The sequence below is a fragment of the Thermostichus sp. MS-CIW-23 genome (genome assembly GCF_054059455.1).
Genome location: NZ_JBSSCC010000007.1, coordinates 1 through 55,748 on the forward strand (window position 1 = coordinate 1; position 55,748 = coordinate 55,748).

Annotated in this window: 53 protein-coding genes and 1 riboswitch (1 of these 54 running past the window's edge); of the genes, 29 read left to right on the plus strand and 24 right to left on the minus strand. The window is 58.0% G+C overall.

Going from position 1 to position 55,748, the window contains the following annotated elements:
• Window positions 1–104 precede the first annotated feature (104 nt).
• Window positions 105–3,092 (plus strand): hypothetical protein, encoded by a 2,988-nt coding sequence (locus ACVW0B_RS04005; RefSeq protein WP_457491007.1) that lies wholly within the window; start codon window positions 105–107, stop codon window positions 3,090–3,092.
• A gap of 27 nt (window positions 3,093–3,119) precedes the next feature.
• Here ACVW0B_RS04005 and ACVW0B_RS04010 read toward each other — a convergent pair whose 3' ends face one another.
• The 3 genes from ACVW0B_RS04010 to ffh are packed head-to-tail and all read right to left on the minus strand — an operon-like array spanning window position 3,120 to window position 6,161.
• Window positions 3,120–4,181 carry a histidinol-phosphate transaminase gene (locus tag ACVW0B_RS04010; RefSeq protein ID WP_457491008.1) on the minus strand — a complete coding sequence of 354 codons (1,062 nt, stop codon included), beginning with the start codon at window positions 4,179–4,181 and terminating at the stop codon, window positions 3,120–3,122.
• Window positions 4,182–4,229: 48 nt separating this feature from the next.
• Complete coding sequence (locus ACVW0B_RS04015) at window positions 4,230–4,688, minus strand: tRNA (cytidine(34)-2'-O)-methyltransferase (RefSeq protein WP_011431928.1); 459 nt, start codon at window positions 4,686–4,688, stop codon at window positions 4,230–4,232.
• 9 nt (window positions 4,689–4,697) lie between these two features.
• Entirely contained in the window at window positions 4,698–6,161 is a 1,464-nt protein-coding gene (gene ffh, locus ACVW0B_RS04020; RefSeq protein WP_011431929.1) for a signal recognition particle protein, read from the minus strand.
• 166 nt (window positions 6,162–6,327) lie between these two features.
• On the opposite strand from ffh, the gene ACVW0B_RS04025 reads away from it, so the two are divergent.
• The 7 genes from ACVW0B_RS04025 to darG all read left to right on the plus strand — a co-directional run bounded on the left by ACVW0B_RS04025 (window position 6,328) and on the right by darG (window position 14,535).
• Window positions 6,328–7,776, plus strand: coding sequence for a carotenoid oxygenase family protein (locus ACVW0B_RS04025; RefSeq protein WP_457489887.1), 1,449 nt, complete (start codon window positions 6,328–6,330; stop codon window positions 7,774–7,776).
• Window positions 7,777–8,222: 446 nt separating this feature from the next.
• Complete coding sequence (locus ACVW0B_RS04030) at window positions 8,223–9,182, plus strand: hypothetical protein (RefSeq protein ID WP_457491009.1); 960 nt, start codon at window positions 8,223–8,225, stop codon at window positions 9,180–9,182.
• Between the two features lie 82 nt (window positions 9,183–9,264).
• Entirely contained in the window at window positions 9,265–9,555 is a 291-nt protein-coding gene (locus ACVW0B_RS04035) for a DUF7219 family protein (protein ID WP_457491010.1), read from the plus strand.
• 67 nt (window positions 9,556–9,622) lie between these two features.
• The gene (locus ACVW0B_RS04040; protein ID WP_457491011.1) at window positions 9,623–11,350 is read left to right on the plus strand and encodes an ABC transporter permease; all 1,728 of its coding nucleotides are present in this window, start codon (window positions 9,623–9,625) and stop codon (window positions 11,348–11,350) included.
• Between the two features lie 28 nt (window positions 11,351–11,378).
• On the plus strand, window positions 11,379–12,752 hold the full coding sequence (locus ACVW0B_RS04045) for an ABC transporter ATP-binding protein (protein WP_414331442.1): 1,374 nt from the start codon (window positions 11,379–11,381) through the stop codon (window positions 12,750–12,752).
• 48 nt (window positions 12,753–12,800) lie between these two features.
• Window positions 12,801–13,451 (plus strand): type II toxin-antitoxin system toxin DNA ADP-ribosyl transferase DarT, encoded by a 651-nt coding sequence (gene darT / locus ACVW0B_RS04050; RefSeq protein ID WP_457489883.1) that lies wholly within the window; start codon window positions 12,801–12,803, stop codon window positions 13,449–13,451.
• Window positions 13,452–13,464: 13 nt separating this feature from the next.
• The gene (darG, locus tag ACVW0B_RS04055) at window positions 13,465–14,535 is read left to right on the plus strand and encodes a type II toxin-antitoxin system antitoxin DNA ADP-ribosyl glycohydrolase DarG (RefSeq protein ID WP_457489882.1); all 1,071 of its coding nucleotides are present in this window, start codon (window positions 13,465–13,467) and stop codon (window positions 14,533–14,535) included.
• 130 nt (window positions 14,536–14,665) lie between these two features.
• Here darG and ndk read toward each other — a convergent pair whose 3' ends face one another.
• The 3 genes from ndk to ACVW0B_RS04070 form a co-directional block, all read right to left on the minus strand.
• Window positions 14,666–15,115, minus strand: a complete 450-nt coding sequence (ndk, locus tag ACVW0B_RS04060) for a nucleoside-diphosphate kinase (protein WP_457489881.1) — start codon at window positions 15,113–15,115, stop codon at window positions 14,666–14,668.
• Window positions 15,116–15,202: 87 nt separating this feature from the next.
• Window positions 15,203–15,874 carry a HupE/UreJ family protein gene (locus ACVW0B_RS04065; RefSeq protein WP_011431938.1) on the minus strand — a complete coding sequence of 224 codons (672 nt, stop codon included), beginning with the start codon at window positions 15,872–15,874 and terminating at the stop codon, window positions 15,203–15,205.
• A 49-nt stretch (window positions 15,875–15,923) separates the two neighbouring features.
• The gene (locus ACVW0B_RS04070) at window positions 15,924–16,436 is read right to left on the minus strand and encodes a hypothetical protein (protein ID WP_011431939.1); all 513 of its coding nucleotides are present in this window, start codon (window positions 16,434–16,436) and stop codon (window positions 15,924–15,926) included.
• 62 nt (window positions 16,437–16,498) lie between these two features.
• Here ACVW0B_RS04070 and ACVW0B_RS04075 point away from each other — a divergent pair, with 62 nt between their 5' ends.
• The 3 genes from ACVW0B_RS04075 to ACVW0B_RS04085 all read left to right on the plus strand — a co-directional run bounded on the left by ACVW0B_RS04075 (window position 16,499) and on the right by ACVW0B_RS04085 (window position 19,901).
• Complete coding sequence (locus ACVW0B_RS04075) at window positions 16,499–16,852, plus strand: MGMT family protein (RefSeq protein WP_414329999.1); 354 nt, start codon at window positions 16,499–16,501, stop codon at window positions 16,850–16,852.
• A gap of 212 nt (window positions 16,853–17,064) precedes the next feature.
• The gene (locus tag ACVW0B_RS04080) at window positions 17,065–19,017 is read left to right on the plus strand and encodes a bifunctional metallophosphatase/5'-nucleotidase (RefSeq protein WP_457491047.1); all 1,953 of its coding nucleotides are present in this window, start codon (window positions 17,065–17,067) and stop codon (window positions 19,015–19,017) included.
• 356 nt (window positions 19,018–19,373) lie between these two features.
• Window positions 19,374–19,901 (plus strand): hypothetical protein, encoded by a 528-nt coding sequence (locus ACVW0B_RS04085; protein WP_414343588.1) that lies wholly within the window; start codon window positions 19,374–19,376, stop codon window positions 19,899–19,901.
• Window positions 19,902–19,936: 35 nt separating this feature from the next.
• Here the strand turns inward: ACVW0B_RS04085 and ACVW0B_RS04090 are convergent, their stop codons facing one another.
• Entirely contained in the window at window positions 19,937–21,181 is a 1,245-nt protein-coding gene (locus tag ACVW0B_RS04090) for an RNA-guided endonuclease InsQ/TnpB family protein (RefSeq protein ID WP_457491012.1), read from the minus strand.
• Between the two features lie 80 nt (window positions 21,182–21,261).
• Between ACVW0B_RS04090 and tnpA the strand changes: the two genes are divergently transcribed.
• The 5 genes from tnpA (at window position 21,262) to ACVW0B_RS04115 (ending at window position 25,188) form a co-directional block, all read left to right on the plus strand.
• Window positions 21,262–21,723, plus strand: coding sequence for an IS200/IS605 family transposase (gene tnpA / locus ACVW0B_RS04095; RefSeq protein WP_457440533.1), 462 nt, complete (start codon window positions 21,262–21,264; stop codon window positions 21,721–21,723).
• A 34-nt stretch (window positions 21,724–21,757) separates the two neighbouring features.
• Complete coding sequence (locus ACVW0B_RS04100) at window positions 21,758–22,222, plus strand: GUN4 domain-containing protein (protein ID WP_457491013.1); 465 nt, start codon at window positions 21,758–21,760, stop codon at window positions 22,220–22,222.
• Window positions 22,223–22,267: 45 nt separating this feature from the next.
• Window positions 22,268–23,005, plus strand: a complete 738-nt coding sequence (locus ACVW0B_RS04105) for a DUF1995 family protein (RefSeq protein ID WP_457491014.1) — start codon at window positions 22,268–22,270, stop codon at window positions 23,003–23,005.
• A gap of 112 nt (window positions 23,006–23,117) precedes the next feature.
• Window positions 23,118–23,218, plus strand: a riboswitch (TPP riboswitch).
• Window positions 23,219–23,223: 5 nt separating this feature from the next.
• Window positions 23,224–24,591 (plus strand): phosphomethylpyrimidine synthase ThiC, encoded by a 1,368-nt coding sequence (gene thiC / locus ACVW0B_RS04110; protein WP_457491015.1) that lies wholly within the window; start codon window positions 23,224–23,226, stop codon window positions 24,589–24,591.
• A 210-nt stretch (window positions 24,592–24,801) separates the two neighbouring features.
• Complete coding sequence (locus ACVW0B_RS04115; protein WP_414389068.1) at window positions 24,802–25,188, plus strand: VOC family protein; 387 nt, start codon at window positions 24,802–24,804, stop codon at window positions 25,186–25,188.
• Window positions 25,189–25,317: 129 nt separating this feature from the next.
• Here the strand turns inward: ACVW0B_RS04115 and psbM are convergent, their stop codons facing one another.
• Both psbM and ACVW0B_RS04125 read right to left on the minus strand, forming a co-directional pair.
• Window positions 25,318–25,425: a photosystem II reaction center protein PsbM gene (gene psbM / locus ACVW0B_RS04120; RefSeq protein ID WP_071818137.1), complete on the minus strand. Its 108-nt coding sequence runs from the start codon at window positions 25,423–25,425 to the stop codon at window positions 25,318–25,320.
• Window positions 25,426–25,511: 86 nt separating this feature from the next.
• On the minus strand, window positions 25,512–25,808 hold the full coding sequence (locus ACVW0B_RS04125) for a 2Fe-2S iron-sulfur cluster-binding protein (protein ID WP_414350488.1): 297 nt from the start codon (window positions 25,806–25,808) through the stop codon (window positions 25,512–25,514).
• 360 nt (window positions 25,809–26,168) lie between these two features.
• Between ACVW0B_RS04125 and psbB the strand changes: the two genes are divergently transcribed.
• From psbB to ACVW0B_RS04140, 3 genes are all read left to right on the plus strand, one after another.
• Window positions 26,169–27,701, plus strand: coding sequence for a photosystem II chlorophyll-binding protein CP47 (gene psbB / locus ACVW0B_RS04130; RefSeq protein ID WP_011431948.1), 1,533 nt, complete (start codon window positions 26,169–26,171; stop codon window positions 27,699–27,701).
• Between the two features lie 106 nt (window positions 27,702–27,807).
• Entirely contained in the window at window positions 27,808–27,906 is a 99-nt protein-coding gene (locus ACVW0B_RS04135; RefSeq protein ID WP_011431949.1) for a photosystem II reaction center protein T, read from the plus strand.
• Window positions 27,907–28,305: 399 nt separating this feature from the next.
• Window positions 28,306–28,716, plus strand: a complete 411-nt coding sequence (locus ACVW0B_RS04140; protein WP_414406411.1) for a response regulator — start codon at window positions 28,306–28,308, stop codon at window positions 28,714–28,716.
• 30 nt (window positions 28,717–28,746) lie between these two features.
• Here ACVW0B_RS04140 and purQ read toward each other — a convergent pair whose 3' ends face one another.
• A complete protein-coding gene (gene purQ, locus ACVW0B_RS04145; protein ID WP_457489876.1) occupies window positions 28,747–29,424 on the minus strand; it encodes a phosphoribosylformylglycinamidine synthase subunit PurQ in 678 nt (225 codons plus the stop codon).
• A gap of 115 nt (window positions 29,425–29,539) precedes the next feature.
• Window positions 29,540–29,797 carry a phosphoribosylformylglycinamidine synthase subunit PurS gene (gene purS / locus ACVW0B_RS04150; RefSeq protein ID WP_011431952.1) on the minus strand — a complete coding sequence of 86 codons (258 nt, stop codon included), beginning with the start codon at window positions 29,795–29,797 and terminating at the stop codon, window positions 29,540–29,542.
• Between the two features lie 62 nt (window positions 29,798–29,859).
• On the opposite strand from purS, the gene ACVW0B_RS04155 reads away from it, so the two are divergent.
• A complete protein-coding gene (locus ACVW0B_RS04155) occupies window positions 29,860–30,633 on the plus strand; it encodes an ABC transporter permease (protein WP_414330211.1) in 774 nt (257 codons plus the stop codon).
• A gap of 16 nt (window positions 30,634–30,649) precedes the next feature.
• Window positions 30,650–31,378, plus strand: a complete 729-nt coding sequence (locus tag ACVW0B_RS04160; RefSeq protein ID WP_414374436.1) for a 2-phosphosulfolactate phosphatase family protein — start codon at window positions 30,650–30,652, stop codon at window positions 31,376–31,378.
• Window positions 31,379–31,480: 102 nt separating this feature from the next.
• On the opposite strand, the gene ACVW0B_RS04165 is transcribed toward ACVW0B_RS04160, so the two are convergent.
• Window positions 31,481–31,765 carry a hypothetical protein gene (locus ACVW0B_RS04165; RefSeq protein ID WP_011431955.1) on the minus strand — a complete coding sequence of 95 codons (285 nt, stop codon included), beginning with the start codon at window positions 31,763–31,765 and terminating at the stop codon, window positions 31,481–31,483.
• Between the two features lie 228 nt (window positions 31,766–31,993).
• Here ACVW0B_RS04165 and argC point away from each other — a divergent pair, with 228 nt between their 5' ends.
• The 4 genes from argC to ACVW0B_RS04185 all read left to right on the plus strand — a co-directional run bounded on the left by argC (window position 31,994) and on the right by ACVW0B_RS04185 (window position 37,392).
• Window positions 31,994–33,100: an N-acetyl-gamma-glutamyl-phosphate reductase gene (gene argC / locus ACVW0B_RS04170; RefSeq protein ID WP_011431956.1), complete on the plus strand. Its 1,107-nt coding sequence runs from the start codon at window positions 31,994–31,996 to the stop codon at window positions 33,098–33,100.
• Between the two features lie 38 nt (window positions 33,101–33,138).
• Window positions 33,139–34,581, plus strand: coding sequence for a hypothetical protein (locus tag ACVW0B_RS04175; RefSeq protein ID WP_414413453.1), 1,443 nt, complete (start codon window positions 33,139–33,141; stop codon window positions 34,579–34,581).
• A 299-nt stretch (window positions 34,582–34,880) separates the two neighbouring features.
• Window positions 34,881–36,323 carry a UDP-N-acetylmuramoyl-L-alanine--D-glutamate ligase gene (murD, locus tag ACVW0B_RS04180; RefSeq protein ID WP_457491016.1) on the plus strand — a complete coding sequence of 481 codons (1,443 nt, stop codon included), beginning with the start codon at window positions 34,881–34,883 and terminating at the stop codon, window positions 36,321–36,323.
• Window positions 36,268–37,392 (plus strand): FtsW/RodA/SpoVE family cell cycle protein, encoded by a 1,125-nt coding sequence (locus tag ACVW0B_RS04185; protein ID WP_457491017.1) that lies wholly within the window; start codon window positions 36,268–36,270, stop codon window positions 37,390–37,392. The genes murD and ACVW0B_RS04185 overlap by 56 nt, the downstream gene beginning before the upstream one ends.
• 144 nt (window positions 37,393–37,536) lie before the next feature.
• On the opposite strand, the gene ACVW0B_RS04190 is transcribed toward ACVW0B_RS04185, so the two are convergent.
• Together ACVW0B_RS04190 and ACVW0B_RS04195 are read right to left on the minus strand one after the other, a co-directional pair.
• Window positions 37,537–37,731: a hypothetical protein gene (locus tag ACVW0B_RS04190; protein WP_041436101.1), complete on the minus strand. Its 195-nt coding sequence runs from the start codon at window positions 37,729–37,731 to the stop codon at window positions 37,537–37,539.
• Between the two features lie 115 nt (window positions 37,732–37,846).
• Window positions 37,847–38,470, minus strand: coding sequence for a hypothetical protein (locus ACVW0B_RS04195; RefSeq protein WP_457444142.1), 624 nt, complete (start codon window positions 38,468–38,470; stop codon window positions 37,847–37,849).
• Between the two features lie 347 nt (window positions 38,471–38,817).
• On the opposite strand from ACVW0B_RS04195, the gene ACVW0B_RS04200 reads away from it, so the two are divergent.
• Window positions 38,818–38,997, plus strand: a complete 180-nt coding sequence (locus ACVW0B_RS04200; RefSeq protein WP_011431964.1) for a hypothetical protein — start codon at window positions 38,818–38,820, stop codon at window positions 38,995–38,997.
• 191 nt (window positions 38,998–39,188) lie between these two features.
• On the opposite strand, the gene ACVW0B_RS04205 is transcribed toward ACVW0B_RS04200, so the two are convergent.
• Window positions 39,189–40,775, minus strand: a complete 1,587-nt coding sequence (locus ACVW0B_RS04205; RefSeq protein ID WP_457491018.1) for an NAD(P)H-quinone oxidoreductase subunit 4 — start codon at window positions 40,773–40,775, stop codon at window positions 39,189–39,191.
• A gap of 256 nt (window positions 40,776–41,031) precedes the next feature.
• Window positions 41,032–42,033, minus strand: a complete 1,002-nt coding sequence (pdhA, locus tag ACVW0B_RS04210) for a pyruvate dehydrogenase (acetyl-transferring) E1 component subunit alpha (RefSeq protein ID WP_414350741.1) — start codon at window positions 42,031–42,033, stop codon at window positions 41,032–41,034.
• Between the two features lie 326 nt (window positions 42,034–42,359).
• Here pdhA and ACVW0B_RS04215 point away from each other — a divergent pair, with 326 nt between their 5' ends.
• Window positions 42,360–43,181: a phosphatidate cytidylyltransferase gene (locus ACVW0B_RS04215; RefSeq protein WP_457403230.1), complete on the plus strand. Its 822-nt coding sequence runs from the start codon at window positions 42,360–42,362 to the stop codon at window positions 43,179–43,181.
• On the opposite strand, the gene ACVW0B_RS04220 is transcribed toward ACVW0B_RS04215, so the two are convergent.
• Window positions 43,171–43,680, minus strand: a complete 510-nt coding sequence (locus ACVW0B_RS04220) for a putative iron-sulfur cluster-binding metallochaperone (RefSeq protein ID WP_457385621.1) — start codon at window positions 43,678–43,680, stop codon at window positions 43,171–43,173. The genes ACVW0B_RS04215 and ACVW0B_RS04220 overlap by 11 nt on opposite strands.
• Window positions 43,677–44,102 (minus strand): heavy metal-responsive transcriptional regulator, encoded by a 426-nt coding sequence (locus tag ACVW0B_RS04225; RefSeq protein ID WP_414401614.1) that lies wholly within the window; start codon window positions 44,100–44,102, stop codon window positions 43,677–43,679. Before ACVW0B_RS04225 ends, ACVW0B_RS04220 begins: the two co-directional genes overlap by 4 nt.
• Window positions 44,103–44,272: 170 nt before the next feature.
• Here ACVW0B_RS04225 and ACVW0B_RS04230 point away from each other — a divergent pair, with 170 nt between their 5' ends.
• Together ACVW0B_RS04230 and ACVW0B_RS04235 are read left to right on the plus strand one after the other, a co-directional pair.
• Window positions 44,273–47,011 (plus strand): valine--tRNA ligase, encoded by a 2,739-nt coding sequence (locus tag ACVW0B_RS04230; RefSeq protein ID WP_457491019.1) that lies wholly within the window; start codon window positions 44,273–44,275, stop codon window positions 47,009–47,011.
• 246 nt (window positions 47,012–47,257) lie between these two features.
• Entirely contained in the window at window positions 47,258–47,581 is a 324-nt protein-coding gene (locus tag ACVW0B_RS04235; RefSeq protein ID WP_011431969.1) for an RNA recognition motif domain-containing protein, read from the plus strand.
• A gap of 231 nt (window positions 47,582–47,812) precedes the next feature.
• Here ACVW0B_RS04235 and cobN read toward each other — a convergent pair whose 3' ends face one another.
• The 6 genes from cobN to ftsY form a co-directional block, all read right to left on the minus strand.
• Window positions 47,813–50,026, minus strand: coding sequence for a cobaltochelatase subunit CobN (gene cobN / locus ACVW0B_RS04240; RefSeq protein WP_457491020.1), 2,214 nt, complete (start codon window positions 50,024–50,026; stop codon window positions 47,813–47,815).
• Window positions 50,027–50,312: 286 nt separating this feature from the next.
• Window positions 50,313–50,768: a gamma-glutamyl-gamma-aminobutyrate hydrolase family protein gene (locus ACVW0B_RS04245; RefSeq protein ID WP_457491021.1), complete on the minus strand. Its 456-nt coding sequence runs from the start codon at window positions 50,766–50,768 to the stop codon at window positions 50,313–50,315.
• Window positions 50,769–50,935: 167 nt separating this feature from the next.
• A complete protein-coding gene (locus ACVW0B_RS04250; protein WP_457490624.1) occupies window positions 50,936–52,000 on the minus strand; it encodes an ABC transporter permease in 1,065 nt (354 codons plus the stop codon).
• A gap of 43 nt (window positions 52,001–52,043) precedes the next feature.
• Complete coding sequence (locus ACVW0B_RS04255; protein ID WP_457491022.1) at window positions 52,044–53,822, minus strand: ArnT family glycosyltransferase; 1,779 nt, start codon at window positions 53,820–53,822, stop codon at window positions 52,044–52,046.
• A 100-nt stretch (window positions 53,823–53,922) separates the two neighbouring features.
• The gene (locus ACVW0B_RS04260) at window positions 53,923–55,698 is read right to left on the minus strand and encodes a DUF2254 family protein (RefSeq protein ID WP_457491023.1); all 1,776 of its coding nucleotides are present in this window, start codon (window positions 55,696–55,698) and stop codon (window positions 53,923–53,925) included.
• Between the two features lie 27 nt (window positions 55,699–55,725).
• Window positions 55,726–55,748 carry the 3' end of a signal recognition particle-docking protein FtsY gene (gene ftsY, locus ACVW0B_RS04265; RefSeq protein WP_457491024.1) on the minus strand. Its footprint extends 1,471 nt past the window's final position, so the window shows 23 of its 1,494 coding nt (coding positions 1,472–1,494); its start codon lies beyond the right edge, outside the window — the gene reads right to left on this strand; the stop codon is at window positions 55,726–55,728.

The window sequence follows — 55,748 nt, forward strand, 5'->3', positions numbered from 1 at the left end:
TACAACTCTTTGCCGCAAATCCAAAGAATGAGTCGGCATTCCTTTCTCTCCTTCCTCTTGAATACCTGTACCCTATTTTAAATTAAAAGGCTGTAAGTTCAATTTTGCGCATCAGCCACCGCTATCGGGAGGAGGGGTGCAGCTTCTCCACAGAGGAAATTCAGCAGTGTCAAGCTTTTTTTAGCACTTTTCAGGATTACCTGCTGAACTGCCTTCCTGCCGAGCGGCAAGAACGCTACCAACCGGATCGGTATGTCAATTTTTATCGATTTCAGAGCTGGTATTGTGGTCGCCGCGATGTAGAGCTGGCTTGGCACACCATTCGCACGCTGATCAAAGGCTATGAGGTCAGTGACTATTTGGATCCCGATAGCTACCGAGAATTGCCTGAGGCCGACCGCAGTGTGGATGAAGAAGCCTTCGAGCGGATTTACGAAGAGATTTGGCCAGGCTACCGGGATCGAACCACCCATGAGGGCTACTGGGATGACCAAGATTTGGCCAGAGATGTGCTGCAGAATGGCACTCTTAATCCTATTCATCCAGTCATTTTTTGCGATGAGGTTCAGGACTTTACCCAACTTGAGCTGAATATCATTTTTTGCTTATCTCCTTGGGGAAAATACAAGTTGGATTGGGCTATTGATTGCCTGCCCTATGCCTTTGCCGGGGATCCCTTGCAAACCATTAACCCAACGGGATTTCGTTGGGCTGCTCTGAAAAAATATCTCTACGAGCATATCCGCGCCTACTTGTTGCCGAGCCATCCCTTTGAGATTGCAGGCCCGCAGGAGCTGAGAAACAACTATCGCAGCAATCCACAAGTTACTCGTTTTAGCAATGTAGTCAACCTGTGGCGGCGAGTTCTCAGCAAGAGTCGAGAAATCTATCCCCAACAGCCCTGGCGTCCCCATGAGCAGGGCATGCCGGTTCAAAGGTTTGTGCTGGATGGTCAGGAAAGAAACTTAATCGAAGATGAGCTTAGAAAAATGCTTAGTGATCTCACAGGAACAGTCTGTATCTTACCCTGTCCTGTGGGAGAGGAGCTGAACTACGTGCGTCAGGATCCCGAACTCCAGAAGATCTTTGCCGAGGAATTGAAGCAGAATCTTAAACCACCGCTCCTGCAAACTGCTACGTCTGTTAAGGGAATGGAGTTCAAAAAAGTTATCCTCTACAAGTTTGGAAACGCCTATCGACAAAACTTTAACCGGCAGCTTAATTATTACGCCCGAGGAGCTGGGGAGGCGATATCCCTGCAACTCCATTATTTTCTCAACCAATTGTATGTCGGCATTACCCGCCCCATCGAGGCCCTGGCCATTGTGGACACCTCTGCCGGTTGGCGGGAGTTCTGGGATCCAAGCTTAGAATCCAACTCTTGGCTCGATCATCCTTCTCTGCAACCGGATCGGTCGGAATGGGAGACCGACCCACCGGTATTGGGTTACCCTGTCAAAGGCATCAATATCCAGTACTGGACCAATACAAGCTTGGAAGATCTGCAGGAGGCAGCTCTTGAGCTTCTCAGGCGCGGCATCGAGGAGGGCAACCTCAAACTTCTGGAGGATGTTCAAACTCTGGCGCGGAAGGCAAAAAAACCACCTCTAGAACAGGAATGTCAGGCCTGGCTCCTCAAGCTCCAGAGGGATTACGTTTCCGCAGGGCAAAAGTTCCTGAGCCTGGAGCAGTCTGCTTTGCCCAACAAAAATCTTAAACGAGAAGCCTGGGAGTGCTTTTGGAGAGGGAAGGCCTGGTTGGAGCTGCAGCGTAACGCCGCCTACTTTGCTGGATGTCCTGGGATCCCAGACTACAGCCCCTTGGTGGACTTGATGGTGGCGACCCAAAGAACCTCTGTCAAGTCTATGGAGCGCTTCCGACAGGTGGTGCGGGTGCGAGATTGGCTGAGCGTTGAAGTCAGCCCCAAAGATAGGGACTTCGTCCCGCTTACACGAACGGATTCCACCTGGAAAGAGTGTGTACAGCAATTTTTGGCAGAGCTTGAGCAAGTTCTCAACAACTTGGGAACTTTCTGCCCCCAGGAAGAGGCCCGCAGCTGGTTTTTGCAAGAGACCCTTGAGGCTTTGAAGGGACGTCTGGCCTTTCTCGGCCAGCGGCAGCCGTTCGCGAATCAGTACTACAAGATTTGGGGTATCTGTCACTTCTATCGGCAGGAATTTGAGCGGGCGGTAGAGGTTTGGGATCAGGGGGGCCAAACGGAGCATTCCCCCTACTACTGGGCCAAGATCCACCTGGAACCCCTTCCCGGCAAGGTGAGGTGGCTATCCAAAGACCGCCAAGACTCGGTGGTGCTGGACCGATGGCAAGAGGCAGGACGTCCCCTCACAGGCGAGTGGGCAGAGTACATCGGCGACGTCGTCACCAGTCTGGAGCGCTTGAAAGACTGGCCGCTGATGCTGCGAGTTCTGATCCAGTGCCGAGAGTGGGAGAAGCTCTGGAAAACGGTGCAGGCCCATCCTCAGGCGTGGCAGCGGGGACATGACTACGAGCTGGTGGCTGCCATGGCCCGGGATATCCGGACCAACTGGGAAGACTTAAGGCGCAAATCCCCTGGGCTGCGAGATTTTCTGCAGGAAGTGGTTACCAGCACACAGATGGAGCGGGCCTGGTGGCTACAGCCCCTGGAGGTAGGCTTGGCTTGTGAGCGATTGGGCCACTACCGAGACACGCTCAGGTTTTACGAGCGCTTCACCGAAAGCAGAACCGGCAGGCTGAAACGCTCTCAAATCCGGCAGCGCTGGCTGGTGACCCACCAAAGGTATCAGGAGTTTCTCCAAGCAGAAGGACGCCCAACAGACCGTTTGGCAGAGGAGTTTCGACAGGCTCAAGAGCGCTGGGGGGAGCAACTGCCCCAGGCAGAACCTGAGCTGGACGAACGGGATCCCTGGGCGTTTGACTTTGTGGAGTACCCCAGCCCTGTCCAAAGTTGGCTGCTGCAGCGGGCCCAAACCGACACCCAGAGCCGACTCAGAGCGGAAATCGCCCAGGCGCTGGAGCATCTGAACGAACGACACTTGCAGCAGGTGCACAGCTTGATCCAGCGCTTTTCGCGCGCCGACCCATCCACCTAGGCTGGCTCCGAACGCAGGCCGGGAGGCCTATTGCAGGATTTGGCGCAGGCGCTCCAAGGCCCGTCGGTTCTCTTCAGGGGTGCCCACCGTCAGACGCAGCCCCCCACCCGTGTAGCGCACACCAGTCCCCAGCTCCTGCCAGGCCCGCTGCAGCTCTTGGGGATCCCAGCCGGCCACCCGGAAGTAGAGGAAGTTGGCTTGGCTGGGCCACACCCGCACCCCTGGCAGCTCCTGCAGAGCTTGATAAAGGGCTTCCCGCTCCTGACAAATTAGCGTCACGTCGGCCAAAAGCTCCTCGGCATGCTCCAAAGCCATCTGAACCGCCCACTGAGAAAGGGCCGTGAGGTTGTAGGGCAGGCGGATCCCATCCAACACCTGCACAAGCTGCGGATGACCTACGGCATAACCCACCCGATAGGCCGCCAGACGAAAAGCTTTGGAAAAGGTGCGCAAGATTACCCAGTTGGGATGCTCCGCCAATTTGGGCAGGGCTGTGTGCCGGCTGAACTCAAAATAGGCCTCATCCAAAATCACCAGAATCTCTTCGGGCAGCCCTTCCACCCACTCCCACTCTGCAGCCGTCAGGCCATTCCCCGTCGGCGAGTTGGGATCCACCAGGCACACCACCCGAATCGGATGCTCCCTCAAAGCCTGTTGACATCGCTCTAGATCCAGAGCAAACGTCTCCGGGTCGCGGGGAACCCGCACCACTGGGATCCCCAGGCTCTGGGCCAGGATGGCGTACATGGAGAAGGTGGGCTCTGCCACCAAAATGCCGCCCCGCCCGCCCAGACAGGTGGCAATCAGCAGGGAGCGGATCAGCTCATCCGACCCATTGCCCAGGCTGATCTGCTCTGGCTCCGCTCCGGCATAGGCGGCGATGGCCTGCTTCAGGCCCCGGTGGTGGGCATCGGGATAGCGGTTGCTGGGGATCCCCTTTTCCCAAAGGAGGGAGAGCTTCTGCTTGAAGCCCACCGGCCAATCGAGGGGGAACTCATTGGCATCCAGCTTGTCGGCAGCCGGGGCAGGCACGGCGTCGTAGGGCTTGAGGTGAAGCAAATCGGGGCGCAGATACTGCAAGGCACACATCTTCCTGACGGGGCGAAACACCTATCATAACAGGGTCAACCCGACCCCCTATTCTTTGGTCAGGGATCCCTGCTGACGTAGCGCCTCAAAAAGGGCAATTGCTACGGCATTGCTGAGGTTCAGGCTGCGCACCGGCCCCCGCAGTGGGATGCGCACGCTGGGATAGGTTTCCAAGAACAGAGGATCCAACCCCCGGCTTTCGCTGCCGAACACCAACCAGTCTCCTGGCTGATAGGTTACTTCCGTATAAAGGGCTTTGCCGCGCACACTAAAACACCAGAACCGGGCCTCAGGGTGGGCCTGCACCAGAGCAGACCAAGAGGGGTAGCGATACAGTTGGACGTGCTGCCAATAGTCCAGCCCCGCCCGCTTGAGGTAGCGATCCGAAAGGCGAAACCCCAGAGGATCCACCAGATGGAGAGGCGTATCGGTGGCTGCACAGGTGCGGGCGATATTCCCCGTATTGGCCGGGATCTCTGGGGCAACCAAAACAACGTGGAAGGGCATAATCCTATCCTACTTGCCCCCAAATCCGCGGTTGCCGCCCCCTTTTTTACCCCCACCTTTGCCCGGCTTGCGGCTGGGCTGTTGCCGAGAGGGAGAGGCCGTTGAACGTCCGCGCCAACTGGGATCCCCGCCGGGAAGAGAGGTACGCCCACCCCCCCAACCCATACCGGGAAAACCGCCACCCATGCCCATGTTGCGCATCATGTCGCGCATGCGTTGAAAATCACTGACCAGTCGGCTGACATCCTCCAGCTTGTGGCCAGATCCGCGGGCCACCCGTCGTTTGCGGCTGACGCTGCGGGCCAACAGATCCGGGTTGCGCCGCTCTTCGGGGGTCATGGAGTTGATCATGGCTTCGGCGCGGGCCAGTTGGTCTTGTCCCTTTTGCAGTTGTTCCTCGCTGATTTTGCCCATCCCCGGCATCAGTCTCAGCAGCCCTGCCAAGGATCCCATGCGTTTAATTAGGCGCATCTGCTTGAGGAAATCGGTGAAATCAAACTGGGCAGTCATCATCTTCTCCGCCATGCTGGCGGCATCTCCCAGGTCGATTTCCTCTTGAGCTTTTTCCACCAAGCTGAGGATATCCCCCATACCCAGAATGCGGGAGGCCATGCGATCCGGGTAGAAGGGATCCAGCGCTTCCACTTTTTCGCCGACGCCGATGAACTTGATGGGCTGACCGGACACTTGGCGAATGGAAAGGGCGGCCCCACCGCGGGTATCCCCATCCAGCTTGGTGAGGATGGCGCCGGTAATGCCCAGGCGCTCGTGGAAGGCTCGGGTAAGGCTGGCCGCCTCTTGGCCGATCATGGCATCCACCACCAGCAGGATCTCGTGGGGCTGCACCGCCGCCTTGATCCGCTCCAGCTCCGCCATCATCTCCAGGTCAATCTGCAAACGACCGGCAGTGTCCAAAATCACGTAGTCGTAGCCCTGCTGCCGGGCCGTCTCCACCCCCTGCCGGGCAATCTCGACGGGATCTGCTTTGCCCAGGTCGAAAACGGGGATCTGAATTTGCTGGCCCAGCGTCTTGAGCTGGTCGATGGCCGCCGGGCGGTAGATGTCTCCGGCCACCATCAGGGACTTCTTGCCCTGCTTGCGCAAGTACAAAGCCAACTTGGCGCAGGTGGTGGTTTTGCCGGATCCCTGCAAACCGGCCATGAGGACAATGGTGGGAGGCTGCTCCGCTTGGGCAATGGGCACGTTGGCTTCCCCCATCACTTTCACCAGCTCGTCGTGGACGATCTTGATGAACTGCTGATCCGGCGTCACCCCCAGGATGACCTCGGATCCCAGGGCAGCTTCCCGCACATCCTCGATGAACTGCTTCACCACCTGCAAGTTGACATCCGCATCCAGCAGGGCTCGCCGCACCTCCCGCAGAGCTTCTTGAATGTTGGTTTCGGTGATCTTGTCCTGGCCGCGCAGCTTTCTCCAGGCCAATTCCAACTTCTCGGAGAGGGCATCAAACATGGGTACTGTGGATCCTGTCAGGCGCTTTGGGGGCATTTCCTACCATAGTCGAATCGGGGCGACTCCATCTTGGGGATCCCAACCAAGGTGGCTATCCCGGCCCAGAAAAACTGGCGACTTCACAAAAGTTTAAGCAACAATAGAGGGCGTTGCATGCAGATCTTCCATGGTCAGCGTCGCTTCCCTTCCCTACAGCACCACCGACTGGCAATTGGGCTATCGCTCCCTATCCCAGGAGTACGACTATTGGATTACGGAGATCGAAGGACGGATCCCGGCAGGGTTGCGGGGAACCCTGTTTCGCAACGGCCCGGGCAAGCTGGAGGCGGGATCCCAGCGCTACGGGCACCCGTTCGATGGCGACGGCATGGTCTGCGCCATCACCTTTGTGGAGGGGAAGGTTCATTTTCGCAACCGGTTTGTGCGCACCCGCGAGTTTGAAGCAGAGGAAAAAGCCGGTCGGGTGCTCTACCGAGGGGTGTTTGGCACCCAAAAGCCGGGCGGCTGGTGGAGCAACTTTCTCGACTTGCGGTTTAAAAATCCCGCCAACACCAATGTCATCTACCAGGGAGATAAGCTGCTGGCCCTGTGGGAGGCCAGTGCCCCTTACCGGCTGAACCCGGCCACCTTGGCCACCGAGGGGATCGAAACGTTTGCAGGAGGGATCTCAGCCAACCAGCCTTTTACCGCCCATCCCCGGCGGGATCCCCACACGGGAGATCTCATCGCCTTTGGGGTGCGGGCTGCCCAGAACTCCACGTTGCTGTTTTACCGTCTGGACTCGCGCGGGCGCTTGGTGGAAAAGCGGGATTACCGCCTGCCCGGTTTTGCCTTCCTGCACGATTTTGTCTGGACACCCCGCTACCGTATCTTTTTCCAAAATCCCTTGGCTTTCAACCCCCTGCCGTTTGTGTTGGGCTGGCAACCGGCGGGCACCTGTTTGACCTTGAAACCGGGGGAGCCGACCCGCATCTGGCTCTTTCCCCAGGGCGATAAGCCGCTGCAACTGGAAGCGGAGCCGGGGTTTGTTTTCCATTTTGTCAACGGCTACGAAGTCGGGGATCAGGTGGTGGTGGATGCCGTCCTCTATGAGAACTACCCTGCCCTGGAGACGGATGCCGATTACCTGCAGATTGACTTTGCCCAGATTCCGGCGGGCAAGCTGTGGCGGTTCTATCTGGATCCCAAGGGGGGCAGCGTGAAGCGGGAACTGCTGCTGGATCGCTCGGTGGAGTTTCCGGCCATCCACCCGGCTCAAATGGGGGGATCCCACCGCTACATATACATCGGGGCCACCCATGCTCCTGGCCCCAATGCTCCTCTGCAAGCCATCCTCAAGCTGGATACCGCCACAGGTCGCACACAGCAGTACAGCTTTGCCCCTCGCGGCTTTGTGGGAGAACCGGTGTTCATCCCCGATCCAGAAGGTCAGGGCGAAGAGGCAGGGTGGATCGTGACGGTGGTTTTTGATGCGGCCAGCCAGCGCTCTCAAGTGGTGATCCTAGAAGCAGCCGATCTGACAGCCGGCCCGGTTGCGCGGATCCCATTGCGGCACCACATTCCCTATGGCCTACACGGCAGCTTCACTCCGCAGGTGTGGGCAACGCCTGCCTAAACGGTGAACCCCAGGAATGGCTAATGGATCCCATCGGCTCGGGAAAGATCATGCGCCCCAGCCTTTGCGGGAGCCCTGGGGATCGGTCAGTCGGATCCCGGCTGTGCAGAAACACCTCCAGTCAGCGTTGCCGGAAAAAACTACAGATACTCATCAATATCAATGGCCCTGTCTGGGGAATAGACATCCTGCAGCCTGAGAACCATTCCCTTGGAACAGTTGCTACCATTGGCTACAGGTCGGCTACAGTGTTGACAACTGCGGGCAAGGGCAGCTGCTAGGAGTTTCCCAATAGAAGCAGAATGGAAAAACGCTGTTGGGCGTTGTTAGGCTAGTGAATGGTGTGTTGAGCAGGTCTTGGGTCAAGAGCAAAGTTATGGCCTGTTTTTGCAACGGTAAATGTCTGCCGCCGAGCATTCTGAATTGACAGCAACGGAACCGTCACAATGTCCTCCGATCTGAGACCTCCCTTTCGACCTGTACGGCCCCCCAGACCCAGCTCAACGGGTGAGGCCAAGGGATCCCTGTCGTCGGCAAAAGCTCAGGATCCTGGTGCTGTTCGCGACAGCGGGACGGAGTCCTTGCAGCCCGTTGTCAGCACCACCGCTACCTTGGGGGAAAAGAAAGCGGCAGAAAGAGAGCGAGTCTGTTTGGAACCCATCCCCCCGCCTGGGGAGAAGATGCAATACCGAGCCATCGGCCTCATCGAAGGGCAATACATCCCCTCCCCAGAGCACTTTACCCGCGGGATTTTGCGCACCTCGGATGGCTTGGATCTGAATGCCGTATTGCTGGGCCGGGTGATGAGCCTGGTACGGAAACACCTGAAGCCGGAACGCAACTACCTGTGGGTGGTTTATCCTCGCACCCGCGACAAAACCGAAGATCTGCACGTGCAGTTGCTGGGGGTGTGGGCCCCAGAAGAAATGGGGCGAACTCTCCCCGAGGGATCCCGTCCGACGGTGGTGCCGGATTGGTTTTCCATCCGGGGCGAGGTCGTTTTTCAATCGCAGGAGAAAGGGTTCATCATTGTCAAGATCCGTCAATCGGGCAAAAAAGCTTCTGCCAACTCTCCCTCTCAGCGAGTCCAGAAGGATGGAGCCGCAGCCCCCAAGCCCCAAGCCTTCAAATTGCGCCTGATCGGATCCCTGCCGGGCAAAGGGGTAGGCAATTTCTGGGATCTGCAGGTGCGCCGCCGCGGATCCCTGCTCTATGTGGAGGCGGGCACTCCCATCGGCCCTGTGCTCAAAACGCCGCCGCGCCCACGCCTGAAGCGTTCAACCCCCCGACTCCAGAAGGGCCCTCTCCCCCCGCCGCGAGGGCAGCAGCCCATTTCCAATCCACAAGTGTATCCGCCGCGGGATCCCGCAAAAGTACCCAAGCCGGTTAAGAGAAAACGCCCATAAACTGGGCTAGTAGATCCTGCTTTAATGGAGCTTTTCATGTTGACCTTCTTGTTGTGAACCATTCTTTTACCCTGGTTAGGCCGTGGCAGAACTAACTCCTCCCAACAAACCTCCCAACAAAGATGAATTCATTTCGCCTCGCTATCCCTACTGGGGCGAAGTGAGGCCGCAGAACCTAGTTTTTGATGCCAACCTGCAGGAATTTAGCAATAAAGTGTCCTTGATTTGTAGCTTGGAAACCGGGGGCAAAATTACCCCGGAAGAAGCCTACCGGCAAATCAAAGAGCTGTGGAAACAACTCAAACAGACCAAAAAAGCCATCTTGGACAATCCCCAGTGGAAGGAGTCTCCCCCCGACTTGCCGGAAGAGTAGCCGGCTGGATCCTGGCTAACCGCAAACGGTGTACACTGGGCGCGGATGCCGGGCTTGGTCAGGGAAGATGAGGACTTTTCCTTCTCCGGAGGCGCTGCGTCGGCTGCCAGCGGGGGCTGCCGATGGGGCCATCATTCTGGGCACGTTGGTTCTCCTGGCCTTGGTGGCGCAGGTGGGGGTAGGGGCTTTTGAGCGGTTTCAGCCCCCGGCGGTGGTGCCCCGGATCGACTTGGATACGCGCAACCTGCCCTACTACGCAGCCCGCTCCACCTTGCGCATGTTCATTGCCTTGGCCTTTTCCACCCTTTTTACCTTGGTTTATGGCTACATTGCTGCCAAAAGCCGCTGGGCCGAGCGCATTTTGATCCCTCTGTTGGATGTCTTGCAATCGGTGCCGGTGTTGGGGTTTCTCTCCATTACCGTCACCGGCTTTATTGCCCTTTTTCCCGGCAGCTTGCTGGGGCTGGAGGCGGCTTCTATCTTTGCCATCTTCACCAGCCAGGTCTGGAACATGACCTTTTCCTTCTACCAATCCCTGCGCACGCTGCCTCAAGAGTTGGTGGAAGCCGCTACCTTGTATCGCCTGTCGGGGTGGCAGAGCTTTACCCAGTTGGAAGTGCCGGCGGCAATGGTGGGCCTCATCTGGAACGCCATGATGAGCTTTGGCGGAGGGTGGTTCTTTGTGGCAGCCAGCGAAGCCATCAGCGTGCTCAACCAGGAATACACGCTGCCGGGGCTGGGATCCTATGTGGAAGCGGCCGTCCAGGCGGAGGATCTGCCCAAGCTGGGCTGGGCGCTCCTGACCATGGCCGGGGTGATCCTGCTGGTGGATCAGCTCTTCTGGCGACCTTTGGTGGCTTGGTCGGATAAGTTTCGCCTGGAACAGAGCAGCGGGGCTGCCGCCCCCGAATCCTGGCTGTACGATCTGCTGACCACGGCGCGGATCCCGCGGCTGATCGGCAGTTGGCTGTCCCCCTTGGCAGAGTTGGTGGATAGGCTGTTGTCCCACTTAACTCGCCCCCGTTGGGTGGATCCCCTCAGTCCTGAGGTCGAGCGACGCCGCGAGCGGCTGCTAACCCAGCTTTCCTGGATAGCTATTGGCGGCATTGGGATTTGGATTGTTTATTTTGTGGCTACCACTGTGGGCTTTGGAGAGGTGATGCTGACCTTCGGGCTAGGGATCCTCACCCTGCTGCGGGTTAGCGTGTTGCTGGTGTTCGCCACGGTGATCTGGACTTCCATTGGGGTGGCCATTGGCTTTAATCCAAAGCTGGCAAAACTGCTGCAGCCGGTGGTGCAATTCCTGGCAGCTTTCCCGGCCAATTTCCTTTTTCCCTTTGTCACGTTGTTTTTTATCCGCGCCCAGATCAGCATTGAGTGGGGCAGCATTTTGCTCATGTCGTTGGGGGCACAGTGGTACATCCTTTTCAACTCCATTGCCGGCGCCCAGAGCATCCCCACGGACTTGCGAGAAATGGCTGTGGATGTGGGCTTACGAGGATGGCAGCGCTGGCGAAAGCTGATCATTCCAGGGATCTTTTCCGCCTGGGTCACCGGGGGAGTCACGGCCAGCGGCGGCGCTTGGAACGCCAGCATTGTCTCGGAGATTGTGGCCTGGGGATCCACCACCCTGACGGCTACGGGGTTGGGCACCTACATTGCCGAGGCAACGGCGGTGGGGGACTGGCCCCGCATTACCTTGGGCATTGGCATGATGAGCTTGTTTGTGGTGGGCCTTAACCGCCTCTTCTGGCGACGGCTGTATCGGTTGGCAGAAGAAAAATATCACCTTTAGTCTTTTCAGTTTCTGAGGCAATCTCTCTATGAGCTCTGCAGCTTCCCCCGTTTTAATTGAGGTTGAGAAAGTCTACAAGCGCTTTCCTTTGCCAGAGGGCAAGGGGGAGTTTACCGTTTTAAGCCAAATTGATTTGCAAGTGCGGGCAGGGGAGGTCTTGGCTCTGCTGGGCCGCAGCGGCAGTGGCAAAAGCACCCTTTTGCGCATCATGGCGGGCCTGATCCCCCCCAGCCAAGGGCGGGTGCTGAGCAACGGCCAGCCTCTACGCGGGCCTAACCCCGATGTGGCGATGGTGTTTCAGAGCTTTGCTCTCCTACCCTGGCTGACCGTGCAAGAAAATGTGGAGCTGGGGCTGCAAGCCCGAGGGATCCCCCGCGAGATCCGCCGGCAAAAGGCCCTGAAGGCCATTGACTTGGTGGGCTTGGATGGGTTTGAGAACGCTTACCCCAAGGAGCTTTCGGGGGGGATGAAGCAGCGGGTGGGCTTTGCCCGCGCCTTTGTCTTAGAGCCCAAGGTGCTGTTTATGGATGAGCCTTTTAGCGCTTTGGACGTGCTGACGGCGGAAAACCTGCGGGGGGAAATTGATGAGCTGTGGAATGCGCAAGCCTTCCCTTCCCAAAGCATCCTCATCGTTACCCACAACATCGAAGAGGCGGTGTTTTTAGCGGATCGGGTGGTGATTCTGGGATCCAACCCGGGGCGGATCCGGGGGGAGGTGAGAATAGATCTGCCGCGGCCTCACGAGCGCACGGATCCCCGCTTTAAGTCCTTGGTGGACTACATCTACGAGATCATGACCAACCCCGAAATTGCTGTTACCGGAGAGGTGGCTCTGCCTGCGCTGGCTGGTGATAAGGCCACTTCCCCCTATGCCCTGCCTCTGCCCCATGCGCGGGTGGGCGGGATCAGCGGTCTGCTGGAGTTGATCGTGGAGTGGCCGCAAGGGCGGGCGGAGATTGCCGATTTGGCCGAGCGGCTGCAACTGGCCGTGGACGATCTGCTGCCGATTTTGGATGCGGCGGTGCTGTTGGGCTTTGCCGAGGTGGCCAGCGGGGTGGTGCAACTGACCGAAATTGGCCAGGACTTTGCCAACACCACCATCCTGCGCAGCAAGGATCTCTTCCGACAACAGCTATTGGCACGGGTTCCCGTGTTCCGCAGCATCTTGCAGACCCTGGAAGAAAAAGGCAGCCGCTCCATGCGAGCGGACTTCTTCTTGGATCTTTGGGACGAACACTTCCCCCACGCTGAAGCCGAACGGCAGTTTGCCACCGCCATTGACTGGGGACGCTATGCAGAGCTGTTTGAGTACGACGCCTCGGAAGAACGTCTCTATCTGCCCGAGCCAAGCGAGAGCTCCACTGCTCAAAAGCCTGTCGGTCTCAACTCTCGTTCCGACTGAAGCGCATCTGGCTCTGCCTTTTTCAAAGCTGCATCGTAGAGCGGAGGTATGGCGCCAATTCCAGAAAGTCCCAAAATCTACCACATTACCCATGTAGACAACTTGCAAGGGATTGTAACCACTGGTGGGCTACTCTCTGACGCGGCAATACTTCAACAAGGGGGGCCGACGCAAGCCATTGGCATGTCCAAAATCAAGCGACGTCGAATCGAGGAGCTGGAAGTTTCATGCCACCCTGGCACAAAAGTCGGCGACTATGTTCCTTTTTACTTTTGCCCCCGCTCGATCATGCTTTATGTCATCCACTGCGCAAACCATCCCGAATTGACCTATCGCGGTGGCCAGACTCGGATCGTGCATCTCGAGGCAGATCTGCATCGGGTCATCGCTTGGGCTGATCACAATCAAGTTCGGTGGGCTTTCTCCCTCTCCAACGCGGGTGCCCGCTACACTGAGTTCCGCTCCCAGCTTGGCTGTCTTGGTGAGCTAGACTGGGGCGCTATTGCCGCCAGGGATTTCCGCAACCCAGAGGTCAAGGAACGCAAGCAGGCAGAATTTCTTCTTTACGGCTACTTTCCCTTTGATCTCGTCGAAAGAATTGGAGTGTGCCAGGCTAACCTTAGGTGCAAAGTTAACCAAGTGCTGGCGAGGAGTCAATACACTCCTACGGTGGAAGTACGTGCTGATTGGTATTTTTGACCAAGGGAGGCCCATGGTTCTTGAATACCGTGCCGGAGATATCTTGGAAGCGGATGCGGAGGCGCTGGTCAATTCCGTTAACTGCGTTGGCGCCATGGGCCGTGGCATTGCCCTGCAGTTTAAGAAGGCCTGGCCTGAGAACTTCAAGGCCTACGCGGCAGCTTGCCGACGGGGGGAAGTTCAGCCCGGTAAACTATTGGTTTTCGAGACGGGAAAGCTGACTAATCCTCGCTATATCATCAATTTTCCCACCAAGCGCCACTGGCGGGGGAAGTCGAGGATTGAGGACATCGAGGCCGGGCTACAGTCCCTTGTGGAAGAGATCAGGCGTCTTGGCCTACATTCGGTTGCTCTGCCACCCCTGGGTTGTGGCCTCGGTGGTCTCAGTTGGCCGGATGTTCGCTCCCGCATCGAGTGGGCGCTGGCAACGCTCCCAGATGTGCGCATTCTTGTTTTTGAGCCGACTGAGGTTCAGCCTTTGCCGAAGAGCATGCGCCGTGGGCAGGTTCCTACCCTAACTCCGGGAAGGGCGGTGCTGGTGGGCCTCATGGAACGTTACACCAACGGCCTACTGGTTCCCTTCGTTTCCCTGCTCGAGCTGCACAAGCTGATGTACTTCCTGCAGGAAGCTGGGGAGCCCCTTCGCTTAAGGTTTACAAAGGGCGTTTATGGCCCCTACGCTGAGAACCTGCGGCATGTTCTTAAGGAAATCGAGGGTTACTACATCTCTGGGTACGGATCGGGGAGTGACCGACCAGACAAGAAGCTGGAGCTGGTGCCTGGCGCCATCGAGGAGGCCCACAGCTATCTCGCCGATCAGCCAGAGACGAGAGAACGCTTTGAGCGTGTCAGTGACCTCGTGGAGGGCTTTGAGTCGCCGTACGGTTTAGAACTGCTCGCTACTGCTCACTGGATTTTGACTCGGGAGCACCCTGCCACGGCGGAGGCGCTGGTGGAGGGTTTCCACGCCTGGGCAGAAAGGAAACGGCAATTCAGCAAGAAACAAATCCTGCTTGCCGCTCAAGTTTTGGCAGAGAAGGGGTGGGTCGAGGCGCTTCCAGGGCAGCAGTTCACAGCCAATTGAAGCCCGTTTGAGATATTGCCCCGGAGTGCTGCACAGACTTTGCTCCTAGCCTTTGTGCCGAAGGCAGAGGAGAACTGGGGATCATAGCACTGCCGTTGGAGATGAGGTTGGCGATTTGCAATAGCCATACTTACTCATAAATCCAGCTTTGGGCAACCGGTGTCCAGCTCACCAATTCCGACTCATCGAACCAAAGGGCGATCTCCCGCTGCGCGGTTTCAACTCCATCGGAGCCGTGAATGAGGTTGCGGCCAATATCGATGCCAAAATCGCCGCGAATGGTGCCCGGTTCTGCCTCCAGGGGGTTGGTCTTGCCGATCAGCTTGCGGGCGGCTGCCACCACTCCTTTGCCTTCCCAAACCATGGCCACCACCGGCCCAGAGGTGATGAACTGAACCAAACCGGGGAAGAAGGGGCGCTCTTTGTGCTCGGCATAGTGGGCTTCCGCCAGCTCTTGGCTCACCTGCATCAGCTTCAGGCCCACCAATTGGTAGCCTCGGCTCTCCAGGCGCTGGATGATGGTGCCCACCAGCCCCCGCTGCACGCCGTCTGGCTTGATGGCAATAAAGGTGCGCTCCATGGGATCTCCCCTCGTTTTACAGATCTTCACCGCTATCCTTGTACCGGATCGGGGATCCCGAGCGCAAGGGAGCAAAATTAGCGCTTTTTACGCGCCCACCACTGCCAAGGTCAGGAAGGCAGCCCCCACCACTGTAATCGCCCAGCCGGCCCAGCGAGTTAAGCCAGGGATCCGCAACCCCCAGCGTTCTGCTGCCCAAAGGGCCAGGAGAGCTACCCCATACTGGACGGTGCTCAACCCCAGTAGATATCCCACCCAAGGCATGGGTTGGGCGCCGATAATGGTTTCGGCGTAGGCATAGCCATGGAATAGCCCCGCCAGGGATCCCCCTATTAGCAAGAGCCAACTTGGGATCTGCCGCGGTTGCACCAGCAGCAAGCCGAAGAGAACCACGGAAGAGGCAATGGCCAGCTCCGTCAGTCCCAGGGGATCCCAGCCGGCCAGGTGGATCCCAGTGCCCACCAGACCCGCTAGCACAAAGCCCAGCGGGATCCCATAGCGCCAGGGCTGCCCCGCCGCCACAAGACCGATGGCCACGACGAAGGCCAGGTGATCCAAGCCAATGACAGGGTGAGCCAGCCCGGAGAGAAATCCCTCCCAGGCCGTTGCAGGCAGTTTCCCTCCCAGGGCGTGGTGGGCAAAAGCCGGCGAAAAAAACCCCGTAACTGCCAGTGCACCCCCAGCAGCGGCAAAGCTGGGGATCCCTTCCTTCCGCCACCGCCCAAGCGGCGATGGGACTTGCTGCCACAGCCAAGACATGCTTTTGGACCTCCCTGAGTTCTCTCAATAGCTGCCCAGATCTCCCAGTCTAGGGGCGCTCTCTGTACCCTTGCAGATTTTCCGGCTCAAACTGGCGCAAAATCCGCGTGGCTTCGCGGAGGCGGGTTTCGTTCTCTTCTTCCACAATGAGCACGTACTTGCCCGCAGCGAGGCGGTTGCGGTAAGCCAAAGCATCGCCGGAGCCACCAGACAAGCCCACTCCGCCGCCGACGAAAAAGCTGCCCATGGCCCCGCCCATCGCGCCCAATAGGCCGCCGATCAGGTGGTTGCCTATAGGTCCCGCCCAGGCAAAGGTATCCAAACCACTCAAAACGCTGAACCCCACCCCGGCCAAAAAGCCAAAGGGCACCAACCAAATGGCCAGGCGCCGCATCTGACGGCGGGCCGCTTGGGCCGGGTCAATCAGCCCAAACTCGTCGGCACTCTTGTAGCCCCGCCCCAGCAGATGCAATCGCTCCAGGGAAAAGCCGGCTTGTTCCAGGGCGCTGTAGGCCGCCTCAGCGGCTATGCGATCCGGCAGTACCGCGATTAAATAGCTCATGGACCCGGGGATCCAATCCGTTCCACATCTTAATTGTCTGCCAAGTTTGAGCGAGGATCCCTGTGACCCAGTCTGGCTCCACTAGCGCTCCATCTACTAGCCTCTACCAGCGCTTTTACGAAGTGGTGCGGCGGATCCCGCCGGGCCGAGTGGCCACCTATGGGCAGGTGGCGCGGGTTGCCGGTTACCCCGGCTATGCTCGCCAGGTGGGCTATGCTTTGTTTCGCCTGCAAGGCCAAAACACCGACATCCCTTGGCACCGGGTGATCAACGCCCAGGGCTGCATTTCCTACTCCCCTTTTCGCCTGGGCTACGACGACCTGCAGAAAGCGCTGCTGCAAGCCGAAGGGATCCACTTCGACGCCGAGGGCCAGGTGGACTTGCAACAATTTGGCTGGGATCCAGGGGAAGTTTAACCTAGGCTTGACCTAACCTTAGACAGGCCATAACGAAACCCCCATCCCACCCCTGGTAACGTGAACGCGGATGCGTCCTCTCTTGCGGATGGAGTGAAGGAATTGTCATGAAACCAGCTTGCCGTGCTCGAGGGTCTGCCCCTGCCAAGAGATGGCTCCCGGATTGGCTGAACCCTCTGGCCAGGTCCCTGTGGGTCGGGTTGTGGTGTTTGGTGCTGAGCCTGGCCAGCGCCTGCGGTAGCAGCAGCTCGGTTCCCCCAACCGGCGGAGGGGCTGGGTTTATCGCCTCGGATCCCAATGTGGCTCTCTCGACTCAGCCGCCCGCTTTTACCCTGCAAATCCTACATGCCAGCGACTTGGAAGCCTCGATCGCTGCCGTACAAGATGCGCCGCGCTTCTCGGCGGTGGTGAATGCTCTGCGCCCCCAATTTCCCAACACGGTGGTGCTCTCCAGTGGGGACAACTATATTCCCAGCCCCTTCTACAACGCCAGCACGGATCGGTCTCTGCAAGGCCGTTACAACCTCACCCCTGGCAAAGCCGATATCGAGATCATCAACGCCATTGGCTTTGAGGCGGCTGCCTTCGGCAACCACGAGTTCGACCAGGGTACGCGCCAAATTCGCGACCTCATCCGGCCCGACACTGGCCGCGGCTACGCTGGGGCTCGTTTTCCCTACTTGAGCGCCAACCTCAGCTTCAGCGGTACCGGCGAATTGGCTAGCTCTGACTTTGCTGCTGATGGTCAAGAGGCCAGCTCTATCCGCGGCAAGATCGCCAAGACGGCGGTGATCACGGTAGGAGGGCAGCGGATCGGTCTGGTGGGAGCCACCACCACCCGTTTGGCGGCCATCTCTAGCCCCGGCCCCGAGGTGAGGGTAGAAGGCAGGGTGGACGATACTGACCAGGTGAGTGCCGCTCTAATCCAGGGCTTCGTCGATCAACTCACCGCTCAGGGCATCAACAAAATTATCCTCCTAGCCCATCTGCAACAGTTGCAAAACGAGGTAGCCCTGGCCAGCCAATTGCGAAATGTGGACATCATCATTGCCGGCGGATCCCACCGGGTAATTGCCAAGCCCACCGATCGCCTGCGCACTGATTTGCCCGATACCCGCACGGGTGACTACCCCATCTTGCGCTCCTCCGCCAGTGGTCAACCGGTGGCGGTGGTCAACACCGGCTCCAACTATCGCTACGTGGGCCGCCTGGTGGTCAGCTTTGACGCCAACGGGGTTATTGCCCGCATCGATCCGGTGAGCGGTGCCTATGCCACCGACGACCAAGGGGTAGCAGCTGTCAGGGGCACCCCCAATCCTGACGTGGTTCGGGTGGCCAATGAGATCGGCAACATCATCCGCACCAAGGATGGCCGCACCTTTGGCTCCACCACACAATTTCTCAACGGCCTGCGGGCAGAGGTGCGCACCGAGGAAACCAACCTGGGTAACCTCACCGCCGATGCCAACTTGGCCTACGCCAGAACGGTCGATCCTTCCACCGTCATCTCCCTGAAAAATGGCGGCGGCATTCGCGCTCCCATTGGGGCTACCGCTGGTGGTGGCGGCGGTGAGCCGGTGCAGCGGATCCCACCGGTGGCTAACCCTGAGGCCGGCAAGCAGTCCGGTCAAATCTCTCAGCTGGACATCGAAACGGCCCTTGCTTTTAACAACGGCCTCTCTCTGTTGACTGTTACCGCTGAGGAACTGAAGCAGATAGTGGAACACGGGGTGGCGCAAACCCAGCCAGGAGCCACGCCAGGCCGTTTCCCCCAAATTGGCGGCTTTGCCTTTAGCTTTGATCCCTCGCGGCCACCGGGATCCCGCGTCCTCTCCTTGCGGGTGGATACGCCCACAGGTCGGGATGTGGTGGTGCGCAACGGCCAAGTGCAAGGGGATCCCAGACGCACCTTCCGCCTGGTGACCCTGGACTTCTTGGCCAATGGTGGGGATGACTATCCCTTCCCTCGCCTGTCTAACCCCAACCGGGTCAACTTGGCCCCCAGCTCTGGCATTACCTTCGACACCCCCGGCAGCGAGCAAGATGCCTTGGCTCGGTATTTGCGGCAGATCGGCGTGTTCACCCAAGCAGACACCCCGCCTGCCCAGGATACCCGCATCCAGAATCTGTCGGCCCGCCCCGATACGGTGCTGCAAGGGCTGTAGATTGGGTTAATGGACTGAGGCGGATGGATCCGGAGGAGTAGGGATTCCGATGCCAGACTCACTTCTTGCAAAAGGGGAGAGTGGCTTGGGTTAATTCCCTCAGCAACGCCATAGAAAATGTCTTGAGCTTTTTAGGAAAGACTACAGGAAGGGATCCCTGGCCAGCGTCAAGGATCCCTTTTCTTTTTCCTACTCCTATCCCTGCTGGTGTTACTTGGCAACGTTTACCAGGGTGCCCAGGCGGGCTGTAAACCTTGCGGGCATTGCCCACAATAGGTGGATTTGTATACGGATTGAATTGCTTCCTCAAGGAGGAATCATTACCATCAAGGTGACGTTCGCTCCTTTTGCTGTTCATGACTCTGGAGACGTTTTTTACCCAGCTCAACGCCAATGGCTTAGCCATTGCGCTTTTGCTCTTTGCCACCCCTTGGGTGGTTTGGGTTCTCTGCGACTGGATCCCAGGCCAATGGGAGGAGCCTTTTTTGCTCAGCTTAAGTATCGGCTTGGGAGCGGTAACTCTTGTCCTCTGGGCGGGCTACTTGGCCTATGCCACCAACACCGCCGGCTGGCAGGCGGTGGTGAAGCAGGCGGATATGTTCTTGCTGCTGGTGCCTCCCTGGACTTTTCTTAGCTCCATCTGGGTGGCGCGGCAGCGCATGCCTCTCTCGCGGGTGCCGGCTTTTCGCACCTTGCAAGGGATCGGCATTTTGGCGGCAGTCTATCTGATTTTTTCTTGGCTCAGTCGCCGGGTTTATCTTGTCTTCTTTTCCCGCCTACCCTTCTCGGCTTTCCTGTGGATCCTGGCGGGGCTGTTGGGGGTGGCGTACATCGGCTATCGCATCATCTTCGGGGATCCGCCCAAGTACCCGCCTGAAACCTGAGGGGACGGACAGCAGGGAGTGACATACTCCCGCACTCATGCTGACGCAAAGCGCTCCGCGCCGCTAAAGCGAGAGAGTGCGGGCTTCTCAGTGACTCCTGTGAAGGACATTTCCTGAGCTTTAAGAACGGGATGCCCCACCGCTCTGTATTTGATGTTTATCGCCGCGTTGTGGTCTCGGTGCAGTTCCAGTCCACAATGCGGGCAAGAGTGCCATCGGTCTCGGATGGCCTTCGGCACCTTCTGGCCACACCGAGAACAGTCTTGGCTTGTGCCGTTTGGATCCACTGCGATCACACGCAGTCCAGCTCTTTCAGCCTTGACCGCGAGAACCCGCAGGAATTGCCCCCAACCGGCATCATAGGTAGATCTCGCTAGTCGGGTTCTAGCGATGCCCTTGATGTTGAGCGCCTCATACGCGATATGCTTTCCTTTGCTTACCAGCTTTTTGGCTACTTTGTAGTGGAAGTCTCTACGCTGATTGGCCACCTTGAGGTGTGCCTTAGCCACCCGCTTCAAGGCTTTCTTGCGGCGGTTTGACCCCTTCTGTTTGCGAGACAACGACCGCTGCAGCCTCTCCAGCCGCTTTTGGGCGCGGCGGTAATACTGGGGCACTGGGACGGACTCCCCCGTATCAGTCATCAAGAAGGAGTCCAACCCCATGTCGATCCCTATGGTGTTCTCCGGTGTTGGCAGGTCAGGGGTGAACTCAGGGACAGACGTATCTTGCAGGCTTAATGTCACATACCACCCGTCTGCCTTGCGGGTAACGGTAGCGGTCTTGATGACAAAACCGTCGGGCAACGGGCGGTGTTGAATCAGTTTGACCGCTCCAATCTTGGGCAGATAGATGAACTTTCCCCGAATGCAGTCCTGCTTCATCTGGGGAAAGGTGAAGGAGCGATACCGGCCCACTCCCTTGAATCTCGGCCTTCCCGCTCTCTTGCCGTTACGGTCGCCTTTCAGCCAGCGGTCGAATGCTTTGTGCACCCGCTCTATGCAATCTTGGAGGACTTGCGCATGGACTGTTTGGTATTCGGGGAACCTTGCCTTGGTATTCACCAGATCCCGTTTTTGGGAGTAGTAATCAGGCCTGTCTTTCAGTTCAGGCAAATGACAGATTAAGGGGCAAGCTTTGATATCACAGCGGTTTTGCTCCCACCAGTTAAACCGCTCTGCCAGCCGATAGTTGTACTGCTTGCGCAACAGCTCCAGCCATTGATTCATCAAAGCAACTTGACTGGGCGTAGGCCGCAGGCGGTACTGATAAGTAGTCCTCATCTTAAGCGTGCCTAGAAACCGCTACACTGATTATAGCACCAGTAAGGATTAGCTTATAGCACCAGTAAGGATTAGCAGCCATGAAGCATGATTTTGTTTCCAGCGGCAGAGCTGTATCTGATTTGAAGGCACACTTGGTCTTAACCACCAAGTACCGACGCAAGGTATTTACTAGAGAAATGTTGCAGCGATTGCATGAAGTTATGTATGACCTCTGCCAAAAGTGGGGCTGCAAACTTATTGAGTTTAACGGCGAGGCAGACCATATTCATCTGCTGTTCCAGTACTATCCGCAGATAGATCTGTCCAAGTTGGTAAACAACATTAAATCCGTCTCTAGCCGTAGGATGAGAAGCGAGTTTGCGGACTACATCAGCAAGATATATCGGAAAAATGTACTGTGGAATGAATCTTATTTCATCGCTTCATGTGGTGGGGTGACGGTCTCGGTTTTGTGCCAGTACATTGAAAACCAAGGAACTCCCGCCTCTCATCCCGACCCTCGTCCTGCGGACAGAGGGCGGGGCTTCTCGGCGGACTAGCTAAAATCAAGGGAGACCTTTTGCAACTTGGCTAATGGTGACCGTCCCTCTGACTTCAGCCCTGAATATCGACTATCGTCCTCTGCAAGAGTTGTTATCGGCGGGATCCTGGCTAGAGGCGGATCGGCTGAGCTTACAACTGCTGTGTCGGGCGGCAGGAGAGGGGGCAGCGCGGCGGGGCTGGCTGTATTTTTCTGAGGTGAGCCGGATTCCGGTGGAGGATTTGCGAACGATCGATCACCTGTGGCGAGTGGCCTCTGGGGATCGCTTTGGCTACTCTGTGCAGCGACAATTGTGGTTGGGGGTGAATCGCAACTGGGAGCGCCTTTGGCCCCTCATCGGCTGGAAACAGGGCTACCACTGGACTCGCTACCCCGACGAGTTTACCTGGGATCTGTCTGCCCCCAAAGGCCACCTACCCCTCTCCAATCAACTGCGGGGCGTGCGGGTGCTGGAGGAATTGCTCACCCACAAGGCTTGGGAAGACTCGTCAGGCTAGGCAACCGTTTCTTGAACCTTGTTGGATCTGATTTGGATCTGAGCTGTGGCGGAGCAACTGCAACTGACTCAATTTCCCGACCTGCCCGTCGATCTGGCCCAAGCCTGCGAACAAGCCATTCGGGCAACTCGCTTGGCCATGCAAGCGGGGTATCGCCGCCTGCTGATCGAGATCCTCGCCCCCGACCTGAAGCCGGAGGTTTTGGCTCGCCCTTTTTTGGAACTTGTGCAGCCACCGGCTTTGGTGCTATTTAGCGATGCCGGCGGAGCGGCTCTGGCGCAGCGGGAATGGGGATCCCTACCCGAAGGGATCGAATTGCAGAGCCTGACTTCCCGGACTCAACCTACCCCAGAACAGAGCCTCCTGCTGGTGATGCCAGCGGTTTACAGCTTGGATCAGGTGGAGCGGGTTTGCCAAGCGGTCAGCGGTGGGGATCCCTCTGGGCTGGCTTCCAAAGGACGGGATCCCAAACCCGTCGTGCTGCTCAACCCCCAATTGCAGGATGCCGCCACCGTGGGTGTGGGTCTGGCCGGTCGCCGTCTGCGCCAGCGGTTTCTGAGCACCTTTGAGACCAGCTACTACCTGCGCTCATTGGTGGAGGGAGCCCTGTTTCGCGCCTATCCGGATCCCTGGAGCGTGTGGCAGCAGGAAGAGCCCGGCCTCTACAGCGTCTTGAAGACTTTTATTGCCCAGCCCACCGGCGAGGAAGTGGCCGAACTGTTCAGGGCCAGCAAGGGAAAGGCTCCCTGGTGGAGCTGGCGGCGCTGGCTGGGATCCCTGTGAGGGTCAGGATCTCATGGGGAGAGAGGCCAGGGGTGAGAGTTAGTACTATCTCAAACTCTTTTAATAAAGACTATAAAGCTCCCCGCCTCATCTCTATTTCGGTGATATGATCACACCACGCTAGGAGTGTCTGGGGATTATCCCCAGGCTGAGATTACATCCTCAGAACCTGATCTGGTTCATACCAGCGTAGGAAAGCGAGCACTGGAGTTGACAACATGCGCAGCGAATGGGTTGCCCGTCGCCGTGGGCAAGCAAATGTAACGCAGATGCACTTTGCCCGTCAGGGCGTGATTACCGAAGAGATGGAGTATGTGGCCCAGCGGGAAAACCTGCCGCCGGAACTGATCCGCTCGGAAGTGGCCCGGGGTCGCATGATCATCCCTGCCAACATCAATCACACCAACCTCGAGCCGATGTGCATTGGGATCGCTTCCCGGTGCAAAGTCAATGCCAACATTGGCGCTTCCCCTACTTCTTCCGGCTTGGCCGAAGAGCTGGAAAAGCTAAAATTGGCCATCAAATACGGCGCCGATACCGTTATGGATCTGTCCACCGGCGGGGGCGATTTGGATGAAATTCGCACAGCCATTATCCAAGCTTCTCCGGTGCCGGTTGGTACGGTGCCCATCTACCAAGCCCTAGAAAGTGTGCATGGCAATGTCGAAAAACTCTCGGCAGAAGATATCTTGCATATTATCGAAAAGCAGGCCCAGCAAGGGGTGGACTACATGACCATCCATGCCGGGATCCTGATCGAATATCTTCCGTTGGTACGCCACCGCCTGACGGGAATTGTTTCTCGTGGGGGTGGGATCCTGGCCCGTTGGATGTTGGCCCACCACAAACAAAACCCGCTTTATACCCACTTCCGCGACATTATCGAGATTTTCAAGAAATACGATGTTTCTTTCAGTTTGGGAGATTCTTTGCGACCGGGATGCTTGCACGATGCTTCTGATGAAGCACAACTGGCGGAGTTGAAAACCCTGGGCCAGTTGACCCGCATGGCTTGGGAGCACGATGTGCAGGTCATGGTGGAAGGGCCCGGCCACGTGCCGATGGATCAAATTGAATTCAACGTGCGCAAGCAAATGGAAGAGTGCGATGAGGCTCCCTTCTATGTTTTGGGACCTCTGGTAACCGATATTGCGGCAGGCTATGACCACATCAGCTCCGCCATTGGAGCAGCCTTAGCCGGTTGGTACGGGGCAGCCATGCTTTGCTATGTCACCCCCAAAGAGCACCTGGGTTTGCCCAATGCAGAGGACGTGCGCAACGGCTTAATTGCCTACAAAATTGCCGCCCATGCTGCCGACATTGCCCGTCACCGGCCTGGGGCCAGGGATCGCGATGATGAGATGTCCAGAGCTCGCTATAACTTCGACTGGAACCGACAATTTGAACTGTCTTTGGATCCGGAGCGAGCTCGAGAATATCACGACGAGACCTTGCCAGCAGATATCTACAAAACGGCAGAGTTCTGCTCCATGTGTGGGCCAAAGTTTTGCCCCATGCAAACCAAAATGGATGCAGAGGCTTTGAGTGAGCTGGAGCAGTTCTTGGCCGCGCAGCCAACAGGGTAAGCCTTGGCCCATCCCTGCCCTGAAGGCTTGAAAAAGGCCATCGTCTGTCTTGCCTATGGGCTGGGTTGGGATCCCAGCCTCGAGCTGTCAAAAAGTTGGGTCTAAAGTTCTGTCCTACCGCAGGGATCCCTGCCCTTTGCGGCGGGGAGTGTGTCAAGCTGATCTGTAGAAGAACCATTGCAGTTGGCTCACTTGAGCACAGAGGATGACATGGCACTTAGACAACTCGGGCATGTCGCCATCCGGGTAGAAGACATCCCCAAGGCGGTGGAGTTCTACCAAAAGCTGGGCATGGTCAACGTCTGGCAGGATCCCGACTGGGCCTACATGAAGGCGGGAGAGGATGGGCTGGCACTGCTGGGGCCGGGCTATCGCGCAGCAGGGCCCCACTTTGGCTTTGTCTTCGACAACCTGGAGGAGCTTCGGCAAGAGCACCAGCGCCTGAAATCCCAAGGGATCCTGGTGGGGGAAATCCACAGCCACCGGGATGGCACTGCCTCTTTCTATGGCAAGGATCCCGACGGCAACCTGTTTGAGTTTTTGTATGAGCCTGCGGGGACTTTCGACAGGGCTAGGTCAGCTCAAGCAACAGCTTGACCGATAGAGCTCCAAATACCCTTAATTCGCCCAGCCTAGACGACAAAAGACGAAGGGATCCCCTCCTACACAGGGGATCCCCCCTTTTGACCAGCATTTACCCGACTTGAGCCAGTGGGAGTTGCCCGGTCAGTCGCCAGATCTGCTGGAGGTTTGCACGTACAAAATCACCAGGAAGATGGCGGGCACCAGAACAACTAAGAGGGTGGCCAAGATGCCCAGGTAGTTCGTCTCCATAACTCACAAATGCCACAAGCCCAACTGGCAGTCAGCATACCACTCTGAGGTGCGACTTGCCCAAAGGGAAAACAGGCGGGCCAAGGCTAGGGCTTTGTTTTGACGGAAACATCCCCCAGCACTTTGGTCTGGCAGGCAAGGCGGTAGCTATCGGGCTTGCGCTTGAGCTTGCGGTTTTCCGCCTCGGTGCGAGGGGAGAGATGCTCGGATCCCTCGACAATCTCCACCACACAGGTGCCACATTGGCCGTTGCCGCCGCAGTTGAGCAGCTTGGCCATCATTTTGTAGAGATCGATCTGGTTTTCCAGAGCCTTCAGGCGCAGGTTAGCGCCTTCAGCGACGAAGATCTCTCGGTTCTCGTTGACGAAGCGGATCGTTGCCATACCCCTGCCAGAAACCACGACACCTTTCAGACTGAGCCAGGAGAGCGCTCACAGTTGCTAAGTATTGTAACATTTTAAGTCATATTTTTAATCTCTGGCGAGAGATCTGGGAAGATGATGCCTAAAGTGAGACGGCATCCTGCCTGAAGCCACTCAGGTCGGTAGCGTTTCGTTATACTGTTTGATGCCCGCGATGGAAATTCTGAGAGCGATATCCTCTTGGGTGCGCTCAGGGGTTCAAGCGGGTGCGGCACCCCTCGACTCTGAAGAAACTGCTCAGGTCAGGATCCCAGGTAAGATGTCGGCTTAATTTTGACTGGATATCGCGCAAGTGTTGGAGAACGTGGAGGACCGAGCTTTATGGGACTACCGTGGTATCGGGTCCATACGGTTGTACTGAATGACCCAGGTCGCCTAATCGCGGTTCACCTGATGCATACTGCTCTGGTAGCAGGTTGGGCCGGATCAATGGCGCTTTATGAGACGGCCATTTTCGATCCGTCGGATCCTGTCCTGAATCCGATGTGGCGTCAGGGCATGTTTGTCATGCCATTTATGGTTCGCCTGGGGGTGGTCAACTCCTGGGGCGGTTGGAATATCTACGGCGAGAGCGTAGCCAATGCGGGCTTCTGGACGTTTGAAGGGGTAGCTACTGCCCATATCGTTTTGTCCGGCTTGCTCTTCTTGGCTGCCTGCTGGCACTGGGTGTACTGGGATCTGGAGCTGTTCCGGGATCCCCGCACCGGAGAGCCGGCTTTGGATCTGCCGAAAATATTTGGGATCCACCTGCTGCTGGCCGGGATCCTCTGCTTTGGGTTTGGCGCCTTTCACCTGACGGGGGTGTTTGGCCCGGGAATGTGGGTGAGCGATCCCTATGCGACGACGGGACACGTCCAGCCGGTAGCACCGGAATGGGGGCCAGCCGGTTTTAACCCCTACAACGCCGGAGGGGTGGTGGCCCACCACATTGCTGCCGGCATTGTGGGCATTATTGCAGGTCTATTTCACATCACGGTACGCCCGCCCCAGCGCCTCTATCGCGCTCTGCGGATGGGGAACATCGAGACGGTGCTTTCCAGCTCGATTGCGGCGGTGTTTTTTGCCGGTTTTGTGGTGGCCGGAACCATGTGGTACGGCAGCGCCACTACCCCTGTGGAGCTGTTTGGTCCCACCCGCTACCAATGGGATTCTGGCTATTTCAACCAGGAGATTAACCGCCGGGTAAATGCGGCTATGGAAGCCGGGATGACCCGCAGCGAGGCCTACAACTCCCTGCCCAAATCTTTGCTCTTCTACGACTACGTGGGCAACAGCCCGGCCAAGGGGGGTCTGTTCCGAGCTGGCCCCATGAACAAAGGGGATGGCATTGCCATCGAGTGGCTGGGCTACCCGGTGTTCCGTGACCGCGAAGGGCGGGAGCTGACGGTGCAGCGGATGCCCAACTTCTTCGAGACCTTCCCGGTTATCCTGCGGGATGCCGATGGGGTGGTGCGGGCAGACATTCCCTTCCGTCGGGCAGAGTCTCGCTATAGCTTTGAGCAGGTGGGCGTGACGGTGGAGTTTTACGGCGGCAAGCTGGACGGTCAGGTGTTTACCGACCCGGCAACCGTCAAGAAATATGCCCGCCAGGCCCAGTTGGGTCAGTTGTTTGAGTTCGACCGAGAAACCCCCAAGGCGGACGGCACCTTCCACACCAGCCCCCGCGGTTGGTTTACCTTTGCTCACGCGGTCTTTGCCCTGCTGTTCTTCTTTGGCCACATCTGGCACGGCGCTCGCACTCTCTTCCGCGATGTGTTCGCCGGTATTGACCCCAATATGAGCGAGGAAATGGTGGAGTTCGGCGTCTTCCAGAAAGTAGGGGATCCCACCACTCGCAAGGTTCAGGAAGCCTAGAGCCCTTTTCGGCGATGCCGTCGGCACTCTGCTTCACTTTGGAGATGGGGTGCTGGCGGCTCTGAGTTAATCTGGAATCAAGCCCCCTTAGAAATGGAGGTTTTGTATGGAAGCCATCACCTACACCTTTATCCTGTTTTTGACGTTGGGCCTTCTGTTTTTCGCGGTCGCCTTTCGGGAAACTCCGAGAATTACCAAGAAGTAACCCAGGGTAGTGGCTGCCGTTCCTGCTGTGCCGGGCTCAAGCAAGGCAGAGGGAAGGTCAGTCTCTTTTGAGATTTGTGGTTTAGGCTTAGTTCTGGATGGGGCCGGAGCTCTCTCCGGCTTTCCTATTTGCGGTTGGGTAGCGGCAACTCGGAATGGAGTGATTCCAAAATAAGATTCCAAAATAAATAGTCAAGTAGCGGCAACCTGAGGATCCTTCCTTTTGGGAGAGGAGGGGGGAGTTCTCAGAGCTACTGAGACCCTTTTCGGTACTCTTCAGTACTCTGTAGGAGAACGCTTGTCCTACTGCTCAAATTGAACTCGCTAAGGATGCCTTAGGATGGCTTTTGGGATCCCAGAGACAGCTTAGCTTGGGTTCAGATTCAAGATTGGGTTAACGATGGCAACAGTGCTGCTGGTGGAAGATGATCCAATCAACGCCCGTGTTTTTGAGAAGGTGTTGCGACGGCGGGGAGGTTTTGAGGTCTTTCACAGCCAGGATGTGGAGCAGATTTTGAAGCTGGCCCAGGGGCACGAGGTGGATGTCATTTTGTTGGATGTTTCCCTGTCCCAGAGCACCTTTCGCGGCGAGGCGGTGGACGGGATCCGCATTGCCCAACTGTTGAAGGCGGATCCAAAAAGCCGCTCCATCCCCATTATTTTGGTGACGGCCCACGCCATGCGGGGCGACCGCGAGGCATTCTTGGCCCAGAGCGGGGCGGATGGTTATATCGCCAAGCCAGTGGTGGATCACGAGGAGATGGTGAATCAAGTTCGCCAGGTGTTGTCTCAAGGGCCGAGGCAGGAGTGAGCTGTCCCGGAGAAGAATGGAGGAGAAGAATTAGGCGGCGAAGCTGTGCAAAATCGACTGCCAGAAGGGGATCCCATCCTGCCCTGGCAAATCGGGATCTGCTGCCCGCTCAGGGTGGGGCATTAAACCCAGAATCCGACCGCTGGGATCGCAAATGCCGGCGATGTTGTCCACAGAGCCGTTGGGCGCAACCGGAGCATAGCGAAGGACGATCTGCCCTTGATCCTGCAATTGCTTGAGGGTATCCGGGTCGCAGGTATAGCGGCCTTCCCCATGGGCGATGGGCAGGGTTAGGGTGGATCCCTGGGGATACGCGCTTGTCCAGGGAAGATCCTGCCGTTCTACACGGATCCCCACTCGGTCGCAGATAAAGTGCAGGTTGGCATTGCGCACCAGCGCCCCCGGCAGCAGGCCCGCCTCTGTTAAGATCTGAAAGCCATTGCAGATGCCCAGCACATAGCCCCCTCGCGCTACGTGCTCCTTCAGGGATCCCATCACCGGGGCAAAGCGAGCAATAGCCCCGCACCGCAAATAATCCCCATAGCTGAAGCCCCCCGGCAGCACCACCACATCCAGCTCCGACAAATCCGTCTCTCGGTGCCAGATCAGCCGCGTTGGGCAGCCCAAGAGGCCGCGGGTTACCCAGGCTACATCTCGGTCGCAGTTGGAACCCGGAAAAACAACAACGCCAAACCTCACGCCAGCCATTGGGATCCCTTAAGTGAGAGGAAAGAAGATGGTCAGATTAGAGGGATGGAAGAGGGGTTGGGGGTATTTTTGGAATGGCCATCAGATCAACCCCAAATCGCGTGAACCCATCAAATTAACCACCGATGGCAGCCACTTGGATTTGATAAGTCTCAATCACCGGGTTGGCCAGCAGTTGATGGCACAGCTCATCCACCTGGCGGTGGGCGGTCTCGGCGTCGGGGGCCTCTAGCTGCAGTTGGATATGCTTGCCAATACGCACCTGCTGTACCTGGGTATGCCCCAGCTGATGCAAGCTGGACTGAACCGCAGCCCCGGCGGGATCGAGAACAGAGGGGCGTAGGTGAATCTGAATCTGGGCCTGGAACTGCATAGAATAAAGGCTGGATCTGTTACCAGTGTATCAGTCGGATCATCACAGCTTTGGGTTCAGTCATGGATGCGTCGCGCGTGGTGGCCATTGCCCACAACGTTTTCCGGGAAACGATTCGGGATCGGATTCTCTACCTGGTGATGGTATTTGCGGTGGCCATGCTGGGAGCCACTGTTTTGATCCCGCAGGTGGCCAACCAGGCCCACAACAAAATCATTGCCGACCTGGGGTTGGCAGCCATTCACTTCTTCGGCCTGATCGTGGCCATTTTCGTGGGCACAGGGCTGGTGAATAAGGAGATTGAAAAACGCACGGTGTATGTGCTGATCGCCAAACCCATGAGCCGGGCAGAGTTCATTGTCGGCAAGCATCTGGGCCTATCGGCGCTGCTGTCGGTGCTGGTGCTGCTGATGACGGTTGTGTTTCTGCTGAGCTTGCTGCTGGTGCAGGCCCCGATCCCCCTTTTGGCCATTCTCTGGGCAACAGTCTTCACTTTCTTAGAGCTGGTGCTGATTGTTGCCGCAGCCCTGCTGTTCGGGGTTTTCACTTCCTCGATTCTGGCCACCCTCTACACCATTGCCCTGTTCCTGATGGGCCATGCCAGCCGCGCCCTGCTGCAACTGAGCAAGCTGGTGAAAGATGCCGGATTTGGCAAATTGTTTGAGGTGATTTATTTGATCCTGCCGGATTTGGAGCGCCTCAATTTGAGAGATGCTGCGGTTTACGGCCAAGTTCCGCCCCCAGCAGAACTTCTCGGAGATGCACTGTACGGCTTGGTTTACACCCTTTTGCTGCTGATTCTGGCGGTGTTGGTGTTCGCCCGGCGTGAGTTCTGACGTTACCTCTTCCCCCATGCGTTTTTTCCACTTCTATACGCCCGAACAGGTGCCTTCATCTGGGATCCCGGAGTGTGCGGTGGCCATTGATGTGCTGCGGGCCACCACCACCATTGCCACAGCGCTGGCAGCAGGAGCAGAAGCGGTACAGGTGTTTGCCCACCTGCAGCAGCTCCAAGAGGCAAGCCAAAACTGGCCGGCTTCCCAGCGGCTTTTGGCCGGGGAACGGGGGGGCAAAGCGGTGGCGGGGTTTGATCTGGGCAACTCCCCCCTCGACTACACTCCCGACCGCGTGCGGGACAAGCGCATCTTCCTGAGCACCACCAACGGCACGCGCAGCCTACAGCGCCTGGAAGGGATCCCAGTGGTGATTACAGCAGCCCTGGTGAACTTGGGAGCCGTGGTGGATTTTCTCAGACGGGGCTCCTTTGCCGAGGTGTGGCTGGTGGGATCCGGGTGGGAAGGGGCCTTTTCGCTGGAAGATACTGCCTGTGCCGGAGCCATCTTGCATCGCCTGGGCTGCTCTTTGAACCAGTTGGGCAACGACGAGACCTTGGCGGCCTTGGCCCTCTACCAAACTTGGCAGGACGATCTGCTGGGTTTGTTGAGACGCTCTAGCCACGGGCAACGGTTGTTGGGTCTGGGGCCGGAAAACGATAAGGATCTGGCCTATTGTGCCCAGCTGGATCGTCTCTCAGTGGTGCCCCGACAGGTTCAGCCAGGGGTTTTGGCCAACGGCAGGTAGATTTTGGATAGATGGATCCCGCCAGTTGGAAGTGAGCAGCCATTCTCAGCAACAGGCCGGGTGCGGGCTTGGGGATCCTTCCACGCCAGATATGGTCTTCGGCTAACCTGCTTGTGCCGTGTCGGGAGCGATGCCCAGCGCTTTCTGGTGCAGCCACGCCTGCCATTCTCCTGGGATCAGCTTGTTGTTAAACGCATCGCCAGAAACAAACATATCCCGCTGATTCTGGGCCAACACAAAAATGGAGCGGCGATCGAAATGGGAAGTGAGTTTGTAGAGGGTGTAGGGGCCTTCTGAGTAGAGGGTCAGCGTTTCTTGATCCAGACCGTGGCGGCTGCTTTGGCCATAGGCCCGCAAGACCATGTTGATCAATCGCTCATAGTGCATAGACCGCAGATTAGAAAGCTACACAGAACATAGACAGATATTACGGAAGCCGCTGCCAAGGCCCGAGCGGCTCAGGTGAACCCAGCATAACAAATCCCCCTGGATGGCCACGCAACGCTAACGCGAATGAAAACGCGAATGGACAAGATGCAGCGTCAAATGGGGTAAGAAAATGCGATAGAACTTAGGGCAGACCCTCATGTAACCCTCTTGCACAGGCAACCCCCCATGGCCAACATGGCGCCCCGCCCACCCCACCCCACAGAGCCTGTCCGCATTGGCATCGTCGGCGCTTCCGGCTACGGAGGGGTACAGTTGGTGCGGTTACTGAGCGAGCATCCCGGCGTGCAGATCACCTACCTGGCCGGGCAAGACAGTGCCGGCAAGCGCTACGGGGATCTCTATCCCCAGTTGGCCCAGGCGGTGGATCTGACCGTTCAGCCGGTAGAGGTGGATCGCATTGCCGCCAACAGCGATGTGGTGTTTTTGTCTCTCCCCAATGGGCTGGCTGCTGAGCTGGCTCCGCCTTTGCTGGCCAAGGGGTGCAAAGTCTTGGATTTGTCGGCAGATTACCGCTTTCGCAACCTGGCCACCTACCAATCTTGGTACCGCATGGGTCAGACGGATCCCAACTGGCCCAGCCCTGCCTATCGCCAGGCCAATGAGCAGGCGGTCTATGGGTTGCCGGAACTTTACCGCGAGGCGATTGCCCAAGCCCAACTGGTGGGCTGTCCCGGCTGTTATCCCACTGCCTCATTGTTGGCGGTTGCTCCTCTGCTGCGGCAGGGGTTGGTGGAGCTGGACAGCCTCATTTTCGATGCCAAATCCGGCGTTTCGGGGGCAGGTCGTACCCCCAAGGTGGGATCCCTGTTTGCCGAAGTGGACGGCTCTCTGGCAGCCTATGGAGTGGCCCAGCACCGGCATACGCCCGAGATCGAGCAAGCCTGCACCGACCTAACCCACACCCCCATCACCGTGCAATTTACGCCCCATCTGGTGCCCATGGTGCGGGGGATCCACGTCACCTTGTATGCCACTCTGCGGGATCCCGGCTTTGTGGGGGAAGATTTGCTCACCATTTACAATGCTTTCTATCGCCAATCTCCTTGGGTGAAGGTGCTGCCGCGGGGGGTTTACCCGCAAACCAAATGGGTCTCCGGCACCAACACCTGCATGATCGGGGTGGAGGTGGACAGCCGCACCAACCGCGTTATTGTCCTGTCGGTGATCGACAACCTGATGAAAGGGCAAGCCGGGCAGGCAGTGCAGTGTCTCAACCTGATGATGGGATGGCCGGAAACGTTGGGTTTGCCTCGGCTGGCGTTTTACCCCTAGCTATAATGCCCGTGATCCCCTTGAAGCGGATTCTGTCCATGTCTGAACCCCTGAATCCCCCTTTCCATTCCGAGCCCCAAAACGCCTCGCCCAGCGCAAAGGTTGCCTCAGATGCCGTCAATGGCGCTGCTGAGGGCCTGAACTGGGAGGAGCTGTGGCGGCAGCTGGAAGCGGGCTGGCAGGATCTGCCCCGTCGCTCCGAAGAGACGGTGCAACAGACCCTGGCTCGCCTGCAACTGGAGTGGGGCGGGCTGTGCCGAGAGGCGCGGGATCGGCTGCAAAGCGCTCTGGAACAGTCGAGAACGGCGGGATCCCCAGAACCCATCCACCGAGAGCTGCAAGCGCTCTTGCCCCTGCTTAACCCCTGCCAATGGGAAGTGGTCATTGGCTCTTTGCGGCAGGCTGCGGATCGCGCCTGGGTGGCCAGCTTGCTGTATCACGGCTTGCAGGAAGCGGCCTATCCAGAGGCGGAAAGCCACGGGATCCCTTCTTGGGCTCGGACGCTGACCTCTGACCAACGCTCTGCTCTGGAGGCGATGAGTGCCCGTGCCTATGGCAACAGCCGCCTGCCTTTGGTGATGGACAAAAGCGGCCAGATTCAAGTAAAGGCCTCAGCCGCCTTGTTGGCCGCCTTGATCGCCATCGAGATCGGCAGTGTGGGTTCGGCAGGTGCCTTGTCCTTGCTGGGCACACCGGAGCTGCGCAAGCTCTTGAATGCCGAGGGCAAGCTGCGGCGAACTGGCTTAAAACAGGGACGAACTGCCCTCACAGAAGAAGAATGGCAAACGCTGCGCCGTTGGCTGGATCCCAAGGGATCTCCTCCCGACTGGTATCTCAATCTCACTCAAGTGGGGATCCAGACCACCCAAGTAGGGGACTATGCGGCACGGCGGCTGCGGGAGTTTTTCCAGAGCGAGTGGATCAAGCTCGTGATCCCTCCCTTGTATCACCTGGTCATCGATGCAGTGCGGCTGCTGACGGGAGAAGTGTTTCTCAGCGTGGGCACCACCCTGGAATCGGCTTTGGAATCGGCAGAGGCAGGGCGGCGACTGGAGTTGGTGCTGCAAGCCTTGCCCCAAGCGCGGAATATTCCCAGCCCCGACCGGATCCAAGCTGCCATCCCCGCTGTGGTGGAAGCTGCCGAGAAAATCCTCAGACCCCTGCTGGCCCGCCAGTTGATGACCGTGGCGGACATCTTCGATCCGCCCATTCGCAACGAGAGCTTAAATGAATTGGGGCGGCAGCTCAACCTCTGGAACCCCTTCCAGTTTCTGCTCACCTGGAGCACGGCCGGCTGGCTGGAGGCCCTTCTGGATCAGATCAGCGAGTTGCAGCAGACCTACCCGGAAATGCCCCTGTGGGAGAGCTATCGCCAGGGCCTTGAAACGGCAGTGCAAGCTCCACGGGTGATGGATCAGGCGGAGGCTCTGCGTCTAACGGCCAAGAGTCTGGATCCCAAGTTGGATCCCTTGGAAGATTGAGTAGATGATGCATAGGGAAGAAAATTTCCTACAGCATCCACAAAGTGAGGCTGGCAGGCTAGGTGGAATCTTTTCTACGCCAAAGACAAATCTGCACGGGTTGTAGAGGGTGGCCGGCGGACTGGTTTCCAACCTATTCCCAAGTTAGCCATCCAGGCGGCTAGGAAAACTCCATCCACGCCACCAACTGGCCACCCCCGTAAGCAAGGGGAGTGTCGAACAAAAACATGCGGGTCAAGGACGTGACCGGTAAGATCCAAGCAGGGATCCCCAAATAAAGAAACGAAGAAGAAACCAACGTGCAACATCAAGTTTTGGGGTTAGGCATTGCGGGGCTGGCGGCGGCGCGGCTGTTGCGGGCCCAGGGCTATGAAGTGCTGGTTTGGGATGAGCAAGATTCCCCTCTTCTCAGACAGCGGCAGGCTGAGCTCAATCAAGAAGGGATCCCGGTTCGGCTGGGGCAGCCTTTTCAACTGGCCGAAGGGGTGAAGCAGGTGGTGGTCAGTCCAGGTATTGCTTGGGATCACCCGCTGCTGCAGGAGGTGCGTCAACAGGGAATCCCGGTGGTGGGGGAGGCGGAGCTGGCCTGGATCTATCTTGACCACCTACCCTGGGTGGGGATCACCGGCACCAACGGCAAAAGCACCACCACGGCTCTGGTGGCGGAAATGTTCAAGGCGGCGGGGTTGCAAGGGATCCCCTGCGGCAACATCGGCCTGCCCCTGTCGCAGGTGGCTTTGGCAACGCTCCAGGGAAAGCTCAAGCCGGATTGGATCGTGGCGGAGCTGAGCAGCTATCAGTTGGAAGCCAGCAGCCGCCTCATGAGCAGTACTCCTGGAGGGCCGCCGCGCATTGGGGTGTGGACCACCTTCACTCCCGATCACCTAGAACGGCATGGGACGCTGGAGCGCTATGCCAGCTTTAAGGCTCGCCTTTTGGATCGGGCCCAGTGGCGGGTGCTCAACGGCGAGGATCCCTACCTGTGCTGCCGCCGGCAGGACTGGGAAAATACCTATTGGACTTCCCTTGTTGCTACCCAAGGCTGTTGTGACCGGGATCCCACCGCAACCCTTGACCTGCGGGAAAACCGCCTCTACATCCAGGGGGAGATGGTGGCGGAGCTGGAGGACTTTGCAGAACGCTGCCCTGGCCAACACAACCTGCAAAACCTGCTCTTGGCGGCAGCAGCAGCACGTCTAGCTGGGCTCCCCAACGCTGCCATTCAAAAAGCCATCCGATCTTTTGCCGGCATGCCCCATCGACTGGAGCGGGTGGCGCAAATCCAGGTGGGATCCACCCCTATCCGCTTTGTCAACGACAGCAAGGCCACCAACTACGAGGCCGGCTGGGTGGCGCTCAACGCCCTTTCCCCACCCATTATTCTGATTGCCGGAGGAAGGGCTAAGCAGGGGGATCCCGGCGCCTGGTTGCGGTTGATTCGGGCCAAGGTGGCCCGCGTGGTGCTGATGGGGGAGTCTGCCCCAGTGCTGGCAGAGGCCCTCCAGGGGATCCACTATACTGACGTTGAGCTGGTGCCAACCCTAGATGTAGCGGTGGAAAGAGCCTTTGCAGCGGCTTGTTCCCTTTCGCGTCAAGCTCAGAGCTTGGGGAAGCCCGCTCAACCCATCACCATTTTGCTGTCCCCCGCCTGTGCCAGTTTTGACCAGTACTCCAGCTTTGAACACCGTGGCAACCATTTCCGAGCCTGCTGCCAAGCCCTTCAGGGATCCCTGGAATGCTGAGGCTCGCTGGCTGCGCTGGCTCACCTTGATCTGGTTGGTGCTGGGGCTGCTGATGCTGTTTTCCGCTTCCTACCCGGTGGCTCAGCGGATCACTGGCGATGGCCTCTACTTTTTCAAGCGGCAATTGCTCTGGGCCGGGTTGGGTCTGGGTTGCTTCTGGGCTCTGGTGCGGATCCCGCTGCGGCGCTGGTTCCCCTGGGCCGGGATCCTCTGCTTGCTGGGAGTTGGCTTGGTGTGGGCCACCCAGGTGCCGGGATTGGGGGTTTCCCGCCTGGAGGCCAGCCGCTGGCTGGATTTGAAGGTGATCCCTGTTATCCAGCCCTCGGAATTGCTCAAGCCCCTGTTGGTCTTGCAGGGATCCTGGATCTTTGGCCGCTGGTTTCACCATCCTCCCTGGTTCCGCATCCTCTGGGTGGTTATCTTCGCCTTTGCGCTCTTGGGGATCCTCGCCCAGCCCAACCTGGGCACCACGGCCATCTGCGGCCTTACCCTCTGGGTCATGGCTTGGACTGCCGGGATCCCAGCTTTCACCCTTTTGGTTACAGCGGGGCTGGGGATTCTGGCGGCTGTGGTGAGCATTCTCAGCAAAGATTACCAACGACGGCGCATCTTGGCTTTTTTGGATCCCTGGGGTAACGCCCAAGGGGATGGCTATCAGTTGGTGCAAAGCCTGTTGGCCATTGGCTCCGGCGGCCTGTGGGGCAAAGGGTATGGCCTTTCCCAGCAAAAGCTGTTCTACCTGCCCATCCAATACACCGACTTCATCTTCTCGGTGTATGCAGAAGAGTTTGGCTTGGCCGGATCCCTGTTCTTTCTGGGGTTGCTGACCTTCTACACTCTGCTGGGCTGGCGGGTGATGGGGCGCTGTCGGGAGTTGACCATTCGCTTAGTAGCCTGTGGCTGCCTGATGTTTTTGGTGGGTCAGTCACTGATGAACATCGGCGTGGTCACTGGGATTTTGCCCACCACAGGCGTGCCCCTGCCTTTGTTCAGCCATGGGGGTAGCTCCATTCTGGCAGGGCTGATCACAGCAGGATTGTTGGTGCGGGCAGCCCGCGAAGCAGGGTAAAGTAAGGCTGCATGTTGCCAACCCAGCAAAGGGATCCTTTCACGCAAGCAGCAAACCCAGAGGGCCAGGGATCCCTATTGGTTGGCCTCTGCTTTAGACCGGCTTCTTATGCAGCAAAATCCAGAGCTGACGTTGCAACCGAGCCTAGATCCAGCCCATTTCATCCAAAACGAGGGTAAACACCGTCGCGCAACAGGCCACCAACAGCGACACATAAGCCGGCTGACCGTGGGCAATGCAAACGCCGGCTGCCACCGAAGCGCCCGCAGCTGCAGAAAAGGTACGACCTGCCCAATTGCCTTTGGAGGGTTTGTCAGAAGGATTGAATTTGTTAAACATTTTTACAGCAGAAAGAGGATTCAAAGGGAATAAACTTCATTAGGAAACGGCCTCAGGTTATCACCCCCCGACTCGATTCCAGAGGGATCCAAGGCCATTCTCAATATTTCTTCGCTTAGGCTTCAATCTTTCGTAAAATTGCGCTGAGATGCTCATAATCACCCCGCAACAGACAGCTCAACTGCCGACCTGCCTGTAGAAGCCAGTTGCGATCTCGGTTCAGGATTCGGTAAGTTTGGCGAATCACGGCAGCCACCAGCTCATCGGTTGGGATCCCGTTGACCCGTAGCAGGGTGCGCAAAAACTCGAAAGAGCGGCAAAATTCCCTCACTTCCGTATCGGAGCAGAGATAAACCGGCTGGTGAATCTGGGGAGGGCGTGGCGGCAAGTACTGGTAGACTCGTCCCCCGCTGACAAAGCCGACAATGGCCGCGCGGAAATCGGTGCGCAACATGGCAAAAATTTGGGGCTGTTGCTCCCGCAGCTCCTGAGGGGAGAGGCCCAAAGCCCTGGCGCGATGGACGGTGTCGATGGGGGCGATGGCGGCATAGCAAACCACGCCATAGATCAGGTTGCCGGTCTCTTCGTCTTGGGAGCGCGTCCAACTGCCGAGAGCAGGCATGGGTGGGAAGGTCAGACGTTCCGGCTCGAAGCACTGGGCCACAAAGGTTGTGGTGTTGGCTTCCACCACTTCTCCAAAAGCAGAGGCTGGCTGGGGAGAGATGGCCTTGGCTCTCATCGCGATCTCAGACTCCTCAAGGGTTGCTGCTGCAGAGGCCGGCGAAGGGAGGTGGAATTCAGACCCACAGACAAGTCAAGAGAAAATAGAATCTTTCTAGGTTTTAAGACTTGTGAAGATAGGGGCAATCCCCTCGCCCAACCTTTTACCCCTTCTGCAACGTTTTGTCCGATCCCCGGACGGCAAATCGGCAACTCAACGGCCTATGAGATCCTCATTGCTAAGAAAGTTAGCCGATTTTGGGGATCCCTGCGTAATATATTTTTTCACACGCTCCCGCGCAAATTCGCCATCCTAAATATTAGCCATTCTAAGTATTGAGCAGTTGGCGAGCGGAGGGAGAAACAATGAATGCTCAGCAACGCGGCCAAATCATCGCTTCTGAGTGGATGATCGACAGCCAAAACCCGGTACACTCCATTTCTCGGCTCAAGCGCCGGGCAACCTATTCCGATGTAACCCTCTGGTGGTTGGTGGTGCAGCTAAACCTGATGGAACAAAACTCTATCCACACCGATCACCGATAGGATGGACGGCACAAGAACAATCGGCTGCACGAAAATCCCAGCCCAGGAACATCCCGGATCCTAAATCCAATCTTAAAACTTAAAAAAAACAAAAGAAGAGCTGAAAGTTGAGTCGGGTTGCACCTCGAACACCAGCTCTTCTGGACAGAGTAAGGAATAGAGATAAAGAAGAACCGAGTCTCGACCCCCCTTTAATCCTCCAGAGGCAAAGCCGCCACCTGGGCCGGTTGCACTGGCGAGGGGAAGAAAGGCCGCTGCACGATTTCAGTTGCCAACACACTGCGCAACTGGGCAGCTACCGCCACCGTTGTGACATCGTAGGTTTGGGTAGCCAGGCGTGGGTAGAAGCCAATGCCGAGGATCGGCAACAGCAGACAGAGGGCCACCGCCATTTCTCGCGGACGCACATCCCCCAGGTAATCTTCCAAAACTAGGCCGGGATCCTGAGCCCCGTAGAACACCTGCCGCAGCATGGAGAGCAAGTAAATGGGCGTCAGAATGATGCCCACTGCCGCCAGCAGGGCAATTCCCGCTTTGAAGGTCGGCGCATAGGCATCGCTGGTGGTCAAGCCCAAGAACACCGTCAGCTCACCCACAAATCCACTCATGCCCGGCAGCGCCAAAGAGGCCAGGGATCCCGCTGTAAACAGGGCAAAAGCCTTCGGCATCTGCTTGGCCAACCCTCCCAACTTGTCGAGGGCAAGGGTGTGGGTGCGCTCGTAGGTGATCCCCGTCAGGAAGAACAGAACCGCGGCAATCAGACCGTGGGAGATCATCTGCAGCACTGCCCCATTGATGCCCAGCTCCGTGAAGGCGGAGATCCCGATCAACACAAAGCCCATGTGGGCAATGGACGAATAGGCCAAGCGCCGCTTGAGATGGTTCTGACCAAAGGCCGCCAACGCCCCGTAAATGATGTTCACCACACCCAACACCGCCAGCACAGGGGCGAAGTACACGTGGGCTTCCGACAACATGCCCACATTCATGCGGATCAGGCCATAGCCACCCATCTTGAGCAGAACTCCCGCCAAGATCATGGAAATGGGAGCAGAGGCTTCGCTGTGGGCATCCGGCAGCCAGGTGTGCAGCGGAAAAATCGGCAGCTTCACCCCAAAGGCAATCAGCAAAGCCGCATAGGCCAACAGCTCCAAGGCCAGTGGGTAAGACTTAGCGCTCAGCTCTGCCATCTCCAGGCTGAAGCCCTCGCCGTAGAAGGCCATCGCCAGGGATCCCACCAGGATAAAAATAGAGGCGGCAGCGGTGTAGAGGATGAACTTGGTGGCGGCGTACTGGCGCTTCGGCCCACCCCAAATGGAGATGAGCAGATAGACCGGCACCAGCTCAATCTCCCACATCAGGAAGAATAGAAGCATGTCCTGCGCCAGAAATACGCCCACCTGGGCGCCGTACATCAGCAGCAGCAGGAAGAAAAACAAACGCGGCTTGTGGGAGAGATTCCAAGCCGCCACAATCGACAGGGTCGTGATCAAACCGGACAGCAATACCAGCGGCAAGGACAGGCCGTCCACCGCCAGCGACCAGTGGAATCCAATTTGGGGCACCCAGGCGTAGCGCTCCGCCAGTTGCAGAGAAAAGTCCTGCAGGTCATAGTGCCGCGCAAAGACATAGGCCATCAGGCCCAAATCAAAAGCCCCCACAGCGAGGGCATACCAACGCACCCAACGGCTCTGGGGGATCAAGGGGATCCCAAAGGCTGCCAGCAGAGGCAAGAGCACCAGCACCGACAGCCAGGGAAACTCAAGAGAATTGCTCATGACCGGGAATAAATACTCATGCTCGATATCTCAATGATATGAAGCTGTGTAAACAAATGGGAAGCGATATTTACAAAAAAATCTGCGCAATAGCGCAGATCTCGAGAAGGTTTCTCCAATGCCAATCATCGAGGAGCCTCGAGGGATCCAGCAGGACAGCACTCCGCCAGGTGGATGGGCCACCCGAGTTGGCCAGAGAACCTTGTGGGGATCCCCCGGCAAGCGACTCCCCCGCTACTGGGGAAGTGGCCAGGATCTACTCGTCTTCGGCAAAGACAAAACGGTGCAGCTCGTCCAGGGTTGGCTCTGGGCTTTCCAGAGCAAAAAGAACCGCGTCCTCAATCACGGCGCTGACCTCCGCGTGGATGGCTTGGAAGTCTGCCTCGGACATTAGGTTGTGCTCCAGGGCATAGCGTTCCAGTTGTTTAATGGGATCCCGCTGCCGCCAGAACTCTTTTTCCTCAGGACTGCGCAGCTCGTCAGGGTCGGCAAGGGAATGGCCCCGGAAACGATAGGTGATGCACTCCAGCAAGGTGGGGCCTTCTCCGGCACGGGCGCGGGCGATGGCCTGTTGGGCGGCCTCTCGCACTGCTAGCACATCCATCCCATCCACCTGGTAGCCGGGCATGCCAAAAGCTGGGCCCTTGCGGTAAATATCGGTGTCGGAAGTGGCGCGTTCATGGGCCATGCCAATAGCCCAGAAGTTATTTTCCACCACATAGACGATGGGCAACTTCCAGAGGGCGGCCATGTTGAGGCACTCGTAAAACTGGCCGTTGTTGCAGGCTCCATCCCCAAAGAAGCAGGCGGTTACCTGGTCAGTGCCCCGGTATTTGGCAGAAAAAGCAGCCCCCGTCGCCACTGGGATCCCTTCGGCCACGAAGGCATAGCCCCCCAAGAAATTGTGCTCCGCCGAGAAGAGATGCATGGAGCCGCCCCGACCCTTGCTGCAGCCGGTGGCCTTGCCGAACAACTCTGCCATGACCGCCCGCGGTGGGATCCCTGTGCTGAGGGCATGCACATGATCGCGGTAGGTGCTGCACACATAGTCGGTGGGCTTGAGCGCCTTGATCACCCCCGTAGAGACGGCCTCTTGGCCGTTGTACAGATGCACAAAGCCGAACATCTTGCCCTTGTAGTACATTTCGGCGCACTTGTCTTCAAACAGGCGGCCCAGCACCATGTCTTCATAGAGAAGACGAGCCTCTTCGGCAGAAATGCGAGCAGTTGTGGAGCGCGAAGTAAGTTCTTGAACCATGCTGCGGTGCAACGAATCAGAGGTATCTTAGGCGGTCAGCAGTGAGCTTTGCGGTTTGCCCATTATCTCATGCTCCAGTCTGTCTGCCACCTTACCTGGAAATCCCATCCTGCAGGGCCGAAAGCGGTTGTTTCGAGGCCAAGGGAGTTAAACTGAAAGGCTAGGGCAAGAGGCGTTTCCATTGCAGCAGCCGCATCAGGACTCCGTCCCGCAAACGCGAATCTTGAACACCAGAGGGGGGGTTTCTTCTGCTCTCGGCTTGGACGTCGATCTGCTGGAGCCGGGGGCAAGAGGTATTTGGCCAGCCAACGTGACGGGGTGCGCCCATGGGAGCCCGTTGGGTTAGCGGTTTTGCGGCGGTGTTGTTTGCGTTGGCGGTCACCCTGCTAGGGGGCTGGTATTTTACTGCAGCCATTGGGCTAATCATTTTTTTGGCCCAGTTGGAGTTTTTTCGCTTGGTGCAAGCCAAAGGCAATGCGCCGGCCATGCGCACCACCATGTTTTCCAGCCAGGTGCTGGTGATTTTGCAGCAGGTGAGGCCGGAGTGGACCAGCCCTGCCTTTATCGTGGCGGGATCGATCATCTGTTTTTATTTGCTCTTTAAGCCCAAGGTGGCCACCATTGCCGATATTGCCACCTCGATTTTGGGGTTGTTCTACTGTGCGTTGCTGCCCAGCTTCTGGATTCGGGTCAGGGCCTTGTCTTTTGCGCAAGGGCTGGGCGAAGGGCTATGGATTACGCTGCTGGCCATTGGCTGCGTGATCGCTGCCGATGTGGGGGCCTACCTGTGTGGTCGGGCCTTTGGGCGCACCAAGCTCTCCATCCTCAGCCCGAAAAAGACGGTGGAAGGGGCGGTAGCCGGGATTGCCGCCAGCATGACCCTGGCCGTGGCCGGAGCCCACGCTCTGAGCTGGCCCTGGAGCTGGCTGAGCGGCAGCGTGCTGGGGTTTTTGATTGGGTTAACTAGCCTGCTGGGGGATCTCACCGAGTCCCTCATGAAACGAGATGCGGGAGTAAAAGACTCCGGGGATCTCATTCCCGGCCACGGCGGCATTTTGGATCGGGGCGATAGCTACGTCTTTACCGGGCCGCTGGTGTTTTACTTTATGGAATGTCTGGAATGGCTCAACGCCTATTTCAGCCAATAATCGGGTTTTGTTCCTCAGCCTTCCTTTGCTGCATCTCCAAGATGACTTGTCTGACGTTTTCCAGACAGCAAAATCCCTGCGGGTTGTTCACCTGACAGCCACAGCCCCTGGCTTTGATGTGGTCGGCAATCCCCTCGAGGATAGCCTGGGGCGTTTTGGATCCCTGGAGCTCTTGCCAAATGCGCCGGCGCGTCCATCCAAAACAGTAGCAGACAGGCACGTCCTCGCCACTTTCTTTCTCGCCACTTTCTTTTTGAAAGACGGGAACCTTGAGGTCGTCAACCCCAAAGCTTTGACCTTCCTCAGAAAAATAGACGACGGGGCAAAGGGGATCCCGACAAAACGCATAGCTGGCGTTAGCATTAAGTTGCTCCAAAGCCTGACAAGACAGAAGGCTCTTCAGCGTAATCAGTTGAATCGGGATCCCTTGCTCCCCGCTCTTTGGACACAAGGGCTGCCAAGCTTTAGCAGAAAATGGGAAAAAGGGTTCTCTTGTCATGGGTTATTAAGCTGTTGCTGTTGAAAGATAGCGCAAGAGGAACTTTTCTCCTGCTCAGAAAATTTTTGTTGACACTTTTCAATGAGTGTCGATAACTCCCCTCTGAGTTCCTGTAGATGGGCGATTGACTTGTCGATTTGTCTTAGTTTTTCAGTTAGCTTTACGTACACCTGCCAACAGGGCAGGGCTTGCCCGTTCTCCTGAAGCAGGAGCAATTCTTTGATCTCGGCCAGGGTAAGTCCCAAAGCCTTAGCGCGGGCAATGAAAGCTAGCCGCTCCAGCTCAGCTTCTCCGTAGAGGCGGTAGCCCCCCTCTGTCCTACGGGGCTTGGGGATGAGCCCCAGGCGCTCGTAGAAGTAGAGGGTTTGGGGGCTGATGCCCAACTTCTCGGCTACCTGACCCACCCGCAGCAGCTCAGACATGCCGGGTTCTCTACCCTCTCTCCAGAAGCTCTCTTAGCCTAAACCCTGTAGCTAACTACAAGGTCAAGAGAGATCCCCAGCAAAGCCCACCCCCCCAAAAGAAAACCCGACGGCTGGGAGTAAGCTTGCTAACCTAGTTAGGGTAGTCCTTTGAGCAACCCAGCCCCCGCATGACTGCTGCACCTTCCCTCGCCAACCTGCCCAGCCAGTACAACCCCTTCGAGACCGAGCCGAAGTGGCAGCGCTTTTGGGAGGAGAAGGGCTTTTACGTGGCGGATCCCAAGGCGCCGGGAGAGGCCTTTAGCATGGTGCTGCCCCCGCCCAATGTGACGGGCAACCTGCACATGGGCCATGCTTTTGCCTTTACCCTGCCGGATGTGGTGACGCGCTACAAGCGCATGCGCGGCTACAACGTGCTCTGGCTGCCCGGCACAGACCATGCCAGCATCGCCGTGCACACCATCCTGGAAAACCAACTGCGCCAAGAGGGCAAGACCCGCTTCGATCTGGGCCGCGAGGCTTTTCTGGAGCGAGCTTGGGCTTGGAAGGAGCAGTCGCAGGGAGCTATCAAGAGCCAATTGCGGCGGCTGGGTCTCTCGCTGGACTGGACGCGGGATCGCTTTACCCTCGACGAGGGGTTGAGCCGGGCGGTAACCGAGGCGTTTGTGCGGCTGTACGAGGCGGGGCTAATTTACCGGGGGGAATATCTGGTGAACTGGTGCCCGGCCACCCAGTCGGCGGTGTCGGATATTGAGCTGGACGACAAAGAGGTCAAGGGCCATTTGTGGCATTTTCGTTATCCCTTGGCCGAGGATCCCAGCCAGTATCTGGTGGTGGCCACCACTCGGCCCGAGACCATGCTGGGGGATACGGCGGTGGCGGTGAACCCCCAAGACGAGCGCTATTGCCATCTCATCGGCCAGTTCATTCGCCTGCCCATTAAAAATCGCCTCATCCCCATCATTGCGGATGAGTACGTGGATCCCTCCTTTGGCTCCGGGTGTGTGAAAATTACCCCGGCCCACGACCCCAACGACTTTGAAATCGGCAAACGGCACCAATTGCCCTTCATCAACATCCTCAATAAAGACGGCACCCTCAACGAAAACGGGGATCCTTTCACCGGCCTAGATCGCTTTGTGGCCCGAGAAAAGGTGGTGCAGTGGTTTGCCGAACATGGCCTGCTGGAGAAGGTGGAGGACTACACCCACACCGTTCCCCACAGCGACCGCGGCGGCGTGCCCATCGAGCCTTTGCTTTCCATTCAGTGGTTTTGCGATGTCTCGGGGATGGGGGCTCGCTGTTTGGAAGAGGAATACCAACGAAATAGCCCCCGCTTTATCCCTGAGCGCTGGACCAAGGTTTATACCGGCTGGCTGGAAAAGCTGCGCCCCTGGTGCATTTCTCGGCAGTTGTGGTGGGGCCATCAGATCCCAGCTTGGTATCCAGTCCTCAATGGCCAGCTTCTCGAGGATCCCCAAGCTTTTGTGGTGGCCCGCAACGGCGAGGAAGCGCTGCTCAAGGCACGGGAAAAGTTTGGCCCAGAAGTTGAGCGGGTGGAACAGGATCCCGATGTGCTGGATACCTGGTTTAGCTCTGCTCTGTGGCCCTTTTCAACCCTGGGCTGGCCGGAAGAGACCGAGGATTTCAAACGCTACTATCCCAACTCCCTGATGTCCACGGGCTTTGACATCATTTTCTTCTGGGTGGCCCGCATGGCCATGATGGGATCCCAATTTACCGGCCAGATCCCCTTCAAAGATGTGTACATCAATGGCCTGGTGCGGGATGAGCACGGGGCGAAAATGTCCAAAACCAAGGGAAATGGCATCGATCCCCTGGAGCTGCTGGACAAATACGGCACCGACGCCCTGCGCTATGCCCTGGTCAAGGAGGTGGTGGGGGCAGGGCAAGACATCCGCCTGGCCTATGACCGCAAGACCGGCGAGAGCGCCAGCGTAGAGGCCGCCCGCAACTTTGCCAATAAGATCTGGAACGCCTCCCGCTTTGTGTTGATGAACTTGGAGGGGCGAACCCCTGCCCAACTGGGATCCCCTGCCCCCGAAGCGCTGGAGCTGGCCGATCGCTGGATCCTGTCGCGGCTGCACTCCACGGCCACCCAAGTCATCGCCGAGCTGGAAGCCTATGGCCTGGGCGAGGGGGCGCGCCTGCTCTACTCTCTCATTTGGGATGACTTTTGCGACTGGTACATCGAGCTGGTCAAGCCCCGGCTGCGGGGAGAAGACCTGGCTTCCAAACGCGCAGCGCAGCAGGTGCTGGCCACCGTTTTGGAAACCATTCTCAAGCTGCTGCACCCCTGGATGCCCCACATCACCGAGGAGATCTGGCAGCTGCTCACCCAGGCCAACCAAACCACCTCTATCTCCGTGCAGCCCTATCCCACCCCAGATCCCAGTTGGATCGACCCTCAACTGGAGCGGGAGTTTGGCTTGGTGATCCAAACCATTACCAGCCTGCGCAACCTGCGGGCAGAAGCCGGCCTCAAGCCCCAGCAGGCCGTCACCGCCCTCCTGGTTACCGACGATCCCACCCAGCAGCAAATTCTCAGGGCTGCCCAAGCCTACATCCGGGATCTAGCTAAGGCTGAGGCTTTGGAGATTACGGGATCCCTGGCCACGGAGCCCAAACAGGTGGCGGCTGCAGTGGTGGGCACGGTGCAGGTGCTGATGCCCTTGGCGGGATTGGTGGATGTGGAAGCGCTGCGGGCCAAGCTGCAAAAAGACCTGGCCAAGCTGGAAAAAGAGGCCCAAGGGATCCGCGCCCGCTTGGAGAACCCCAATTTTCTCAACCGGGCCAACCCTGAGGTGGTGCAAGCCAGTCAGGAGCAACTGGCGGAGCTGGAAGCCCAGATGAGATTGCTGGGATCCAGGCTGGAGAAGCTGGGCTGAGGTGGCGTCAGCCCAGGTAGGGCAGCGGAGTGTTTGGGCCGGGCCAGTTGGGGTGTGAAGGCAATGTCCCCAGAATTTCGCGAAATCGAAGTGGTGAACCCCTGCTTCTGTGTTAGGATAGAAGCTGAGATTGTTATCGGTTGTAGTGCTCGTTTCTTCTGGTCTTGACGGATTTTCACGTTTTGTATTGGCAGACGGCTCTCCGAACATCTCACCCTTTGTTACTCTCTCTTTCGGAGATCGTCTATGTCGATTTATGTTGGCAACCTTTCCTTTAAGGTGACAGAAGCGGATTTGACCGCTGTTTTTGCTGAGTACGGTTCTGTGAAGCGGGTGCAGATCCCCACTGACCGTGAGACAGGCCGCATTCGAGGCTTCGGGTTTGTGGAAATGAGCTCTGAAGCAGAGGAGCAAGCCGCCATTGCTGCGCTGGATGGGGCGGAATGGATGGGGCGCGACCTCAAGGTGAACAAAGCTCGCCCGCGAGAAGAACGCCCCACCTCAGGTTTCCGCTCTGGTAACGCGAACAGTGGCGGCGAGCGGCGGCGGAGTTTTCAATCTCGCTATTGAAACGCCTGCTGAGGCTTCCCGGTGCTGGGCAAGGGATTCTCAGTTGAGCTTGTTTTGAAGCGCAGCACCAGGATCCAGCCGTCTCTCTAGGTTGCTTCAATTTTTGTTCAAGTGGTAGCTCAGGAGGAGTTGAGAGGGGATCCCAATCAACTCCTTTTGAATCTCTCACCGCCGACCTCTCTCTCAGAGGGAGAGGGGAGCTAAGGCAAACCGTATTTGAAACTGGAATAGCTACTGGGCTGGCGGTTTGTCTGGCCAGGGATCCGTTAGATCGGCGGTCAAGGGATCCCAATCCCATCCCCAATCGCGGGCAATGGCCTGAGTAATCCCCAGTTGTCCGTGGCCGGGGTAGCGGGCCAGCGCTACCACCAGATCGATAAGCTGCTCGCCGGCAGGGATCCGGCCAAAGATGTGCAGCCCATCGCGAATCTGGGATTCTTTTAGCTCGCAAAGATAGCCATCCAGGCGATTCCAATCTTCTTCTTTTTCCAAGTTGAACTGCTGGTCTAGATGCTCGGCTCGAACCAGCTCCTGAATCTGGGCGCGAATCAGCGGGCAGCGGCCTGGATCCATCTGTTGGGCCTGCACGTACTCATCCATCAACCGTTCCAAGTCCGCCAGGGGGCCGTACAGCTCAGCACGAGTAAGGGGCGGGGTGAGGTGGTCGATAATCACTGCCTGGGCTCGCCGCTTGGCCTGGGATCCCTCTCCCGGATCGTTGACAATGAAGGGGTAGAAGTGGGGCAGCGGCCCCAGGGCCATCTCCGGGTAGCAGGTGGCGGAAAGGGCGGATCCCTTGCCGGGCAGCCATTCCAGGTTGCCGTGCTTGCCCACATGCACCACCGCTTGAGTGCCGAAGACCTGCCGCAACCACAGGTAAAAAGCCAGGTACTCGTGGGGGGGCACCAGATCCGGGGCGTGGTAGTTCAACGAGGGATCCCGGTCGTAGCCCCGCGGGGGCTGGATGCCAACAAAAACGTGCCCCAACTGGAGACCGGCGATGGGGATGTTTTGGGCGGGCGGATTCCCCCATTGCTGAATGAGGTTGGCTTGGATGGGCTCAGGCAGGTGGGCAAACCAATCTCGATAAAGGGCAGCAGAAAGCCATTGCCGAGCCGGGCGCAGGGATCCCAAGGGGTCGTAGGTCTGGCCTTCGGTTAGCCAATGGATGAGTTCATCTCCAGTCTGGGGCAGGGGATCTACTGAGTAGCCAGCTCCCGCCAAAGCTTTGAGAATTTCCACACAACTGGCAGGGGTATCCAGACCCACCCCATTGGCCAGTCGCCCGTCCCGACTGGGGTAGTTGGCCAAAATCAGAGCCAGACGGCGCTGGTTGGCAGGGGTGCGCCGCAGTTTCACCCAGTTGGCCGCCAAATCGGCTACAAACTCCACCCGATCCGGCACAGCCACGTAGGCCACCACCTCCGTTTGCAAGTGGGGATCCCGCTGTTGAACCGCCTTGAAGGAAACGGCGCGGCTGATGATGCGCCCATCCACCTCCGGCAAAGCCACATTCATGGCCAGATCCCGCGCTCCCAGTCCTCGCGTGGAGTCCTCCCAGCTCTGCCGGGATCCACCGCTGAGGATTACCTGCAAAACGGGCACATCCAATTCCTGCCACAGGCTTACATCGGGCTGGTGGCTGTCCAACCGCGCCAGAGAAAAGCTGGTGGTGTTGAGCAACAGGTCAATCTGGCTGCCAAAGTGATCCCGAATGGCCTGGGGCAAGTCGGGATCTTGAAGGCTGTAGGTGTAAAGGCACAGAGGCTGCAGCCCCCGCTCCACCAAGGCTTTTGCCAATTGATCCACCGGCTCTGTATTCCCCGCCAGAACATGGGCCCGGTAGAGTAAAATCCCCACCTTGGGAGCTTGGGGATCCGTCGGCGAGGCTACGGGAGGTTGGTAGATCCCAAGACGAGGCAACCCTTGTGGATCCGGCGCCGAATATCGGCCCCCTAGGAACTCCCCAGCCAGCAACAGCAGACAGGCAGCCACATTCTCCGCTCCCCCCTCCAGCCAGTACCGCCACACCCGATCCGCCACCGCCAGGGGCACAGTGGAATGGCTCACCAAATCCCAGTCGGGGCGATCGTCCCCAGGAATGACGATCAGGGTGGATCCCTCCTCGGCGGCCACCTGCTTGGCTACCTCCAGGCCATAGCTCCAGTAGGCCCTTCCCCCCAACAGGCGAAGGAGCACCACCTGCGCCCGCCGCAGCACCCTCTCGGCATAGTCATCCAGGCTTAGGGGCTGTTGCAACTGCAACAAATTGGCCGCCCGCACCGCCGGAAAATCGCCGGGCAACAGGCGCAGGGCTGCGCTCAAGGCCGTGAGATCCGTATCGGCTGCCGAAAGGATAACGATGGGAGCGGGATCCTGCTCCAAGAAAATGACGCCGGATTGGGAAGGATCCCATCCCCCTGGCAAAGCAGCTATTCGGTGCATGGCCGCTCTCCCAAGGGAAGGAAGCTCAGGCTTAGCGACTGTACTTGAAGCACAGAAGCACCCCAGCTCCCAGCGCTCAACTGGTCAGGAAGGGCTCTCAGAAGAATTGAACTGGCAAAAAAAGTTAAAGCACTTGCGAAAACTACCCTGCCCACCCTTTTTTTCATATCCTTCAAGTCCCCCCTTGCCGACTAGGGCAGCACCGCCTAGAGCCTAGCATGGGGCAGCTTTCTGCTGGCTACTGGGGTGTTGAGCTGCCGCAGAGGGATCCCGCCCTGGCAAAGCCTCAGCCTAACGAGCGTATTTGAGTACCAAGACATCTTTCATGCCCGCAAGGACTCCGTCCCGCTACCGCGAACAGCTTGCCGCCACTGACCACATTTAACAATTGCATCCCCCGGCAAATGCCTAAAACAGGGATCCCCTGGGCCAGCACGGCCTGAGCCAAGGCCACCTCAAATCGATCCCGCTCCGCGTTCACATAGCGCACCTGGGGATGTTGCGGATCTTCTCCGTAGGTGCTGGGGCAGAGGTCGCCGCCACCGGTCAACACCAGGCCATCCACCCAAGACAGCAAAACCTGGGGCTCGCTTTCGCCTGGGGGAAAAAGAACAGGGATCCCTCCGGCAGCACGAATGGCATCCACATAGCGGCCTGGCGCTACAAAGTCTCCCTCGTCATTGCGGTTGCGGGTGGTAACGCCGATGAGCGGTCGATTTGAAAAAGGGGATGTCCGATTCATCCTTCTACGATAGCCTCATTTCCCAATGTTGATGGTGCTATGCCTACGGCAGAGGAACCGCACCACTGTCCTGAGCAGAAAAATCCAAAGTTTTCCCCCGCGATAGGAGTTAAATCTCGTTGTTGCGCAACGCTAACGCAAAGGGATCCCAGAAATCGCCGAAGCCATTAACCTTTCCCAAGGAAGTAGCGGCGGCTGATCCCTTGGGCCAGCAAGACGAACAACACCAGGGATCCCTGAATCACACCGGCCAAAGAAGACTCCAATTGCAAAGAGAGAGGCAGTTGCAAGCTGCCGATGTTAAGACTGCTGAAGAAAAAGGCAATCGGCAAAATCAGCAGGGGGTTAAAGCCTGCCAGCATCACCACCAACAAGGCCAGAAAGCCCAAATTGCTGGAGATATTGGGGATGAGGCGATGGAACAGAGCCAACACCTGCAAGGCGCCCGCCAGCCCTGCTAAGCCCCCACAGCAGGCAAATGCCATGAGCAACCTGCGGGTAGCCGGGATCCCCAACCGGAAAGCAGCTACAGGGTTTTTCCCCACCGCCCGCAACTGCAGGCCGAAGCGAGTGTTGCCCACCACCAGCACCGTCAGGGCCAAAGCCAACAGGGCCAGCAGCAACGCCACCAGACTGGCCTCTGACCGCCCCCAGGTGGGCAACCACAGACGGGGATCCAACACTTCCGTCCCGCTCATGGAAGCCACCCCCGGCCTTTTCCAAGGGCCGAAGATCAGGTAGAGCACCCAACCTTGGGCAACAAAATTCAGCCCCAGCCCAGCGAAGATCTCGTTGACCCGCCCCCACACATTCAGGATCCCAGCCAACAGGCCCCAGCCCGCCCCGCCCAGGATCCCGGCCAAAAGCGCCAAGGTAATGGCCAGTGGCGGCGGCAACCATCCCGCTTCCAGACGCACCAGAAACGTGGCCGCAATTGCCCCGACCACCATTTGCCCTTCGATGCCCAAGTTGTAGAGACCGGCAACAAACGTAAACACCAGCCCACAGCAGCAGAGGACAAGGGGAGCCAGCGTTGCCAAAACCCGGCCAAACTGAGCTTCAGTGCCGAAGGCCCCCTGCCACATGCTGGCCGCCACCTGGAGAGGTGAAGCCCCCGCCAGCAGGATCACCCCCGCCACAAATAGCAGCGCTGCCAGCCAAGCCAATCCCTGGATTACCCAGGTACGCTCCAGAGACACCCACGACCGGCCCGATTCCGCTATTCCCGCCATGCTTTAACACTTCCTAGGATTCTTAAACTTAAGATTTTTAAACTCAAAGAGGCTCCCCGCTGCCCTGCTCCAAGAGGGGATCCAAACGGCGCACCAGTTGCCAGCCCTCCACCGCCGCTAGAGGTTGTAACCCCAAATCCCGGATCTCCACCTGTTCTGCCTGCACCGGAGAAACCCAAAGGTAGTCTCCATGCTCCCCTCGTCGCAGAGCCTGATCATCCACCCATCTCCCCGGATTAGGGGTATAAAAAGCGATGGCCTGGGCCTGACAGACATCCGGCAAGCCGCTGCGGCCAATATCCACCACCGTCTCCCCAGCCTCTGTCGAGGACTCCGTCCGAATAGCGCGAACGGACGGGGGCAGCATTTGGTTCCAATCCATTTGGGCAAAAGCAGGGCTGAAGTTGCCGAAATCAGGCCGCAAGACGATGGTGATCATAGCGAGGATCCCGGCCAACAAGAGGGTTCCCACCCACAGACTGCCGGCACAGCGCAACACCCGCCGCCAACTCCAGATCCCCGGCAGCAAGAGGTACAAAACACCCATCACCACCAGCGGCCAAGCATGAGGCTGTAGGAGCTCCAGACCGTCTACACCTAGCCGGACGGCCACCCCCAAACCCAACAGCAACAGCCCCACCGCTGCCAGTCCCCAAGAGAGCACCTGGGCCAGACGGGGCTTTAAGTGTAAGGACTCCGTCCCGCTAACGCGATCCGCACCGCTGACGCGACCCCGCATAGCCAACGCTTGATCCAAGGCTACCCCGGCCAAGAGAGCCAGCCAGGGGTAAAGCTGCACGGTGTAGTAGGGGGTTTTGGTGGGATAAAGCTGCAACAACAACAACAGCAGCAGGGGGAAAGACCAGATCAGCAGCGTGGATCCCGGCTGCTGGCGCACCAGGAGAAAGCCACCCACCAAAGCCAAAACCGTCCACGGGAAGCCATGAACGGGAATGTGCCAAAAGTAGTACCAGCCGGTGGCATCCGCATGGAAGGGCTCTTGCCCCAGATCCCACACCTTCCCCACCAGGGTGGTCAGCACCTGTGGGCCATACACCTGCATGGCTGGACCTAGCCAGAGGCCAAAAATCCCCAAGCCCAGCCCAAGCGCCAGCCAAAATGGGGCGGATCCCATCCAGCGGCGCCGTTGCTGCACGAGATAGGGGATCAAAGCCGCCCCCGGCAGCAGGATCATGGCACTTTTCATCAGCAGGCCCAGCCCGAAGGCCACTCCGGTTAGCCAAAACCAAACCCTGTGGCCGCGGATACCGTTGACCAGCCCCAGGATCCCTAGCAGCTCCAGAAAGGTCAAGGGCACATCCTGCCCCACTAGCCGCCCCTGCTGCACCCAGAGGTAGCACAGGGGCAAAACCGCCATCCCCAAAAAGGCCGCCCGCATCGGCAAAAAAAACCACCCAATCCAACCCACCAGGGGAATGGAGAGCAAAGCAGCGAGGATCCCTGGCAGCCGCGCTGCCCACTCGTTTACCCCGTACAGGGCAAAACTGAGGGCCACGCTCCAGGTGAGCAGAGGGGGTTTCTCGAAAAAAGGCTCCCCCAAAAAAGTGGGCCCCAGCCAATGCCCTCCCCGCAGCAGCTCGCGGGCCATTTGGGCATAAAAGCTCTCGTCGCAGCCAGCCAAACTGGGATCCGCCCCCGAAAGCACAAACAGAGGCACTGCCAGGCCCATGACTAGTAGGCTTAGGCCCCAAAAGGGCACTAGGTGCGGGTCGCGGCGAAACTGAACGAAGGAGCTGGATCCCGGCAGGGATCTGCGGCTAGGAGAACTGCCCAGACGGTTGGGGTTGCCGAAAGGACGCATGGGACTCCGTCCCGCTAACGCGATGGGACAAGTCAGCAAGGGGCGGCTCTAACCAGACTAGACAAGGACTCCGTCCCGCTTACGCGATCGGCAGAATTTTTTAGGGAAGCTCCAGAGATCCAGAGGAGCTCTTCAGCTTATCTGCCGGCAAGGTTAAGCCCTGAAACCAGCTAAAAAACTGCTCGGCATAGGGCCAAAGAGCGGGCTCCAAGTAGTAGAAGTTCTCCCCCCGGTCGGTAAACTCCCAAAACTCTGCAGCCGTAGAGAGCAGCTCTTGGTGGATGCTCTGCAGGCGCGCCAGGGGCTCGTGCTGCATATCCTGATAGATCAGCCTGGCCCAGTCCTCCCGGCCACGACTGAGGAAATAGGCTGCCAAGCGGACTTGGGTTTTGCGGATCCCACGCAGGGTGGTTTCCTGTTGCTCGCTTTCGGGATCCTGATCCAGACGTAACAAGGCTTGCACAATGGCTTCCGTTGTTTCAGAGCCCAGAGCACAGCTCGACTGGGCCAACATTCCCAGATCAAAGCCAAAGGTTTCAGATAGGAAAAAGAGGCCAGCTTTGTAGGCAATTAAGCTGTAGTAGCGAAAGTAGCCAACAATCTGCAAGACCAGAGCCGACTGGCGGTGTTGTAGGGCTGCCTCGGCCAACAAGCGGTACTGCTTGAGCAGGTTGTAGCCGCTGCGGATGTCTCGCGCGTTGATGACGGCCCGCAGATAGGTGTTGAAAAACTTGATCACCCACCCCGCTACCGTGAGTTGTTGGGCTTCCAGGGCGCGGATCCCCAGCTCCCGGCTGTGAATGGCCACCAGGGTGCTCGCCTGGCGCATGCCGTTTAGCCCTTCGGCAAATAAGGCTTGATACTGCCGCAGGATCTTCAGCTCCAGCCAGGATCCTTCTGCCTCGATCCGGCCCAGCAGGCCCCTATCCACCGAAGCAAAGTCCGGATCCCGCCGCAGAGCCGGGGTAAAGAGAAACCAGGCAGGGGGCAGTTGTGCTTTGTGAGCGGCATAGAAGACCCATAGAGACTTCAGGCTATCCAAGGCTTCCAAGAGAATGCTTCCCTCCTGTTGGCGGAGAGCGCTGGTGGCGATGCTTTTGATCTCATCGAGGGCAGACAGGCAGCGCTGATGAGCTGGCGAGCATTCGCCCATTGGAGAGTGCTGCTCTGTTGCTATGCCTACGGCACCCTGTATTCCTGCGCATCGCTGTTGCTGCACAACGTTGTCGTGACGAGGCCGCAGTTGCAGTGAACAACGGGAGAAATAGCCCCTCTTGGATCCGGAGTCCGATCCTGATCTCCTGGAAGCAAGGGATCCCAAAACGGCCTGCCGCACCTGCTGCTCAATGCGATGGATAATCGAGGCCGGTTGCAAGAAGTGAAACACGAAGCGAAAGTAGGGGATCAGCACCAAAAACGAGGCTGTGCCCAGCAGCAAATTCAGACCGATGAGCAGCCCCAGACGTTGTTGCTCCACACCGCCGACGCGAACGTAAAGGCTCAGGGCTGCCGAACTCCACAAACTGACCACATTGGCCAGAATCAGGAAAAAGAAGAGGTAGAAATTGACTTTCTCGCGCAAAAACAGCTCCGTGACCTTTGGCGTGAAGCGATCCGCGCTCAACTGCACCACAATGGCCACCACCGAGAGGGTAAAGCCCAGCACCCCCGACAACACCTGAGCCAAGGTGGTTACAAATTCCTGCAAAGCTTCTGTATCCTGCGTGGATCCCGCCCGAACCAGGTTCAACCCGCTCTGGATCCAGCGGTGCCCACCCCAAGCCCAAAGCAAACCTGCCCCCACCACTGCAGCACTCCAGGGCAGAAAGCGGGGGCGACGCCCAACAAAGCCTGGATCTGTGTGTCTCTCTTTCACAATGGCCCTTCTCAGAGAGGGGGTGCCTCAATACTCGCTTAGAAGAGCTT

What these genes read in the sequence shown, in the direction of transcription:
- ACVW0B_RS04010 (WP_457491008.1), bottom strand. Translation starts at nt 4,181, where the DNA reads ATGTGTGCCTTGCAGTATCTGCGCCCCGATTTGCTTCACCTCAAGCCC.
- ACVW0B_RS04015 (WP_011431928.1), bottom strand. Translation starts at nt 4,688, where the DNA reads ATGCCCTTCCACGTTGTTTTGGTTGCCCCAGAGATCCCGGCCAATACG.
- ffh (WP_011431929.1), bottom strand. Translation starts at nt 6,161, where the DNA reads ATGTTTGATGCCCTCTCCGAGAAGTTGGAATTGGCCTGGAGAAAGCTG.
- ACVW0B_RS04025 (WP_457489887.1), top strand. Translation starts at nt 6,328, where the DNA reads ATGGTCAGCGTCGCTTCCCTTCCCTACAGCACCACCGACTGGCAATTG.
- ACVW0B_RS04030 (WP_457491009.1), top strand. Translation starts at nt 8,223, where the DNA reads ATGTCCTCCGATCTGAGACCTCCCTTTCGACCTGTACGGCCCCCCAGA.
- ACVW0B_RS04040 (WP_457491011.1), top strand. Translation starts at nt 9,623, where the DNA reads ATGAGGACTTTTCCTTCTCCGGAGGCGCTGCGTCGGCTGCCAGCGGGG.
- ACVW0B_RS04045 (WP_414331442.1), top strand. Translation starts at nt 11,379, where the DNA reads ATGAGCTCTGCAGCTTCCCCCGTTTTAATTGAGGTTGAGAAAGTCTAC.
- darT (WP_457489883.1), top strand. Translation starts at nt 12,801, where the DNA reads ATGGCGCCAATTCCAGAAAGTCCCAAAATCTACCACATTACCCATGTA.
- darG (WP_457489882.1), top strand. Translation starts at nt 13,465, where the DNA reads ATGGTTCTTGAATACCGTGCCGGAGATATCTTGGAAGCGGATGCGGAG.
- ndk (WP_457489881.1), bottom strand. Translation starts at nt 15,115, where the DNA reads ATGGAGCGCACCTTTATTGCCATCAAGCCAGACGGCGTGCAGCGGGGG.
- ACVW0B_RS04065 (WP_011431938.1), bottom strand. Translation starts at nt 15,874, where the DNA reads ATGTCTTGGCTGTGGCAGCAAGTCCCATCGCCGCTTGGGCGGTGGCGG.
- ACVW0B_RS04070 (WP_011431939.1), bottom strand. Translation starts at nt 16,436, where the DNA reads ATGAGCTATTTAATCGCGGTACTGCCGGATCGCATAGCCGCTGAGGCG.
- ACVW0B_RS04085 (WP_414343588.1), top strand. Translation starts at nt 19,374, where the DNA reads ATGACTCTGGAGACGTTTTTTACCCAGCTCAACGCCAATGGCTTAGCC.
- ACVW0B_RS04090 (WP_457491012.1), bottom strand. Translation starts at nt 21,181, where the DNA reads ATGAGGACTACTTATCAGTACCGCCTGCGGCCTACGCCCAGTCAAGTT.
- tnpA (WP_457440533.1), top strand. Translation starts at nt 21,262, where the DNA reads ATGAAGCATGATTTTGTTTCCAGCGGCAGAGCTGTATCTGATTTGAAG.
- ACVW0B_RS04100 (WP_457491013.1), top strand. Translation starts at nt 21,758, where the DNA reads ATGGTGACCGTCCCTCTGACTTCAGCCCTGAATATCGACTATCGTCCT.
- thiC (WP_457491015.1), top strand. Translation starts at nt 23,224, where the DNA reads ATGCGCAGCGAATGGGTTGCCCGTCGCCGTGGGCAAGCAAATGTAACG.
- ACVW0B_RS04115 (WP_414389068.1), top strand. Translation starts at nt 24,802, where the DNA reads ATGGCACTTAGACAACTCGGGCATGTCGCCATCCGGGTAGAAGACATC.
- psbM (WP_071818137.1), bottom strand. Translation starts at nt 25,425, where the DNA reads ATGGAGACGAACTACCTGGGCATCTTGGCCACCCTCTTAGTTGTTCTG.
- ACVW0B_RS04125 (WP_414350488.1), bottom strand. Translation starts at nt 25,808, where the DNA reads ATGGCAACGATCCGCTTCGTCAACGAGAACCGAGAGATCTTCGTCGCT.
- psbB (WP_011431948.1), top strand. Translation starts at nt 26,169, where the DNA reads ATGGGACTACCGTGGTATCGGGTCCATACGGTTGTACTGAATGACCCA.
- ACVW0B_RS04135 (WP_011431949.1), top strand. Translation starts at nt 27,808, where the DNA reads ATGGAAGCCATCACCTACACCTTTATCCTGTTTTTGACGTTGGGCCTT.
- ACVW0B_RS04140 (WP_414406411.1), top strand. Translation starts at nt 28,306, where the DNA reads ATGGCAACAGTGCTGCTGGTGGAAGATGATCCAATCAACGCCCGTGTT.
- purQ (WP_457489876.1), bottom strand. Translation starts at nt 29,424, where the DNA reads ATGGCTGGCGTGAGGTTTGGCGTTGTTGTTTTTCCGGGTTCCAACTGC.
- purS (WP_011431952.1), bottom strand. Translation starts at nt 29,797, where the DNA reads ATGCAGTTCCAGGCCCAGATTCAGATTCACCTACGCCCCTCTGTTCTC.
- ACVW0B_RS04155 (WP_414330211.1), top strand. Translation starts at nt 29,860, where the DNA reads ATGGATGCGTCGCGCGTGGTGGCCATTGCCCACAACGTTTTCCGGGAA.
- ACVW0B_RS04160 (WP_414374436.1), top strand. Translation starts at nt 30,650, where the DNA reads ATGCGTTTTTTCCACTTCTATACGCCCGAACAGGTGCCTTCATCTGGG.
- ACVW0B_RS04165 (WP_011431955.1), bottom strand. Translation starts at nt 31,765, where the DNA reads ATGCACTATGAGCGATTGATCAACATGGTCTTGCGGGCCTATGGCCAA.
- argC (WP_011431956.1), top strand. Translation starts at nt 31,994, where the DNA reads ATGGCCAACATGGCGCCCCGCCCACCCCACCCCACAGAGCCTGTCCGC.
- ACVW0B_RS04175 (WP_414413453.1), top strand. Translation starts at nt 33,139, where the DNA reads ATGTCTGAACCCCTGAATCCCCCTTTCCATTCCGAGCCCCAAAACGCC.
- ACVW0B_RS04190 (WP_041436101.1), bottom strand. Translation starts at nt 37,731, where the DNA reads ATGTTTAACAAATTCAATCCTTCTGACAAACCCTCCAAAGGCAATTGG.
- ACVW0B_RS04195 (WP_457444142.1), bottom strand. Translation starts at nt 38,470, where the DNA reads ATGAGAGCCAAGGCCATCTCTCCCCAGCCAGCCTCTGCTTTTGGAGAA.
- ACVW0B_RS04200 (WP_011431964.1), top strand. Translation starts at nt 38,818, where the DNA reads ATGAATGCTCAGCAACGCGGCCAAATCATCGCTTCTGAGTGGATGATC.
- ACVW0B_RS04205 (WP_457491018.1), bottom strand. Translation starts at nt 40,775, where the DNA reads ATGAGCAATTCTCTTGAGTTTCCCTGGCTGTCGGTGCTGGTGCTCTTG.
- pdhA (WP_414350741.1), bottom strand. Translation starts at nt 42,033, where the DNA reads ATGGTTCAAGAACTTACTTCGCGCTCCACAACTGCTCGCATTTCTGCC.
- ACVW0B_RS04215 (WP_457403230.1), top strand. Translation starts at nt 42,360, where the DNA reads ATGGGAGCCCGTTGGGTTAGCGGTTTTGCGGCGGTGTTGTTTGCGTTG.
- ACVW0B_RS04220 (WP_457385621.1), bottom strand. Translation starts at nt 43,680, where the DNA reads ATGACAAGAGAACCCTTTTTCCCATTTTCTGCTAAAGCTTGGCAGCCC.
- ACVW0B_RS04225 (WP_414401614.1), bottom strand. Translation starts at nt 44,102, where the DNA reads ATGTCTGAGCTGCTGCGGGTGGGTCAGGTAGCCGAGAAGTTGGGCATC.
- ACVW0B_RS04230 (WP_457491019.1), top strand. Translation starts at nt 44,273, where the DNA reads ATGACTGCTGCACCTTCCCTCGCCAACCTGCCCAGCCAGTACAACCCC.
- ACVW0B_RS04235 (WP_011431969.1), top strand. Translation starts at nt 47,258, where the DNA reads ATGTCGATTTATGTTGGCAACCTTTCCTTTAAGGTGACAGAAGCGGAT.
- cobN (WP_457491020.1), bottom strand. Translation starts at nt 50,026, where the DNA reads ATGCACCGAATAGCTGCTTTGCCAGGGGGATGGGATCCTTCCCAATCC.
- ACVW0B_RS04245 (WP_457491021.1), bottom strand. Translation starts at nt 50,768, where the DNA reads ATGAATCGGACATCCCCTTTTTCAAATCGACCGCTCATCGGCGTTACC.
- ACVW0B_RS04250 (WP_457490624.1), bottom strand. Translation starts at nt 52,000, where the DNA reads ATGGCGGGAATAGCGGAATCGGGCCGGTCGTGGGTGTCTCTGGAGCGT.
- ACVW0B_RS04255 (WP_457491022.1), bottom strand. Translation starts at nt 53,822, where the DNA reads ATGCGTCCTTTCGGCAACCCCAACCGTCTGGGCAGTTCTCCTAGCCGC.